Consider the following 57671-nt stretch of genomic DNA (forward strand, 5'->3'; position numbering starts at 1 on the left):
TTTGTGTGGTAACTCTATTCTACACGAGGTCGTTATGGGTTTTTTTGTGTTTTCAGCTAGGTGTTGCACTTAATATTACAATTCGTCATGACTAAATAGTTTAGGAGAACCTAATTAAATTAAATTTAATCTCATCTGAACTTTCAAACACGTCTTGCAGCTTTAGTCGTTTTAAGGAGAACGAATGAAATGACGAAAGATACTATTGGTAGAATGATGTTCCATGAAGAAAAGGAAAAATGAGTACCTTCAGGGTAAAGCGTCGATACGGCTAATTCAATCACCATATTTAAAGTCAATGTAACGAGAGGACCAATCCAAATTCTTTTCATAAGGAATGAGAATAGAACTCCTAGACCAATCGTAAAAATCGGTACGAGAATCAGCTGAAACACGAATGGATCTATGCTATCCATAAAACTCTTAAACATAATTTGAACACTCCTGACTATATCAAATACTTTTTACCATTTATTATCGACGAATTTAAATCCGTTATGAGCGAGATAATGCTCGTTTATGAAGTCATAAGGTTTAATAATACTTGGTTCCATCCAATAAGCGGGTACATGGTCGCTACCTTGATGATATATCATGAATTTCTTACCGGCTTTATAGTATGAATACCATACGATTTCTGAACAATAGGTATATTTGATACTCGTAGGACCCATTGTAATTCTGTATCCAATTTTTTTGTCAACAAATGATGAGGCTGCTTTTTTTGCTGCCTTTGGACCAAGTGTGTCAGATTTCGGTCTAACGACTTTCGTTTTCGGATATTTCTTCAACCAGCTTTTAATTGAGATTTTTTTTTGGATATGTACCCGGTTTTTGAATATGTAAAGCAGTACTACCATTAAGCATTATACCTGTATGCCCTGTCAATCCAAATGAAGATGTACTTTCAGTAATCAGAATATCCCCGGCTTTGTATTTCAGTGCCGCTTCAGTTTGTGCAGGCGCGAGTGAACTAAAAATCGATGTGGATAAAACTAAAGATGTTAAAACTTTACCAAACATTGATATTATCCCCCTTTTTATTATGTATAATATTACCATTTGAATTTTGTTTTAAAAATGGTCAATAAGTTGTGTTTATTTTTTATTCAATTGGTTAATTCGAACTAAATATATAATTATCTAAACCTTTGTAACTATATTTCAATAGAAATTAAGTTATATCGACACAAAATCCCAATGTAGATCGTTTAATTTATCGAAAGTATGATTAATGAAGCCATGATTCCTATGGATCTTAAATATTTTTCAAAAAATGATTAAAACGTATGCACTTTTCATCAAAACACACACGTTTTAATCATTTTTTGAGCTGAGTATCTTTTTTCTCAAGTGGTCAACTAATAGTGATTTAATAGACTGCACGATCAAGTAGACGAAGTAAAAGGCACATCGCTCATGATCCATTCCAAGTCACCTTTGATACGATAGGAAGTTCCTTTCGTCAGCATAAGATGATCTCCAGTGTTGACTTCGAGCGATCCAATCGATCCTTTACCGCTTAAGATTGTCAGAGCGCGGAAGCGTTCGATCCCTCTTAACTTGAATCCAGTCGTAGCTCGGACATGATAGACGTTAAATTCGGGAACTTGTACTAATCTCTTAATCTGTGCAGTCTTCATCTGTTTCGCCTTCACTTCAGGCATGACGACTTCTTGCGGGATGGTCGTAACGGTCATCGCCTTATCGAGATTTATTTCACGTGTCTGTCCAGATTCATCAGTTCGATCGAAGTCGTGCATTCGATATGTCGTGTCAGAGGATTGTTGAGTCTCTAGAATCACGATGCCCTCTCCGATGGCATAGACCGTCCCACTCGGAACGAAGATGAAATCTCCCTTCGTAACAGGTTGACGCGTTAGTAATCGATCCCATTCTCCGTTGTTAATATGATCCAATAATTCATTTTCTGATCTTGCGGTATGACCGATGATCAGTTCTGCTCCCTCTTCTGCCTCCACTACATACCAACATTCCGTCTTACCGTATGGGACTCCTTCCAGCTCCTGTGCCTGGGCGTCATTCGGATGGACTTGGACGGAAAGATCGTCTGCTGCATCTAGAATTTTGATGAGTAACGGAAAGGCGTCGTCCGTGTATTTTCCGAAAAGATGTCGTTCGTTCTTCCAAAGGTCTGATAATGAATGTCCTGCACACTCTCCTTCTGCGACAATACTTTCACCATGAGGATGAGCGGACACTCCCCAACATTCACCTATCCTGTCAGAGGGAAGGGAGTAGTTGAATCGTGATGCGAGTTTCTCACCTCCCCATAGTCGTTCTTGGAACACAGGTTTCATCTTCAATATCATATGACTCATCCTTTCTGTAGCGATTTCCAAAACAGATAACAGTGAGCTGCCTTTTCCTTTAACGCATGAAACGCGATGTCAGAAATCATCATGTCCTCAAGACGCATCGGTCCAGAGGCGATGGAATGTGCCGAAACAATTCCGGTTCCCACCAATTCGTCTGCCGGGATGTCGAGGCTTCCCCCAAACAAGATGACTGGTATACCTTGTACGCTTCCCAGCCTCGCAATAACCATTGGTAATTTTCCGCTCAAGGTTTGGACATCGATTCCCCCTTCACCGGAAAACATCAAAGTGAACGAGTCGTCCTTCTCATGCACGTCGTTCGCCTCTAATACGAGCCCGGCTTCGACTCCTTACGTGAGGACTCAATAAAAATTACTCTCAAAGACGTCTGTATTTTGAAAACACCGGACGTAGTTTTTGCCGAACGTATAAAAGTGATGTAATGCTTGTCTCAGGAAAACGATTCAAGACGAGCAAAAAAGCGCAACCCTTCTCGTTAGAGAAAAATTGCACTTTGTCTTCAGTCTGAACCTACATCAAAAAGATGTAGGTTTTCTGTATTTACTGTTCTACTAAGATCACATTATATCAAATCGTAATCGGGATCTTCACCTTTCTCAATCTCTTCGTTAAAAGCGATGATACTAAATTCTTTTAAGTTAAAGATCGATAGCAGAGTTTCGTGATCATTGTACAGTTTATTTAGTGTCACTTCTTTCATAACTTTTTGCTGCTTCCAAACTCCAGTTCATTTCTTTCCCAACTTCTTCAGCAGAACTTATGGACTCTTTTTTTACTTTTCCTCTATTGATTTCGCCGCTTCTTTTTGAGCAATCCGATGATAATTCTCGGTCCAACTCTAGTACATGCATTCTATATATATAAATAAGACGTATCTCTGACTGACGGATATACACTGATACGAGTTACACCAACGATAATCGCTTTTCCAGTAGATCAACATCAAAGACACGTCCTATGTATCACACGTGTTGGTTCATATACAACGTGATGACATGTCGATTCGACAGTACATATGTTACGTCGGCCAAGATGTAGTAATCGCGACCACGCATAGAATAGGAAATAGGCCAATTATTGAGTTCTCGATAGATGAATCGTTTTATCTCATATATCGAGAACTCCGCACCGATTCGTTGCTCAAAACGCTCGATGGCATGTCTTGATAAAGTGATTGACTGTCGCATAATCTGTAGCACCTCCTTGATGATGATGGCGTAGTCGTCCGCAATATAACGTGAAGATTGGACGATCATGTTCGACGTACCAACGGATCAATGTCTCGACAAACATGATAGCGTTATGGTTCTTTTGTGGTAGACCGAGCAGCACCTCGTAATCCGGAATAAACATTACGGATTGTGGAAGACTGGAGACCGGGTGCTCGAGGTATCGGACGACCACTTGGAATACCGTCTCATAATCAACTGGGGGCACCGCGTCGGTTAGTGTGCGCAGATAGATGTCATATTGGATACGCATCTGCTGAACGGCTGCGGCAGGGAAGTGTTCGAGAATCGTACGATCCTGATTCAAATAGTCTCGGAACAGACGAGCGAACTCGGTCTCAACGATCGGACTATTCGACGGGAAGATATGACGGATCGCTTTCTTCATTTCTTCACCGACATAACGAGGACGTGCTGGTAAGACACGATCCATCCACTGATGATACGTAAAATGACGATTGGCAGGCTGAAGTCCGAGAGAAGTACGACGACGCGTGAGTACATGCACCGGTTGTGGAAAGAATCGTTCTAGTTCATCGTGCATAGACCTTGTGATATCCCTGGATGACTCAGATAGTTGGTTCATAGACATTAGTTTACTCCTTTCAAATTTCACCATTCGCACGGCGGTCAGCCGTAACCTATACGTTAACGGGCGTGCAAAACTGAATCACCAGGACTCATCCCTCTAATCGGGCAGCATACCTGCCCACTTTTTGAGAACACAAAAAAGGAAAGGATATGTCTACGGGATCAACCGGACGTTCCTTTCCTTGATACATTATGAATAATTCTGATATCGTCTCGTCTCTTCAGACCATACATAAACATGTGGATGTAAGTTCGATCCACAGACCTCGCAAGATGTCATCTTATCTTTTGAAACATGAACTGAGCGAATATGTTGTAAAGATTCTTTAAGGTTCCCTCCAAATGCGATGAGGCGTCTTTTGAACAGGGCCTTCTCGAATGAAACGAATGCCTTATGTCTCATGATGCTATTCAAATCGGACATTTTCATTGGATATTTACAAACCTCTAGGATTGCACGTGTTAATGCATTTTTCGTGTTGGCTCTCGAGGAACGAACACGTCGTACGTCCACCACTGGATCATATGAAACACCTAGGCTCTCTTTCCACAAACGCATCCACACCGCCTGTGACAAGTAGTACTTTCCTGAAAAATAAGAAGGCGGTACATTGATCAATACATGAAAATGCGGATGGAATGTCCGCTCACTTTCATTGTAAGTGACCTCTAATGCTCGAAACCATCCTTTCACGACGGAGCGGAATGCTTGGCGCTGCGAAAATCGTTGCCAACTCTGCATCATCGTGTCGATCTGGCCACCCAACCCATCACCATCACTATTTCGAATGGTCAGGGTTAAAAAAATCCAATTCTCATGGCGGACACTATGTAGATGTAGCCAATCGATTGCTTGATGTAACTCTTGACCGATAAGATGGGAACGATGGACCGTACATGTCGGACAATACCGATTCTTACAATATTGTATGCTCGTCTTCTTTTGATCGACGTGTTTATCGCATTGGTGCTCTAGAACGACTCGACTGCATTGTCGAATCGATTCAGCTGCATGTCCCTTACCGATCGCCTCATACTCCTGACTCAATATTCGTTTGATCGAATCGAACTGATGTAATGCTCTATATTTCTTCTCGTCCTTCAACAACTCCAGCACCTCTGACATACATTTTTTTACTATATGATTAGTTTATCAGGAATCGAAGGGAATCAATCCTCATTTTACAAAAAGAGGGAAAAGGACGACCATCTGAAATACTGCTGTTATGGACGACAGAATTTCGGATAGTCGTGGTACGTCCGATGTCTTTGAGCAAAAAAAGAATTGGGATAGTGTGCACCATTCAGGGATTGGTTCATCGACAAGAAAACATGGATGCTCTTTCTGAACCAGAAGTATCCAGTCAACCTTCCTGGCCTCTCTGGCAAAGTGCGTTCATGGGAACAGGCTATCCATTATACGCATGCGTCGACTTCCAGGACGTTCAAACGGGCATAGGGCTCACTTCAATCCGGATGAATTCGTATCGACCAGTTTGCCTTGTGAAATTCGTACGCTTTTCCAGCAGTGATCGCTTCCTTCATCTTTTTAGCCGAGCTCGACGTTTCTGCGATGTATTGGCCCAGTCGGTTATTGTGCAGATCCATCTGTCTTTCGATCGCTGGTTGGTTATCTGCTCCGTATTCATGGGCATCCGCGAAGAATTTCGCATATTTAGCTGAGATGGACTTCACTATCAACGCATTCCAATAGGCATGTCGGAATGCGTCCCCATTACCATTGTAGTGGACCGAGCTGTTGTAGTATTTTTCAGCCTGTTCCACGGCAGTCTCAGAATCGCTCTTCTTTTTGGTGCACTTGACCGGGTGACGGACACACAGACTTCTCTCGTCGCTGTTCGCCTCGATGCTGAAATCGTTGTCCTCAGAATCGTTTTCCATACCGAACGATCGTAACATCATCATCGACTGCTACTTACAGTATAGAAAGGTAGGAGAATCATTTGCGACCAAATCATGTTTTTCGCTTCATGTCGCTCCCATTCATCGAAATAATAGTTCTTGTGTTCTCGACAATTTGAATTCGGCAGACAACTAGATAACTAAACTAGAAAATGATATTTTTTCTTTGTGATTCAACCTTACAATTTTGTAATCCGAACTCCTTGATGACACTGGGACAAATTTCGACGTCGAAACGTATACAATTCCCATGCATCATTCGTCCTAGTCTTTGGCGGTAGGCATGATTCCTGCCGACCAGAAGCACAATATCGGAGACGTATCCATCTAAATCCCGCTGCGTCTCCTCGAATCCGTGGTGCTCCGGTCCATCCTCATGTCCTTTATGAGACATAGTCCTATCACATGTCTCATAGAGGACATGAACCGACTTCCCAAAATCTTGAGCGTATTAGATGGACGTTTTTTGATGATGGATTGTATTTACACAAGACTTTACATTTATTAACTTTCTAAAAATTTTTACTTCTGATCAAAACCTAAACAACCGGCAGCAAGTGCTGATACTACTGTCTGTATGGAAAAAAATCAGGTGGACTCTCTTATGCACAGCAAACGTAAGCATTCATTAAGGAACAGACTCTCCCTCATCATCGGTATCATCCTGCTTCTATTTTTCTTGTTCAGTAGCATCACACTCTATCTTAACACCACCCAGACCGCCCTCTCCACACTCAAGAAGACAGCCATCCAAGATGCACAACGTATCGCTGGCCAGATTGATCCTACAACATATGAGCGTTTCCTCGCTCGACCCGAAAAAGGGGAGGACTACGACGAGCTTCGCTCTCAACTAGACAAAATCCGTCAGCAAAACGGTCTTCTCTACACATACACGGTACTTGTAGAGGACGGTCGGGTCAAGCTCATGGTGGACGGAAATTCTTCCGAAAACGCGAGCAACATTGGTGAGGTGTCGACTGGTGCTTCCCTCAAAGACGTGAAAGACGTTCTATCCGGGAAGACACATGCGACCGACATCATCGAAGATAAGAAATATGGAAAATACATCAGCGTCTTCGTCCCGATCAAGGCTACTGATGGTGACGTCATCGGTATTCTCGGTAGCGACATCTCTGCGGACGAGGTCCATGCGTTAACGATGGCACTCGCCAAACAAAACTTCCCACTCTTCTTTCTAGGTCTTGTCATCTTTTTCGGGATCACGCTCCTCTTCCTACGCTTCATCCTTATGCGTAAGCTCAACCCGATCCGTACGTTGCAAGAGGTTGCCCAATTCATCACGAAAGGTGACTTGAACAATGCCGCTCATCGCCTGCGTGACCTGAAGGTGGGAGCGAACGATGAGATTCATGCCCTCGCCGTATCGATGCAAGGTATGAACGACATGCTAAATACGATGATCGGCGAGATTAAGAAGACCTCTACGTTGATCACTCGTACCAGCGAGACCATCGACTCGAGCTCTCAAGAGATTCTCGATGGATCACGGCAGATCGCGCACATGATGACGGAGATTGCCGTCGGTACCGAGAGCCAGACCCACGTCACCCACTCCCTCAACGAGGAGATGAACGCGTTCGCCGACTTGATTCGGAGCACAGACGAAGTTAGCCATGATATCAACATCGCGACAGTCGAGATGGACAATCTGACTCGCGAAGGCCGTTCCCATATGCATCGGTCCGTCGAGCGGATGAACATCATCCATCAGCATGTTCAAGATTCGACGCACCAGATACAGGAATTGAATCGACAATCCGAAGAGATCCAAGGTCTCATCTCTATCATCCGTGATATCTCTGAACAGACGAACCTGCTCGCCCTGAACGCCGCGATCGAAGCGGCACGCGCGGGTGAACAAGGAAAAGGATTCGCCGTCGTTGCCTCCGAGGTGAAAAATCTCTCCATGCACGTCGCGGATAACGTCAGTCAAATCTCATCGATCGTTAACAACGTTCTCGTCAGTACTCGTTCAATGGAAAGAAGTTTCACTGAAACAGTCAACGAGACAGAAGCGGGCAAGAAGTCCATTCTCGAAACGGATCAGTCCTTCAGTCGATTGACGGAACACGTCGAGGTCGTCTCCCAATCCACGAAACACATGGCACTCCAAATGGAGAACGTGCTACAATCCGAAAACCGCATCCGTCACGCGTTAGGCGAGATCGCCTCCGTCGCCGAGGAGCACACTGCAGGGAACGAGGAGGTCGCTGCGGCATCAGAGCAGATGATCGGTACCATCACTTCGCTACATGACCTGGTCATCACGCTGAACGAGACGACGGACGTCCTGGAGAAAGGGACGAATCGTTTCAAAATCTGATCCAGCCCCTCTCAAGACGAAAGAGCATCTACTTCGACAGAATATTTCTGTAAAGTAGATGCTCTTTTTAAGGTGTCGCGCCGTCTCGACCTCCTTGCTGATCATGAAAGTTGGAAATATATTAATAAGAGATATGGACGGGTATTTAAGATATCATTGACTCTTTCTAATCAAACAATCTTTTGTTTCTGAACTATGATTTCATCGTGCAGATATAGAGATGAACATGACGACGGAGGCATGAGTGAATCATGTGTATACGTCCATACGGCTTGAAGTACCCAATTCTCGACACTCTCGAGACTCAAAATCACATTTCTTATGGCTAGGAGTGAATGTTCAAGGTCGACCTAAGTCTGCAAATCATTTTCAAAATAGTCTTTGTTCTTCATTATTTTTAAAATAGAAATTATCATATTTTTCTCTTAATTATTTTGGTTCAATCCTAAACTCACCTGTATTTTTAAATACAAAGTCCTTTCCACCAATTCTTTTAACAACGACATCTTTTCGTTTGGAAGTAAGAGCGAAGTTTTGTACTTCTTTCAACAAATCGTTGGCGTATTTTTCATCGATCTGAGTGATGGCATACGTCGTAATTTTTTTATTAAAAATCTCCAACACTTTTTTCCATTCTTTATAATTTTCTTCACCAACTTCAGAAATATCAGGATCTAGTGCACTAAGATATTGAAGCGGTTGAATAATTAAATCAGCCTTGGCAGAACTAAATCCATAAAATAAAACTTCTATTACGACTTCATCGTACCGTTCATATACATAGGACCGATCTGTTCGTTTCTTATATTCTTCTTTTATTAAAATTTTTTCCGCAGAAGTTTTTGAAATCCAATTTGTATTTGCTGGTACTTTATTTGATTGCTGTATTTTTTTCAGATAAGAACTTAACACATATCCTGTTTTCCCTTTGTAAGAAACTTTATACCACGAACCTGATTTTGAGATATATTTAACAACCTGACCTTTAGGAATTGTTAATAGTTTTTTATGACTTGTGCCTGCTCCTGAACGTAAATTTAGATTAGTTATTGTTTTATACGTAGTAGTTGTTTTATGAGTACTTATTTTTTTCAGGTAAGAGCTCAGCGCGTACCCCGTTTGCCCTTTGTAAGAGATTTTGTACCAAGAACCTGATTTTGAAATATACTTAACAGTTTGACCTTTAGGGATTGTTAATATTTTTTTATGGTTTTTGCTTGCTCCCGAACGTAAATTTAAATCAGTTATTGTTTTATACGCACTCGTAGTTTTAACCGATTGATTCGTCTTAGATGTTGCATGAGCTAATTCAGGGTTTACCAGACCACCTCCACCAACCAAAAAAGAGGCTGTTACTAATAACGGTGCTACAATTTTTTTCATAATTGTTGTCTCCTTACTCAAATTGTCTATTTTTTATTATGTAATATTATGTATATAATTGTCAATAAAATAACAAGACTACTATCTATTCATCATACACGCTTATTATGGTGCCGCTTTTCGAGTCTCTTTTCCTTCTGTTCATTCTAGAGCTTTTCCAGTATCAGTATCTCATTGATGGTAACCACTCTATAGTAAAATACGATATTGAAAAATCTGAAAGAGCAACTCGTTACAAGTTACTCTCTCAGACTTCTTACATACAGTTAAAACCGGTATATAAAATTACCTCCCAAGTAATTTCTTGCCGAATTTAACTAGCCCTCCAAATACTACCCCAGCAGCTACAACTGGAGCCGCTGCTATAACGGCCCCTCCTAATACACTTGAAGCAACAGCAGTTCCGATTGCTGTTGTTGCTAATGTTGCTGTTCCTGTCGCAACAATTGTTCCGACAGAAGAAGCTGCAAGACTTCCCGTCACAGCACTAGCTCCCCCTACAACTGCTGCCCCAATCATTGTACCTGCTAAATACGTTCCCGCTCCAGTAGCGGCAGTCGAAATTCCAACACCGAGAGGCGTAGCGGCCAACATGCCCGTAGCATAGCTCGTCGCCGTCGCAAGAGCTACGTCTTTCGAAACAGACATTCCAGCCTCTTTCAGATCTTTTTCTCCACTTATTAAGTCCACCATGTTACCACCTAGACTAAATCCAGCACCAAATAGTCCACCTTTTTTTGCTGTCACTACACCCGATTGGTGCATAGAAATCACTCTTGCTGTAATCGGCGCGTTTCTGATTACTCTTAAATGACTCTCTGCCTGTAGCATCTTCGCAATAGAGGTTGCCTGCTTGTTACTTATGTTGGACTCAATGACATCCATTCCGGCTGCTCTCGCACTCTCAAGTAGCTTCTGATTTCCTTTATCAATTACAATAGTCTGTCCCTTATATTTCGACCAATCAACCACCGAAGTATTGTATCCTAACTTTGCCTGTCCAAGAGTACGCGTACCATCCAAATTAACAATCATAAAGTCAGCTGCTCCATTATTAGAGAGTACGGTAGTCGGTACTCCATTCACAGATGCATGGGCAGCATGTAATTCTTCAAAAACGAATCCCTTGAACCCGCTCGTGCCACCTCTCATCGTATTATAAGAGGAAAGATTGGTATATAAACGATCGAATACACCGGCATTTTTGAAGGCAAGCGCAGTTGAAGGAGCGAGAGATGTTCCTGTTTCTAATACTTCCAAGAACGCATCAACAGTAGTTGCGAACTCTTCTGTTGTCCATCCCTCTTTCATATTGATGGCTAGTATTTCATCAGGGAAGAGGCCGGTCACTTCGCTTAACAGTAAAAGACCATTTACTTTGCTTGTGCTTTCTTCAAAACATGTCTCGTCACAATATTTGCGACCGTCGTTAGTTACTATCCATTCATGTAACGGTTTACCACAGTTCATACATGGATCGAGCGTTTGATTATGACAAGCAACGGAACAATATTTTTCTTCGTCCGAAACATACCATTGCTCCATAGACTCCCCACATACCTTACATTTTGGCAAATCAGATTGATAACAAGTAGTGTTACAGTAAGTTGCATCATCTGCTTCTATCCAATGCAATGATTTTGTCCCACATATTACACAAGATGGTGCACTTTCAGTTAAACAATCATTAGAGCAATATACCTGATCGTCTGCTACGATCCACTTCATAGAATGATTACCACATTCGACGCAAGAAGGAAGACTCTCCATATAGCAAGTTTCTCCACAATAAATTCGATCGTCATCAGTACGCAACCATTCCTGTTTCCGCGTCCCACATTCTATGCAAGACGGAAGACTCATTGTAAAACAGCTCTCGGAGCAATATTTATCTCCTTCACTTTCAGTCCATTTGTCCATTTTACATCCACAAATTGCACAATCCGGCCATGTAGATTTAAAGCAACTCTCGGAGCAATATTTATCTCCTTCTGATTCTATCCACTCATGCAAAGGATTATTACATACATTACAGCAATCAAGTGTCTTTTCGAGACATGATTCTGAACAATACTTTTTCCCTTTTACCTCGATCCATTCTCGTAACTTCATTGCACATATTTCACAGCTATCCAGCGAAGCTTCAATACAGGATTCGCTACAATAGTTTGCACCATCGCTGGTAATCCAATTCTCCATCGATTCATGACAGACCGTACATGTAGGTAATGTAGTGGCAAAACATTTTTCAGAGCAGTAAACATTTTCTTCCGCATCTATGAGGTAGTATTCTAATTTTGTATTACATACACAACAATTCATGAGTATCTTCCTCCACGTATAGTATTTAATTCTTTTCTCACTCTCATTAATAATAAAAAAGTATAGAGACACTATCGTTCCATATAAAAGTGATTCCTTATCAAATTTTTGATTAAAAGAGTGAGCTTAAGTCATGTAAGGACTTACGTACTTTTTCAATTTTTTTAGCAATTATTCAGAGCATACGAATCATGATTCATCATTGCTTTTACATTCTTTCTATATAAGTAAAAAAAACGATATTTATGATTTACTATCTAATATTATCTATATCAATAAATTTTATTGTATCCGTGCTATAGTTCTTCCTTAATATAGAGAAATAGATCTTGAGTAAAATCATTTCGACCCCTTTTATTATCCTTATTTTACCAAGTAATCTTTTATATTAATTTTATCCTTTTTCATTCATGGAAATTAGATTCTTGAAAGTACTAATTTAGATGTGAAAAATATTAATTAGACTGTAAAAACGATACATTTACTAATTCTCATACAAAATGATTGACCTTATAAAAATTAGTTTTCCAAAAAAATTTCAGAATAATAAAAACATAAGTTCTTATTATTAGAATAGTGTTTGAGATCTTTCTTTTACTTGAAGTATACATATCAATTTATCGAGTAAGAGTACATCAAATAGTTGATTTCCGTAGACTCTATTTGATTTAGAAAAGATTTGTAGAAAGAATTGACTCCCTAATGCACTAAATGAATATTCGATCAATATAAACCCTAAAGTCACTCAGTATTATTATGTAATCAAAGAAAACTTTTCTAATTAGAAAACACATTCACTTAAAAAAGTAACTTCGACGTCGAAAGGTATACATCATTTTGAGAATGTGTATAAAATTGTTTTCATCATCCATCTATCTTTTTTTTTGACACTTAACATAATCTTTTTTGATGAAAAGCTAGAGATCGCATCCGCATTGACATTGATTTTATTGTCGTTCTTTAAGTCTTTGTTTTTATACTTAATCCTGAAACTATTCCAGAAGCAGGATGTTATAAACGAGAACCGCTCAACTTCCCATCAAGATATAGAGAATCTTGATTGAGTTCTAGCTATGTATACACTTTTTATCTATTCGTAAGGTAAAGGATCTTTTATTTTTAAAAAATTATTTTCAAGAAAGTCGTAAGAAAAGTCCTCCCATCATGATTGGTGGAAGGACTTTTCTTTCTTCAGTAGTTTCATTGATTATTTCGAGTATACTTTATTCTTTTGTATTCTAGACCATATACTGTAGTCTTAATCAATCAATTTAGTTAGTGAATGTAAACTTCTCTTGTAGCTCGTCAAGATTTCAATCTTTCGTTCAATTTCAGAAGTATCTTTACTTTCAACCTCAGCCCTCGTATTCTTCATGCGCAGTGCCCATTCTTTCTCAAGCTCTTTCGCACCTGTATCAAAACCGATCTGAGTATCGTTCCAATACTTCACGATGCTGTCGATAAATTGATTTTCTACATTTTGCTTATCGAATTCTTTGCGTATCGCTTTCGCTAAACTGACTCTCCAGTCATTATTCGATAAGAGTTTATATACCGAAAATCCGATAGCTGCTGTTAGTACGATTCCTAACGTAACGGGTCCGCCAATAAGTGAAACTCCACTCATAATTCCGGACATTCCACCGAATATACCTACATTTACTCCTAAAGAGCTGAGAATGCCAGCTCCTTGCGCAACTAAGATATATCCACCTAAATTTCCTAAACTTGCTGCATAAAAGGCCATTCCACCAAATGCAGCAGCACCTACCGCGCCACCTACAAAAGCGCTTTTAATATTGAATGAGATATTTAATTCGGCAGATCCGAGTGATGCGAACTCTAAGCTGTTTTCAAAATTTCCTACGTAGCCATCCACTCGCTGAATGAATTTCTCAGTAGACTTTTCTAATGTCTGGTTTAAACGAAATTTCAAATCATTTGAGAGAAGATTTACTAATTCATTTTGTCCTTCTTTATCTTTCGATAAATCTGCTTCTTCAATACGACTCACGATTTTTTGCGAGTCCATAACGTCTGCATACTCTTGGCTGAATCGAAAGATATCTTCGTCTTTCAATCCCTCGATAAACCGTTGAACTTTGGCACGTTCTTTCTTTTCATTCAGTTTACGTTCTGGCTCTGCCATTTCTAGAACATGCAACTGCTCACTATATTTTTTCCGATCAGACATAACAGCCTCGTGTTTTCGAATTTCATTTTCAATAAGAGAGCGTTGCTCTTGAATCATTTCTTTAATTGTCAAACGTGTTTGCGTTTCAATTAGCGAAGGTAACGCATCTAGCAATTGAATTAACTCCATCTCGAAGTAATTACGAACTTTCTCATCATTCGTTGTGTATGGATAACAGCGCTCTCTAATATTAGCTTCAGAATATTCCAGGTTTCTCGCCATTGAATAGGATGACCACTCTTCTGTCGGTACAGAGCGATAAAAACGTTTCATCCCCGCATCTAAAATTTGATTCACTTTCATCTCATCACCGATAATATGTGATTGTGATGCAAGTACGAATAGATTAGCTAACGGTTTATCGAGTCCCTTAATAAAAGGAAGTGTATCAATTGTATTCTTTAAGAACGAAATATCTGTGCCTCTCATGAAGGCATTTGATACTGACATGTAGAGAATGATGTCTGCAATCTGTCGAGATTCTTGAGCATATTGATCATCTGACACCCGATCGCCGGTACCGAATCCCGGAACATCGATAATATCGCACCGCTTAAGAATTGGACTATCTAGATAAACGACAGCAGCTTTCGTCTCATGTTCCCCTGACTCTATATCAGACATCCGTGTTGCGTACGTAACCAAAAGTTCTTCATTCCCCGTCATTAAAACGCGATTTTCTGCATACTCGCGTTCATCCACACGGTTAATATCAAATCCATTCTTTTCTCCAGAGAAGATGATGACCTCTTCTGTTAAAAATTCAGGTCTATCCTCAATATGCTTTATATAGATATTGATGGATGTCATCGGTGACCAATCCGAAGGTATTTTTGATGTACCTAATAAAGCGTTAGTCAAATGACTTTTCCCTACATCCGACATACCAACGATGGCAAGTTTCGGTTTAAGTAATGATTTTTGAACAACATTCTCTATGTCTTGGATACGTTGCAACGTGACCGTATCCCACTGTCCGCTACTTCTAATATCGTCAATTTTTTTTAAAAGATCCGATCTAAGTTGACGCACTGACCGCGCATCCAACTTCTTCTTAATATCTCGATCAAATATTTTACTACTAGCGATCTCTTTTGTGCTATCTACAATTTCTTTTGTACCTTCTACCATTTTTGATACTTTCCCAAGCTGCTTTGATAAGTTACTTTGTTTTAGTAGCTTCTTTGGATCGAACATGTCCTTCTCACTCCTCATTCTTAGTAAGGTTGTACTTATAGCGGTATTAGTTATTTGACAAACATCTCCATCGCTACGTAAAACAATTATTTTATGTACGATTACAGTATTAATGACAGATGCAAAAATAAATCTTTCTACCTACAACTCCGCTTCAACTTTATTCAGTTTAAAGCGCATCCGCTTACTTCTCACCATCATACAAACTCAAACATAGATTATAAATAATGGATCTATTTACATTGTACGTACAAATTAATTGGATATCCATCCTTTTAGTGGAATCCATTCTGTTTCATGTTTTCTTATACAAAATACAAGCTATCGTACTTTATCGTGATACACATTGTGTAACAATTTTAAAGAGCTGCCCTACACTCACAAGATAAAAGAATAGCCTCTGTATCTTCAACAGTTAGTCGAGATACAGAGGCTTAAATGATACATAGAAATAATGATTTCAGTTACATCTGAAAAGATCCGCTTTAATCTGTACGTTACTAAAATAAGTATTTCAATTTATTCTCACTCGTCTAAAATACTCGCTGGTTTAATATCAAATTTCTCTAAACTCTCTTTAATCTGATTAATTTTATCTTTTAATGATACTGATATTCCTTTAGTTTCACTCACGACATGTAAGAGGTCATTTGTACTCAACGTATCTCGTCCCTCAAGATATACATTCTCAATCGTATCTTTTACTACGGACTCGAGATCTGCCCCATTGAATCCTTCAGTCGCCTTTACGATCTTAATAGTATCGATATCTAGATTATTTTTATTCCGCTTTGTTAAATGAATATCAAGTATGCGTCTACGTTCTTCTTTATTTGGTAGGTTTACCGAAAACAACTCATCAAAACGGCCTTTCCGTAAAAGTTCAGGAGGTAACGACGAAATATCATTTGCTGTAGCAACGACAAAGACCGTTGACTCTTTCTCTTGCATCCAGGTTAAGAACGTACCGAATAAGCGTGTCGTGACACTATTACCACTACCAGAATCACCGATTCCTGAAAAGGCTTTTTCAATCTCATCCACCCAAAGAATACATGGGCTAACTGCTTCAGCTGTCTTGAGTGCACGTCTCATATTATCTTCACTCTCGCCAACATATTTTCCAAATAGCTTACCAATATCTAATCGTAATAGAGGGACATTGAAAAGTTTTGCTGTGGCTTTAGCAGCAAGACTCTTTCCACATCCAGGCATTCCGACCATCATCAGTCCTTTAGGGATATCAACACCTGATTTCATCGCTTGATCCAGATGATTAAAGATTTTCCCTTTTCGTCTCAACCAAATTTTCAGGTTCTCCAATCCACCTATATCATCGATATCCTCTTGAAAGTTGATGATCTCAAGCATTCCTGATTTTTTTACGAACTGTTCCTTTTCTCGTAAAATCAACGCTTTGTCATCGGCAGTAATCTCTCCATTTGACTGATAGGCTAAATTAAGAATTTGATAGATTTCAAATTCACTGAGCCCTTTGAACGATAATGTCATTTCATCAATAATCGATGGTTCGATATGAATATCCTGAACTTTCGAAAAGTCTTTAATGAGTGTCTGAATGTCAAAAGTATCTGGTGTCCCTACTTCTACAATTGTCATAAGCGATTCGAGTTCTGACGGGACCACAAGGTTTGTGCTCAGAATAAAAATTGTACAGTAAAAGTCTTCTTTATAGAGATTTTTTGTCGCAATACTTTTGAGGAGCGCTTGCACTTCAGAATCATCAAGCTCTTTGTGCACATCTTTTAAAACTATAAAACTAGGTTCATTACTCAGGTCATCCGCATACCGTAAAAAGTCACTAAGGGAACACTTTGTTTTCGGAAGTTTTGTTCGAAAATCAACATATCCATAACCGTGATTGAATTCAACGATATTAAAATTGTTTCGAGCAACGTGACTAATCACTTTTTCAACACTAGTGAAGTCGTTATGTGGGATATATATAATAGGTCTTAGCGCATCTACGTAAGCACCTACCTCTAAAATCATATCTCTCATCATCAGGCCTCCAAGTAAACGATTGATTGCTCGTCTGAAGCACTTTTAAATGTAAGGCCATTTAAAATCAGATATTGACCGTTTACTTGTAGATAGTTGTATTCTTCTCTCAAGTTCAACTGTTCTCCAACTCGCGATTGTCCAGGCGATATGTAAAGGACAAGGTATTGTTTGTCTGGATCGCCAAGATACTTCCACATACCTTCTGTATCTCCCTCGTAGTACTTACAATAGGGTAAAAGATTAATCATTGTTTTGGAGTCCTCTAATTCATCAAATAGCTCTCGTAAAACCGGCTTTATCTGTGAATTATCCATTATCAGATCTCGGATTTCAGGATGCATTAAGCAAGCCATAATCACAATTGGGTTTTCTTCAAAGAACTCACTACAAAATGTTATAAGATCAAGCCGTAGAAGTTCCAAATAGTTGGTTCCAATCTCATTTACCGTCGCTTGAATAGCACTATAGGAATGCTCAATAGAAGTCATTGGCTCTTCTGTCCACTGTGCTGAAGTGGTGCTGTCGTTTTTAGATCGATCATAGATTGAAGAGCTAGCACGATTTTGATTCACATGAAGTGAATGCTTAACCATTCGTTGAACTTCTTCTATAAATTTTGATGTGAGCATTTCGTCTTCGTAATGCGCTGTTAAATTATCAAAGCCTTGAACTTCATGAAAATTATGCACGATTTTGAAATGATGCAACGCTTGCTTTAAAAAGAGATAGTTTTTATGATGCTTAGCGATGATTTCGTAATGAGACTTCTTCTCTACGATCGAACTTGCAACTTCTTTACGATGCGTCTGACTATACAGATGCGCGTAAATTTCAGTCTGCATTTCTCTGGTATCGTAGCCAAATAGCGTTAGAATCGTCTCAATAGCAATCTTAGGATTTTCCGTCGGTACTTGGTCCAGCGCCTCTGCCATTGCCAATTCGTTTTGCAGTCTTAGCCACTTTTGCAAAATCCGCTTATTATAAAGGTCATATACGTCATCAATGTTAAAATTGCTTTTCAGTTCATCAAACGATCGTATAATTTTACCGTCGACTTGTAGATTAAATTTGATTGGCTTCATATGCCGTTCCTCCATAAATTAAAACTCTGCTTATTTAAAACTTAGATAACAAATTAGTTGAGCTTTGTACGATTTTAACTATCGCTTGATTTGTCATAGCTTGAAAAGAATTTTTGATAGTTGGTAGCAATTTGTTCATACCTTCAGATAGTATTTGTCCACCTTTTTGTCCCATCATCTTTCCGAGGTTTTGACCAACGATACTACCTAATGAACTTCCGACTGGACCAAATACTGCGCCTACAGCACGACCAACATCAGATCCAATGTTTCCGCTCATTTTACTACAACTGGATTGAATAAATGATGATATGCGAGCAATACCTCGATCTATTAAGAAATCGATTGCTTCTTCCCCGGATATGGACTTATCAGCGACTTTATAAGCCACTTTTACAGATGTATACACCATATCAATGACAGTCATCACCTGCAAATGATCAAAGTTCTTAAAAAGTGAACTATCCTCAGCGCCGCCTATAAACTTTAATGTGCTGACTGTTAACAATTCTTTAAATTCGCTATCCTCAGGAGAATTTAGATCTGATTTTAAAGCGTCTGTTAATTGATCAAATCCATCCAACAGTGTCAAAACGGAAGTTTTCGCACTATTGATGACTGATTCATTAGCCAACACGAACTCAGCTAATGAACTATTTTTAATTTTTTGCGTGAAATAACGAACTAAAATACCAAAATCAAACGCATTTGTTTCATCGAGATTTGCATGTTCCTGGATTTCGTCTTCATCTGATAGAGATTGTATTGTTGTAAGAATACCTTTTATCAGACCTGGAAACTCTTTTTCTTTTGTAGACAGTTTTTCCTTTAACCACGACTCGGTTGAACGACCTTCTAATTTTCCTTCGGCGATCTCACGATGATTGTTATCTGTCTGGTCAAAAAAAGTGTTGATTTGATTCAGCGTCTCAGCCGATTGTTCACCATAAAAATTCTTCATCTCATCCAGGAGAATATTTTTTAAAGAGTGAGACTTTCCTCCTGCTTCGACTCTTTTTAATATGTCTTGCGTTATATTAAATAAATTTTCAACCATGTAGGCTTCCTCCCTTTTTCTTCTGTTTCTCTTATCGACAATTACATCTAACTATTAAAACTAGCATTTCGGATTTTCAAGAAAGCGAAGTAAGTCTGTTTCTCCACGCACGCAATCTAACAAATAGATATATACCTTAATATCCTCACTCGTATAGCAAAATACTCGCTGATTAGGAGCAAAACTCTCGACGAGTGGGTAAACAACGATCACCTGCTCGCTCGCGTACTTCTTCGCATAAGCAAACATCTGATACATATCTGCCTGTGAGATCCCTAAATTTTTGATATTAGGATGAAGAACCTTCCATTTCATATCGATAATCCGCGTCTTTTTCACATTATCGATAGGACATATATAATTCATCACGACATCCGGAACAAGTCTGAACGATCCACGATCAAAAAGAGACTTTACGGGATTCTTAAGAGAAACCTCCCACCCGGTTCCAGAATGACGTTCAATTAAGTTCCCGACATAACTCTCAAATAATTGATTCATCGAAAAGAGAAGAGACTGAGCTCGAGTATTTCCTACCATGTTAGAAATATTTAAGTCATTTAACAAAAGACGTGACCACTCTAAACTCGTTGTATACTGTCGATTTTTTCGATTTTCAAGTATACTCTTGAATTCTTGATCAATTGTATGACTCTCTATAACATGATCAAAATACTGTAAAAGACGTCGTGCTTCTCGACGATTCCTCGGATCCGATGCGACCATCATTGCCTTCATTAATGCTTTCTTGAGGATCCGGTTTTCTGCGCAATCGATACTATAATCATCAAACGCCACAAAAAATCGTTCTTTATGGACATGGTTAATGGTAAGCTGTCGTGCAAAGTTCATTTTCCCTTTGTAAAATCGCACGTTTTCTTCTTTTTTACGATAATCAGATTTCAGTCCTCGCTTGACTATATGAGACACTTCGCGAAGAAAAAGACTGATATAGATGTCAAACATCGGCATTTTTGAACTTCCCAGTTCCGTTGCATCAAACGATTTACTCGGGAATTCACGGAACGTTTTTAGCATTTTTAACATCACGATACGGGCATCGACGTTCGATGTTTGAATTTTCGGAAGGATTTGGAGTTGTCTACCGCTTGGCATTTGAAGAACACCAACATAGTTCTTGGCTCGAATCACTTTCCCGATACCTTTTCTCGAAGATAGACTTAAGAAATCTAAACCATCCCGTCCTTCTTGCGATAGTTCAAGCATGACATGCTCTAGTTCTTTAAACGTCTTTTTGTCGATATTTCGACCAAATCCCGAACAGAATATGGCCTCATATTCCATTACTTCGATGACATTAGGCGTTTGCATATTGTTTTCCATAGATTGCTTTGTATGTCTCTGGATTCTTAAGGACTGTATGATTGACCTGATAGCTTACCTCTAAGTCTCTTACATCAATTGAGGAATCAAACAAGTCAAACGCTGGAACTTCTTGAATAAGAAGCGGATAGGTCTTATCGTTTCCAAAAATAGCGTTTATTTTCCCGAAATCATCAAAGAAGTATTCTTGAAGAAGTGGAATGATCGATTTTAAAAAGACTTGCTGCAACGCATCGATCTTGTCGGTCGATGACAGGGACATAAAGTAGGCATGGCCGATCATGTGATCTCGATCGTAAAGCGCAGCAATACGGCGATTCATAATATCGAGGACAGATTTTAAATGTACCCCTTCAATAGAGATGCCTTGGAGCAATTGCGGATCAGGGGACACTTCGACAAACTGAAACCTTCTTCGTAGTGCTGTATCCATCAACGCGATGGACCGATCAGCAGTATTCATCGTTCCAATAATATAGATGTTATTCGGAACTCCGAACTCTTTTTTCGAATAGGGTAGTTTTACAAGTGTTTCTTCCATCTCCCCCATACGTTTTGACGGTTCGATTAGCGTGATCAGCTCTCCTAAAATTTTCGAAATATTACCGCGGTTGATTTCATCAACAATGAATACATAGGGTTTCTCGTTCTGATGACTTACATCTGGAATGCTATATTCTCCTTCAAGCATACGCTCTACTTGGGACACCGATAAACGATCTAAAGGATAAACAGTTTTTTGAGTCAACTTCTTTCGCATATTCATTTCATGGATATCTAGTTCGATATTCTGAGCTAGCCAATTCACCTTTCGGCTACGTTGGTATCGATCTTCATCTTCTAGCCATTCGACTTCACCTTCGATGATACCAATCCCATCAATATGTCGTTCATCTTTCAACGATAGAACGATATCACCAGTTTTCATGGTGTCGTAGAAGTATGTCAAAATACTACGCTCCGAAGGATTCATAGTCGACGTACTATTGAATGGGTTTTCGCCAAAATGATCCCAACCAATTCGCATGACCCCTTTGTCAAAACAAGCCTTCTTGAGAGGACGATCCCCTGATCCGCCTAAAGAAACTTTCCAGATACGCGCTTCCCCATCAATGGATATATCATATCCACCAAAACGATGATCGGCAGCAGCAAGATCGCAAAATTCTTTAAATACACCAGACTCAATGTTAAATCCGATCTCGTTCGTATCTGTCGCTATAACGGGTTTGATCCCTTCAATAAACTCTTCATATCCATACGATTGATGAAAAGTTGTAAAGGCAATTCGATTCTCATCTCGGTATTTTGTATATCTTTTTTTTACTTCTATGTAGTCTTCTTGTTTAATATCTGAAATAGCTTTTCCTTCAATAATGGCAACAGCATATAAGACCGTATGATACGTCTTTCCCGTACCTGGGGGGCCTTGAAGGATCATATTCTTAGGATGCACATGTCTTCCTCCTTCAATATGTTTAGTGATCATGGGTGGTTGTTCCATAAGAATCGTTGGTGCAGCTTCTAAAATGGCTTCATAACTTGGTACCATTCGCTGAATTGCCTCGCGTAGTAGTTGAGTCAGATCTTTCTTCTGATTTCCTGTACGAATATCTACATGATGGATAAAGACTAACTCTATATTTTTATTTGGCTCATGTTCCACTTGCTTTTTTAACGCTTCTGGAGACTCGATTCCTGACTCCGATACATAATGGAATCCATCCTCATTAAGATAAGGTATCCTCAAAAGCCGACTATGTCGGATCAAATCTTCATAAGTCGGATAACGTTTTTTCGTTCCTGTTCCGTAGCGACACTGCAGTACAATACGAACAACAACCTGCTCTTCTTCCCGACTCCATCGAAGGTCTACTTGTAGTCCATGAGGAAGTTCTTCGTATCCTTTCTTTTTAAGGACTCCCCATAATCGTTTACGTCTATTGATTAATCTGTTTCCATCCGCTAATACCAAGTTACTATTAACCATTAAGTTCTCATAAAAGTGTTTCTCTGCTTCTTGTATAGCGATAGCTTCCTCATTCGATACATCACCTTCTCCTGCCAGATACTCGAAGAGAATCATATTCACTTCATTACTCATATCCTATTCCTTTCGAGACATTCCTCAATTGTTGTGAGTATGTGTTTCGTCACCTTATCAATAGTGGAATGTTCCTCCATTAGTAAAATCCTTATTATTGAAATGATTTTATCGTATAATGCTTATAAAAGGATTATATAGATTTATTTTCCATCTATCTATAAAAAAATAAGGTAAGGTTCTCTTATTTAACAGCCTCATTAGGGTCGATAGCTATTTCTAGTTAGCAATTAGTTTTTTAATTTAAATTGATTTGGAGTGATTAGTTTGTCAGTTGGATGGAGTGGTACGATTCAAGATTTTTTACAGATCGATCAACATCAATTTTTAGATACTTTACAGCATTCGATTCCAGATGCTTCAGATAGTCAATTACGTGCTTGGGTCGATTCATATCAATGTCTCGTTGACTTATTTCAAGAAACACCTGAGTTGAATGCGCAACTCTTATTTGAATACCAGCTATTTCGTGGCGGTGGTCGGCGACCTGATATTGTGCTACTCGTTAACGATCAAGTCCTTGTCATTGAATGTAAAAGTTATCATCAAATTTCGGATGGGGAATGCATCCAGACCTCTCTTTACGTTCGCGACTTGGAACACTATCATTCAGCCATTCAATCTCAGCATGTAACTGTTTCCGGTATATTACTTTTAACGAAGGACAATCGTGATCATGTCCATTTTCATGAATCCTTTAATATATTCATCGCAGCGAAATATGGCTTATTAAAAATCCTAAGGCGGTTAGCAGCTAAACAACAGTCACCTGTCTTAAGTATTCGTGATATGTTACAAGGCTACTATTCTCCATCCCCTTCAATGCTCGAAGCAGCTAGTGCAATTATGAAAAACGAACCATTACCTCGGGTTCGAGCACTAGATAGTAGTAATTTTGAAATAATTCATCACTCGCTTCAGCAGATTATTCAACAAGCTAAGGATCATAACGAGCATCACCTTGTTCTCGTTACTGGGGAACCTGGTGCAGGGAAAACGTATTTAGGATTACGCTTAGCTCATGAGTATGAAAATGCCGTATATCTTTCAGGAAATGGACCGTTAGTTGATGTTTTGCAGCATTCCCTTCAAAACAATACATTCGTTCAGCGCTTATATAATTATAAGATGGACTATATCAAACACGGTCGTGTTCCGCATGAACATATTATAATCTTTGATGAAGCGCAACGTGCTTGGGATCAAAATCAAGTGAATACATCTTTTGAACGCTCTTCGTATCCCGCACCGAATATGAGTGAACCGGATATCATTATGGAAATCGCGACAACAGATAAAAAGTGGAGTGTAACGATTGGATTAGTCGGGGAGGGGCAGGAAATTTATAAAGGAGAAGAAGGCGGTATTGCATTATGGAATCACGCTTTAGAAAATAAGAACGTCATTGTTCATGGTAAGTTCGAAGCGACAATTTTTACCCATTCACCGGACGTACGAACATCAGAAACATTACACCTCGATACGTCACTGCGTACACATGCTGCTCAGACCTACAGTCAGTTTGTGATTCAGTTTATACAAGGAGAGATTGAAGCGGCTGCTCGTCTTCTTGAAAACCTTGATTCTTCTCGCTTCCATCTTCGAATAACCCGTCATTTAGAAAAAGCAAAGTATGTAGCGCGTCATCTCTATTCAGATGACTCTAAAACAGTCGGTGTTGTATGCGCAGGTGGAGCGGATCATCAAAAACAAACACCGATCTTACCTAGAAATGAGCGGTACGAACGTCCTTCTAAAATCGCACAATATTTTACCGTTCCTACGTCTGACTACTACTGCAAAACATTACACTATTCGATAACCGAATTTCAGTCGCAAGGTCTTGAATTAGATTTTGCCATTTTAGAATGGGATAACGATTTTTATCTACAAAATGGGAGATGGACTGGAAAGCATTTTCAACGATCTGTCAGAGATCCGCTTCAAATTAAGCGCAATGCCTATCGTGTCAATTTGACGAGAGGGCGAGATGGATTGATTATCTATATTCCAGAAAAACCTGAGTTAGAAGAAACATGGCATACACTTAAACACGTGTTGCGTATCAAAGAACTGGTATAGCACTAATAAAAAAGTCTACATCTTGTAACAGATGCAGACTTTTTTTATGTCATTTTAATGCTTAAGAACACTCACATAATGAAATCAACCACTATTCACGCTTCGCATTAGTGCTGTACTTTTATTGGTTAAGTTTTAACCTTCAACTGCGATAAACATATGCGCTTTTTTAATTACTCCACTAATATGATGCTCATTCATTTCATTTAAAAACGATTGTGCCTCTTCAATCGACTCAAATTTAACAGCTAATTCGAGCATACCATCTAAAACTTTTCCTTCAAAAATATCATCTTCTACAACGTACAATCCACAGATTTCATCTGTACTCGTTTGAATCACATAGCAACTATCATACGCTTCTACATCGCGCATATTTTTCAACAAAGCATGTTCCATTTTTCAAAACGCCTACTTTCGTTTATCTCATTAATAACTATATCGAAATATAACTATTAAGTTATTATAATTTAGATTCCCAGTGTAACGTTGTAAAAAAATGTACTAGGTGACTATATTTTTGGTATGAAGTAATTCATAAAGGATCTATCCGACAGATGTTTTAACTTCTGATTCATGCACAATCTCTATTCATAAAAAAATTAGTCGTATTGTTCTAAACACCTCTCATTTGATTAAATCTTAATAAATTCGTCTGAATCGAAAAGGATTTTCCTTTACATCAATTTTATCTATTAATTCTTGATTATACGTACTACCATCTATCCCACGATGAATGCGAGCATGACAGTTCGGACAAATTGCTGCGACATGTTCAGGATGATCAGGACCACCATCCGATAATTTATACATATGATGCACTTCAAGTGATGATCCGGAAATCGATTCAAATGGTTCGGGTTGTTCACATGCTTCACATATTCCTGCTGCTCTTTTTCGTGCATATAGCTTGATCGCTTCTGATCGTTTTCTGACCTTTACTTGTTTTATTTGAATCGACTCATCTCCTGTCGATGTATCTTGAAGAGCTATAGTCTTTAATTCTTCAAGCGAGTTCTCGATCGTTACACTACTCTCCACATAACGTTCAGATTCAAGCAGTTTATGTTTCATACTAGTGGCCGATTCAAAAATAAATTGAATGACCTCACGTGGATGACCGTCACGATCGAGTGCTTGTTTCAATTCATAGTCAATTAACGTTAGCTGATCGTCAAATCGATATAAACCATTTGACTCCCGATGAAAAAGTAAAACATCTTTTGAGTTATTGACATGATCGCGTAACGCTTTATTCCCCATCGTAAATGTTTGATCACCTACTTGTCCTTCACCAGTGTACATAAACAATGTCTTTTCTTCATTCCAACCGTCTGAATAGCCATATTGTGTACCGCTTGATCCCGAAAAAATAAATATAATGGATTCTTTTGCTGAAGCACTAATACCACGTTGTCGGTTCCCACCGAACTGATCATGTATTTCAGCACGTTTATAGTATTCTCCTGGAATATAATAAATCGATAACATAAACTCTCTCCCTTAGTTGGAATAACCAATGACATGTCTAGATACAGCTTCAATCGTTTTAGAGTTAATTGAATCGATATCTAAAGTGTACATTGTATTTAATCTTGGATTGAATACCCCTAATTCGGATAACCCAACAAAATGATTTTTAAGTTTTGAACGACATCCCATTAAATAATAGATCAGCAGTTGCAATGTATGTTCGGTAGTAGGACCATTTTTTGAAACTTTCATTTCCCATAGAGTATTCGGAGTTAGATAATCCGCATCCCCCTTAGTGATAATATCTGTATACCCACCTTCAAAAATGATTCTTTCTTGATTAACCGGTCCATACTCTTCAAAAAAATGTAGACTTCTAATTACCATTGTTTTGATATTTTGAATCGTCGCATCGTCTGGATTAATCGTTTGGACAGGTACATACGTATTTTTCGCAGCACGTGCTACGCTCTCATATCCGCATAATCTACACGCATTAAAAATCGATTCTTCATCTAACCCGTGTATCTCCGATCGTAGTTCTGATGCATACTCAAGCTCTTTTACGACCAATGCTCCATTCATAGGAGAAACAAAGGCCTTATCATCACCTTGGCAAAAGCGAGTCAAATAATCTACGACAATACCAATAAGTGATGGGTGGATGTTCTCATTTAAAGACAGCTCAATTCCATCTTCAAAACATTTCTTATTAAGTGTTTTTGGAGGAACATAACCACCTCTTGGTTGCTTAGCAGAATCAATTTTTTTAATGTCTTTAATGCGTTGTGTGACGGATACCATACATATCACCTCAATTAAAATATAGAGACAACTTACTATTTATCGAGTTCATCTCTTAATCATTAGTATATCGATTATTGTGCTATTTGTATGGATAATCCTTCCACCTTATCATTTTTTGATATAGGCTGTTTTTTTGTTAATACTCAGAACACGACAATGGTGTATCATAAAATATTTAGCAGAAAAAAAGAAACTACTTTTAATCTATAAATACTCTTTATTTAAAAAAAAATTGATTTGTATACTTTCGATGTCGAAACGATATTGAACGTAACAGCTATTAATTACACGAATTTATGTGATCTGTCCTTAATAATAAAAAGGCAGCTACTTATTTTTATAGTCGGTTTCTAGCTCGTTCTTATGATAATTTCTTTTTAGTGAATTGAGTCAAATAAGCACATGATATACTATCTATAAATATTTAAGTTGAAAGAGGTATACATATGTCATCCAATGAAATGAAAAATAAATCGTTCCGCCTTTCTGAAGAAGTTACTGACAAAATTGGTGAATTGTTAAAAGGACGTCAGATTACAACCAATCAGCTATTCGAAGAGTTTATTGTACTCGCTGAACAAAAGAAAATTGATCCAAAACTCAGTGAAGAGGATACTGTATTAGAGTCATCGCTCAAGCAAATTACGCTTCTCTTTCAAGAACGGGCAGCACGACTTGAGACATTTCAACATGAAAATCAACGCATTCAATCACGTCATCTAGACACAGTCACTAGGTTAGAGTCCGAAGTGGTTCAAGCTAAAGAAGATTTAGAAGCAGAGTATTTAGAAAAAGTCTCTCACCATCAACAAGAACTTGAAGATATGACTGCAAAATTGAAACAAACAGAGCATGAATTGGTTCAGATGAGAGATAAACAAGAAAAGCTGGAAGTATCTAATAAAGAAGCAGTCACCTCATTAAAAAGAGAAGTATTTCATTTGGAAGGAAATATTACTAAACTCGAGGAAGAACGCGATCAATTGTATCGCCAAAACAAAGCATTAACTGATCGAATTGATGAATTAAAAGCACGTACCGAGCGTTCCCAGCATTTAGAAGAAGAAAATCGAAAACTTTCATTAGCATTGACCATTGCGCAGCGTGATCAAGAATCGTTCGAACGGCGCATTCACGAACAAGTTGAGCTAGCTGTTTTACGAGAGCGTACACAGACATCTCTCGATAGTAAAAATGAATAATCAAGGTATTCAGACGTATATGGAAGACAGGTAACCTAACAAATTTTTGAGGTTAATATCACTTATCTGTGCACATATATTTTGATTCCATCCATTTCTAAATATATCTATAAGATACGCGTGAGCAGTCGTTTATCTTTTCAAGAATATTAATCCATACAAGACGAATGCTAAAACTTGTGTTAACGAAGAAGGTGGATACGAAAAAAGAACTGCCATAAGCTTAGATTTAATTATTGGTTTAAATTTTGAAGTCCATGCACTCATTTTTTTATTAATGTGTTTTTAACAACTTAATATAAATAAATAAGATAAACAAAAACTGTGTATACATTTCGATGTCAAAATAAATACACAGTTTTTGTTATTAGAAAATTTGTTATTTAGAAGCATTGTTTTACGTACATGATTATTGTGAAACTTCAAATGAAACAATAAAAGTCGATGATATTTAGTCCTGCCGGAAGAAATCAATCTATTTTCAAAGCTTTTTGTTTCTATGATTGTATCGATTTGTATCATGGGATTATTAGGCTTCCCGCCCTTATTTGATTTCCATGCCCTTCTATGGCTTTAGGAGTTGAAAAGGTACGAAAGTTATTGATACAGAAAGTTTTCGATCTATTTCAGTGTGGGAGTATATGATGTACGGTCTTTTTTTAAAAATTTTATGATAGAAACATCAGTAAATGTTTTTATCTCATAATTTAAAATTAACTTCTACTTAATTTTTTTGACTGTTACTCAGCTAAAAAGTCATTTAAAATATCATCTACTCTATAAAATTTATTAAATACATTTTTGTATAGGTTACCAATTATATCTTCATTTACTAATTCAGTCTGTGCTTTATATCTCCAATATTCTCTGTCATTTATAGTGAATAAATTTATAATTTCATGATTATCTTTTAAAAAAGATATAAAATATCTTTTTTCCTTAGTATATCTATCTTCATCTAAATAATGTCTTGAAAAATAACTTCCCAAAGCAATGTATAAATTATTCTTAGTTTTAGTAACAAATATATCTCCAATATCTTCGGAATTTTCAGGTAAATTTATTGCGTCGTAAATACCATCACCACTTTCAATATTCCATTCGTATGAATCAAAAGTCTGATTTACCTTTTCAATTGCTTTTATTTCTTTCCCTCTAATACCCATGATTTAATCTCCCTTATCTTTAATTTTTTTACTATTAATATCTTGAATGACTGAAACTAATGCACGTTCTAACATATGAATTCGTGCAGTTTTATTATTATCTCTTAATTTATTAATTTCGTTTAAGCCATCATGTTCCATTTTTAGTACATTAATCAAACTTACAATTTCTTCAATTTCATATCTTAGAGCTTTTAAATAAACATCGTTTTCTAAGGTAGATATCTTCTTGGAAATAACTTTAATATTGATACATGATTTTTTTAATTCTTTTTGATCGATTCCATCTTTTAAATTGTTAGCTAAAATTAAATAAATAAAATTTAAAGCACTTAAAAGATCTTCTTCACCTTGATTTTCTAAATAATTCACGCGATGTGTATCCACTGAATAATTAGAATGAGAGTATTTTCTGTAGAGAATAAAGACCAATAATAAGCTACTAATTGAATACAAATAACTAGAAAAATCTTTAAAGTTAGACAATAGCGAGTATATAGTTGATGACTTAAAATTACTTGGAATATAAACTTCTAATATAGAAAATATTATAGCGATTATAGTAGGACTAATTAAAAACCATATTACTAAGTTTTTTGTATTATTAAAGTAATTTTTTGAAATGTTGCTTAATTTTATATTCAATTTTTTTCTCCATAATTTTATTTAATTAAAATATTTTTCTAATGCCATTCTAATGATTTGATCCGGTTTCATTCCTTGATCGTTCGCTCGCTTTTTCAGCGTTTGGTACAATGGATCATTTTTATCGGAGAAATCTACATGGACACGTGCTGGTTTTGGCAGTACAGGAGTTGCATCAATCAAGTTTTTTTCTTTCCGTTCATTTAGCATTTTTTTCACTTCACGTAATTGCTCACGTGTCATTTCGTAGACCGTGAATTCACCATCGTTTATCTTATACTTTCGCTCTTCCAGTAAGGCGACTTTTGGATCCTCTGGCCATGTTAATAATTCAGCTAATTTAGAAGCACTAAAGTCTTGTTGAATCGCCTTGTCTAAGATCGTTGGTCCAAATACATTCCAGAATGAAATGAACCGATTGACTTGAGGATGAGACATTCCAATTCGATTTAAAAATGATTTCCAACTTCCTTGTTCCTGCTGAAATGCTTCTTTAGTGTCAGCATCACGGAATACTTCATTTGCGTGTGCCAATATACGACACTTCTCAACAAAACTTGTTGCTTGGATTGTATCAATGTGATTGTAATATTGAATGATACCTTCCATGTCTTCCGGAAGTCGTTTTGATAACACACGTGATAAGCCGACAGCTGGAAGCGACTGATACGGATTTGACATCGCAGGCGCAGCAAACTTCTTCACCGCTTCGACTTGCTCTTCTCGTAACGCTTCTGTGCTCTCTTCTTGAACAGGTTTTTCAGCTACTGTGCTTTGAAAGCTTTTGAACGTTGCTTGTCCTTTTTTACGTCGACTGCTCATAGGGCAAGTACCTCCTCTGCTAGCTGTAAGTAAGCATCTGTCGCTGGACTCTTATGATCAAGGACCGGACGTGCTTCTCGTTGTAAGGATTGAATCTTTACGATGTATGGGATTGTCGTTAGTACAGGGATTCCAACTTCTTCCCCTAACTCCTTCAACTCGTCCACAGTCGTCATATCTCCTTTAGAGCGCGCATTCACCATTGTGGGAATAAATGCTGAAATATGAATATCTTCCTTATATCCGTGTCTCATTTCTTCTAATTCTTCAGGTGCTGTGTACACAGCATCCATCGAAAACTTCTGCATCTGTACCGGCATGACGATCCGGTCCTGCGCAACAAGAGCACAACGTGCGTACGGGTTTAAAGCGGACGTTGATCCCGGGCAATCAATTAAACAAATATCAAATAAGTCTTCGAGTCGCGCTAGTTCCTCAATCAAACGGTATTCGTATCCCATCTGACTCGTCAGTCCTGTAGGAGAAGCAGAACGGCGCGTGGGTACGAGGTGAATGATACCTAGTTCATATTCACAAGTGACAATGACTTGTTCAATCGGTGCATATGAGGGATCGTGCTCTTCAATTAAACAATCGAGCAGCACTTTCCCATCGTAATCATCCGTTAATCCAAGTCCATTAGTTGTCGATGCTTGGTCATCCGCATCAATGACGAGAACGCGTAATCCTTGTCTGGCATACGCATGGGCGAGGTTAATCGTAGTCGTTGATTTACCAACGCCACCCTTTCGGTTATATAACGCAATTTTCTTCACTGTTCCTTCTCTCCTTCCATGATTTCACTACGATCCTCTATAATGTCTCGCTGAATGGTCTCTTCAATCATCTTTGAAATGTATTCACTAATGCTGAGTCCTTTAGCACGCGCTAGCACATGAATTTGTTCCGATGTTTCTTTTGGGACTCGTGTAGAAAGGACCGTCGATGTCGCTTCAAGTGGCTGAAACGACTTTACTTTCACTTTCGCCGTCGTTGATCGCGCAGCACGAATTTCTCGTACTGTCGCATTGTCTAATGACTTCCGTCCTTCTTCTACAGGTAAACCATTTAAAACAACGTCTTCTGGATCATCGACATACATCAGTTCGAATACTTTGGATGCCGGTAACGTTTGGAGTTGTTCTTCAAATGGTTCTAGGGTGTCAAACGCTTTAACATATCGGGAGGCGAGTGAATTTGACATGTTGACGACTTCTAAAAATGTGCGCCATTCTTGTTGATCATGCATTTCTGATTTAGCAATCGACAAACGCTTACCAATCTCGAAAACAGAGATCGTTTGAATCTTAGCTAACTCCTTGATCTCGACTGCGAGATTTTCTAAGTCGCGGGAAACCGGTAACTTCTGAACGACAGAACTCAGATCAGTCAATCCACTCCGATAAGGATGTTGGTCTTGTGGTCTTACTTTATGAATTTGTTTATTCCGTGCTTTCATGTTTCGGACCTCCTGTCATCAAAAGTGCTAGCTCACGAAACGGCTGTGCCAGTTCCATGCCTTCTTTCGACTTGTACTGTAAAACACTCTTTCCGCTATCTGCTGCCTTCTCAATAAAAGCAGCACGTCGTACAGAAGGCAGCACATGTAATTGTTCTGTTGTTGCCAACTGTTCCATCGCTTCTGCGTATTCGCGATCCCCTTTTAAACCAAGATCGATTGCGACTGGCATAATGCCTGTTAGCTCTAGCGAAGCATTATAATACTTCTTCACTTGTCGAATGGTTCGAACCGTACTTCCTAACTGATCAAAAACGAGCTTTTTCGGCATGAATGGGATAACGACCTCGTCTGCGCACGATAAGACGACTTTAGATAATTCATTGATTGAAGGAACTGAATCAAGAATGATCCAATCAAACTCATGGGCAAGAGGAGATAGTAAATCTTTTAATAGAAAAATCTTATCTTGTTCAGAAATTAAATTGATTAAACGTGCATTTCGTTCATTGGAGGGAAGAAGACTAATGTTGTGTTTTTCATCATCAAATAAGATCTCTTCAATCGCTAATCCTTTTGCTTGGACGTCGTACAGTGTCATGTATTGAATCGTGTCCGACTCTTTCAGCATTAACTTACTTAATGATCCCTGCGGATCTAAGTCAACGAGAAGCGTCCGATACCCGAGTTCACTAAGCGCATGACCCATATTGAGCGAACAGGTTGTCTTACCGGATCCTCCTTTTGATATGTAAAACGTCATAATATTCATCGTCTCTCCCCTTTCTTCATTCATCATGGCACATGAAAATAATAATTTCAATGATTATCGATGATCAAAAGATAATATGAATGCAATATTATGTATACATTATTAAATAAGTTGTAAACATTTCGACATCGAAATGTTTACAACTTATTTAAGCTTTCCTATGCAGATGTTTTTGTCTACGTTTTTAAAATGCTTCTCCATATTTTAATTTTATTCTTCATCATAATAAATCGTGATCTATCAGATTATTATCATTTAACACATTGGAAGAAATTAAAAAGATTAATAAAGAATTAATAAGAATTGGAAAAAGACTTCATCTTCTCAAGCCTTTAATACCAACAAAAACAAGACATTTTGCAATTCGGGAAACGAACAGCACAATTTGTAGAAATTCAAAAAGTGTTATTTTTTATGAATTCATAAAATGATTTCGTACAGAATCTATTGAATAAGTAACTCAATAAGCTGTTTTTTTAACAACAAAATTTGTTTTTTTTCCTAAATAGTATGGCATATTGATATTGTCCTTGGATGGATCAATAAAATGAGTAGCATGACGATGAATTCGATCAAAAAGACTTAAAATGGCGTGGTTTTGTTGTCTTTTCACGACTATTTTCAAAAAAAAGCATGACAAATAGACCATCATGCAATGGCCAATTTTTCCGATACGATTCGGAGTCGTTCATTTAGATAGAGAATTGGTGATTCAAAGAAGAGACGATAGAGTTCTGAATCTTCAAGACGGTCCCCGTATTGATAGAAATCGTTTCGAATCGAACGAATGACTGCATCACATGCAGCAAATCCGTACGTATCACTCAACGACTGCAGCGATGTTTGCGGAACTTCTAATGCATCAAAATCTACGTAGTCACGAGCGACTTCTCGAAGATCGAACCAACTGATCAACGTACGCGCCCGTTCCGCTTCCCGGATACGCTTACTGTTAATTTGGTCTTCGAGTTTCACGTGAAACATTAAAGGACGTGTTACGGTATGTATGCGCTTCTTAAGCGAGACATTCTCTTTAACAGCAGATAAGAAGTCTTTCGTGTTCTCAACCAAATGCACATTAAAGAACTGAGATAGTTGATCAAGCATACCTTTTACAGCCAAACGGTGTCCACAGTAACGCGGTAGGAATCCGCGGACTTCATCATACGTTAAAGTTGCCTTCTCTTGAGACTGGACATTTACGTCCCGCTCTACTTGTACAAGAGCACGTAACGCGACGCGAAGGATATTTACATGCTCAATATCCATCAGTTGGCGCACCATCTCACACCAAAGAGACGTATAACCGGTCTTCGATGTATACGTACCAGCTTCTTCAAAAAGATCACGGTAGTTTTCAAGATAATCTACGAGTTCAATGGTGACGACTCCAGAGAAATGAATCGAGTAGCGAATAAGTCCAATTGATTCAAAAAGGCGTAGGTTATTGTGTAACGATCGAACGGAAGTACGCGCATAGTGAGCCAATACTTCACTTTCCATCAATGAAAGAACGCCTTGATCATCGCAATGTGATAAAAGAGTCAATAAATGACGAATACGAGATTTTGTCCATTTCAAAGCCAGGAAAGGTCCTGGAATGTTATAGTGATGCTGTTCATATAAGAAACTGTCTTGACGTTTTGTCCAACGTGTTAATCCGCTCATCGCGATTAGCAATTTATTAGCGACCAATACATGACGATTTTCATGTTGAAATGACATACCTACACCTCCTCTACTCTGAACTATTATTACTAGTATCCTGTTCAGAAAAGGAACTGTCAAAACGCGGTTTCGGTACGGTCAAAAACGACCAATGTGCTAAAAACGTTGATATGAAGCCGTTTTCAGATACAAAAAAGATGTCATTTCAGTACGGTCAGAAACGACCAGAATCTCTGGAATCCATATATAATGCGCTTTCTAGAGGTTTTTCTTAAGTAAATTCATACATGTAGCGATGCAATATGTCATTCTGGTACGGTACATAACGACCAAATGATTAAAAGTGTCATTTCAGTACGGGATAAAGCGACTAAAATGTTCAAAAGTGTCGTTTGAGTACGGTATATGACGACCAAATGGATAAGATAGGCGCTTTAAAATAATTTTTAAAAAATGTTCTAAAGTGCAGAAGTGTCATTCTGGTACGGGAAACAACGACCAAAATCACAAAACTGTTGTTTTGGTACGGTGATCGGCGACCTAAATACATAAAGTGTTGTTTCAGTACGGTCAAATCCGACAAAAATGCTAAAAATATAAGAAAAAGTGCTGTTTCAGTACGGTAAATAACGTCTGAATTTGAAAAATGGTCGTTTTCCGACACGATTCGACATGTACGATCAATATATATTCGGGAGAATAAGACATCCAATTAATATGTGAGCTCTTACAACAAGAAAAAAATATAGAAAAAATAAAACAGAACAAATGTTCTTGTTTTGTGTTTGTTACTTCATAAACTACCATCTATGTTGGTACTACATTACAGATCTTTTGATATAATCGTTTGTATAAACATATGATTGTGATTGGCGAAGTGTACATGAGCATGGCCGAGTGCTTAATGCTGCTTATTTTTGATTATAGTATTGCTGTTAAAGCGATCATAAAGCGACCATATTTTTCAATGGCAAACATGACACGATAGTTAATCTCGATTTAATAGGACAAAGACAATCTAGGCTAGGCATATGAGAAAAAACGCTTATTTACTATCATATAGTTTCAAGGAGAATTATAACTAGTATTCACAAAAGAGCGTATGAGATTCATGATCTCATACGCTCTTTTATTTACATTTATGAAGAATGGAAGAAGACTACTTTCTATTGATCTGTTCGATATTCCTTATAGGAGAAGGGCATTGCGGCGATCATCATGTTCCCAGCGTTCCAAGGGATGGAAGTATAAGAAATAGTAGTCACCGGACCGATGCCAATCTTGAATGATAAAATCAAGTTCTTTGATACGATCCAAGTTAGTTTCAAGCTCTTTCAAGTTTTCTGCTTTTCGACTCTTATTAAATCGAATCGAGTGTGTAAACTGACGCCAATGCCGTTTCGCGGGCATTGGTTCGTTTAACTGATACGAGTTAAGTCGTTCCTTTTGAAGTACAAAGGATAAATGATAAGCGAACGTTCCTTTTAATCGTTCAATCTGTTCTCCATAGATGCTGATGATCTGTTGTTTTAATAAATCATCATAAACTTCCTCAGAGACGGTGACAGTAATTTGTGTGTCCCGCTTAACAGAAGAAGCATTACTAATTTTAACAGAGGAGAAGAGACCGAAGATTGAGAGGTCCCCTTCCTCATTTCTAACAGCTACGCGATAATAACCGAGTTTTACAAGACGTTGGGTTGTGAGGGTATAGCTTTTCCCGCTATCGTTTCCATAAATCTTTTTGACAAGTTTTGAGATCGGGAAGACGATTTTACGACTCGTTTGAAACGTCACATCGCGATACGACAGAATCTCGTTAAAGGCTTCGAAATCGCGGGCATCAAGATCCGGGACTTTTCCGTCGAGTTCTGCAAGAAACTCATTACTGACGAGAACGGATAAATTTGTCGGTATACCTTGTTTGTATTTAGGAACGACAGCGGAGAAGTCATGGAGGTCAAGAGATAAGTCCGTCAACATACCTTCTCCTTGATTGAACTTTTCCGTCGTATTTTTCATGCGATCAGCGATTCCAAAGAACGGTACCGTAATCGACGTAGAAGTCGCAACGTGTGCTTTGGGTTGCGCACGTTTCAATTCCTTCGCAACCTCTCCAATAACCATTAGAATATCGGTCCGCATCGTTGTCGTTTGCTGATTCTTCGTTTTTTGTCCCCAATGCGGATACGTATGAATTAGCAAGTTATTATTTTCAGCCCATTCTTCAAGTTCCTGTATGTGTTCTTGCATCAACTTCTCAACACTATCAGCAGAGAACTTTCGCTGGAAACCTTCTTTTCCCGCAATGTCCCAATACTCAAGGTACATTTTATGAAGGCCACGTAGTTCTTTCATCGGACCTTTGTTCTCAACATAGTTTTTTACGGCTGCCCGTACCCAGCGCCGTTTTAATTTCTTAAAGGAATAATAACGAAGCTTGGTATATACATCTTCTTCGTTTTGAAATTCATAAAATTCTTCATAAAGTTGATTGACATAGGCTTCGACATCAATGATATCAATGGAGATTAGTTGTTCGGTCACATCGTTCTCGAGCAATGTCTTCGCTGCTTGAGAGACAACAAGTTGTCTATGTTGGATGGATGAGGTAGAGTCCATAATGCACGCCCCCTTAATTCGATATAATTAGCATAGCATGTCTGCAGAGGAGTGGGAAATTAGATAAAAAGTGTGCGCCGGCGCACACTTTTTATCTAATTGACAGCTATTAATAAACATCCTTTAACGAAATTTTGAATTGAATGTTTCACGTGAAACAAACGCATGAAGTTATTGTTTATGATCTAACTGAAAAAATGTGTGTTATTATACGTTCTTTTATTGATATTAGATGTCTACAACAAAAAGTGTGCGCCGGCGCACACTTTTTGTTGTATGTAATTCCTACTAAAGCGTAGTGAAGACATAGGTTCCTTATAGAATACTAAGATTAATGCGTAAGCTTTTTGAGATTCAAGAAAATGAAAGTAAGCATCGCTAGAAACATCGTTTTTTTTCAAACCCCGATAGCGGATCCAAAGCTACTCTTTGGTGTTCGCGAATACATATTCAATTATTTCTTGCCGCTTTCGGTAGAGCGTGCGACTCAAACCTATATGCCTGAGATATTCTACTTCATTCATCGCTTCTTGCCAGAGACGACGATGAATGATTTTTCTGTGATTGCGACTCTGCAGAAAAGCGAAGGACGCGATGATTCTCTCCAACAAACGATTCAAGAAGAACAAAAAAGCACAATCCTTCTCGTTAGAGAAAAATTGTACTTTATCTTTAGTCTGAAAAAAGTGTGCGCCGGCGCACACTTTTATTTCTTAAAAACAGCAATTTCTAATTGATTATTAACATTATTATGACCCTTTATGATTTAACTGTGGTGTCTTCATACCAAAAAAGAGAATAATCCATCATGAGTGAAGTTTCATTTTGTTGTCTAAGCATAGTAGTAATATTACCTAGATGATACGTCCCATGATTAGATACGTGTAAAAGAATTTCTTCAAAGGTCGTTTGCCGTGGACCAGACCAAGGATTATTTACATCTATCATCACAGCGAGATCAGAGTTCTCATTTATGAAGGTTTGATACTGTAAGGCTAGTTCTTTAAAGGCAGCTTTAAATTCAACTACTGTATACGCATCAGTAGTTGATAATTGAGCCATTGCTTCTTGTAATGCGTGTTGAAAATCTTCTTGTTTTAATATCTGAATCCACATGGTATCAACAGCAAGAATATGGCTGAGGGTTTTAGCAATAGTAGGATAAGAGCTTTTGATCTCCTTTTTTAAAACTTCTTTCGGCAATTTATCTAGATGATCTAACATCACTCTCATTGCCCATTCATGATAAGAAACCATCGTTTTTCCAGCGTTCATTCAAATCGCTCCTTTAGTTGTAGTAGTAATCGTTGTCTAACTACATTCAGTATAAAAAAGGATATATGACAACTGACTGTCATATATCCTCATATAAATTCAATATTTTTTTAGCTTCATTTTTTAAGACGTCTTGTAAGAATAAAGGTTGAATGACTACTACGCCTGATCGGAAACTTAACAATATGTTAATGAGCCATTCTGCATGTAATGGTGTAGGTAACATCAATGTCACTGTGATACTACCATCTTTCTCTTGCGTCATTGAGTCATGTTGAAAATGATTTAATACTAAGTGAATCGATTGAGGATGGACCCGTAAAATGACACGCTCTTTTGAACGGCTAACTACTGGCAGCTCTTTGGGTAAACGATGAGTGTCCTTAATGGGAGTTGTTAGTCTCTCAAGGTTGAGTATATGTGAGACTTTAAATTCACGATAGTCGTTTCTTAAATGGCAGTAAGCGTATAGATACCACGTCCGAAACTTGTATTGTAGTGAAAGAGGATCTACTTCTCGAGTAGTCTGTTCATTTTGAGTACTAATATACTGAAAGCAAACACGTGTTGATTCTTTAATGCTTTTTTGAAGATCAATTAATAAAGAAGGATCAATTGAAAAGTGAGTTAAATCAATATGTAGGTGATTCTTTTGTTCTTCTGATGTGAGAATGGACAGACGATCAACAGTCTTTTTAAGATCGTGATCATTTAATTGATTCGATAAATTTTTGACTAAAGACAATACCTCAAGCATAGAAGAAGCGTCTAAAAACGTTTTATCCCATTTGTAATTCTCTATAATACCGAATCCACCGTTTGTTCCATGGTACGAAGTAATAGGAATACCAGCTGCACTAATGGTTTCGATATCTCGATAAATTGTTCTCTGAGAGACATTTAATTCTTCAGCTAGTTGTGAAGCAGAAATGGTAGAGCGATGGAGTAGCTTAAATATAATAGTGAGTAAACGTTCAAGTTTCAATGGATTCTCCTTTTCGTAAAACACAACGGAAGTATTTATGTACACCTTTAAAGTATAGATGAATTATTCTTAATTAATAATGGAAACGCGTTTCGTATTATCAAGAATAAAATACAATAACAAAAAGTATGCGCCGGCGCATACTTTTTGTTATTTCACTTACCACATTGTTAGTTAGAAATTTAATCACTCATTTAATCCGAAATAAATCTACCGATTATAATACGCGAGAAAATTCATATACGCTTATCAATTCCAATCGCAAGCATTTCCGTCGTTATCACGATCTAAGTCATGGGGATCATCCATGGGACCTCCGGCAGCAAGATAAAAATCTTGAGCGGCCTGTGCACTTGAAAAATCTCCACAATCTCGGTCTGCGCCATATGGATCGAATTCTAGATCTGTTGTCACATCTTCCTCTACATATTCTTCGTCAGGAGCTTCTTCGTAGTCTTCTTCAGTAGCAAGATTTTCCGACGCTTCTGTCGATTCAATACTTGCTAGGGATGATTCAAGTTCATTTACTTTCTCTTCGGCGGCAATTCGTTTTGTTTCTTCTTCTTTGAACTTACTCTCAAGAGCAGAGCGTTTATCTGCTTCATCTTGATAGCTTTCAACTGTTTGCAAACGTAAGTCTTTTTCTCGTGCTAACTCCTCTTTCAATTTTTTCGTTTCTTGTTGTTGCTGTTTTAGTTTAAGTCGCGTGTCCTCTAAAGACGTTTCTAACTCCTTTGACTCTTTCTTTAATGATTCCAACATCTTTGTTTCTTTGGTAGAAGACCCAGCTTCTATTTTTTGAGGCTCATTTATTCTGTCTACCATATAAATAGAAATTGAAAAGGCAATGAATACTCCTAGCCAAACGACAAAAGTTGGATACTTTATTGGATTTCGAAGCCTTGGTTTAAAGTAAAAGTATAGACCAATTGCTGAGACCACTAAGCCAATCAGACTCCAAAAGGTGATGGTGAAGAGTAAAAGATAGACAATAGCAATAACGACGAGAAATAATACTTTTCGGATGTTCATAAGTTCAGCTCCTTTAAAATATTTGTATTTTTATTGTACATATTTACAAAGGAAAATAGATTAGGAATTTATAATTCTTCTTAAAAAACGCTTGTAACGATCGAGTACTAATTTAAATAAAATATAAGCAATTACTGATCAAACATAGTTGATAGCTTTTAAGAGAATAGACTTACACCAATCAACGCGATTTGAAAATAATCAGAAAAGCCTGTATGTCGTAGTCGATACACAAAGGACTGTCTAGCAGAAAATTGGGCATGACGCGGTAGCGGAAGAAAGAATGCTTCATTACTTAAATGATAATGAGAAAGGCATCTAACGTTTCAAGTCACTTAACTCTTACGCAGTTGAGAAGAACTCCAATGCTAATATGGAAAAGAAAATACATCATTGATTAAATTGATACGTTTTTATTCAAAAAGTAATAAAGGCATCAAATAGAGCACGTATAACTTTAAGGCGAAAAAATCAAGTCATCAACACGAAGAGAAGACGACCTACTTACCGCTTAATGGCTCCCATATGATGTTTACGCAAGATAAGCTTTACTTTAGTCCAAACATCATCGATTGGGACTTCTAGGTCACGTAATTGATCTGCAAAATTAAATCGCTCGTATATTAAGACATCATCAAAGGAAAAATGATAATTAAGATTGTCTAGTATAAGATATGACCGTAACAAAGCAATCTAGATCAGGTAATGATCCTATTTTTTACGCTCGATCTTCAAAGAGATACTATTAACAAATCACTTTCATCATCATTGACAGGTGTTCGCAAGACCACTAAAGTGAAGGTAACTTAAATAGAATCACTAGGGGTGTTATTAAACTGAGATGAGTAGCTACTCAAACCCTTTGAACCTGAACTAGGTCGTACTAGCGTAGGGAAGTGTAAACTCTGATGAACAAGTAGAGACGATCGTGTCGTTCTTTGCTATGTGATTATTTAGACGTGCGCAACTTTCCTTTTGGAGAGTTGCGTTTTTTTGTTTACTACTTCGTTATTTAAGTTGTAAAAATGGATGAGGGAGTGGACAAGAATGAGCAGAACAGTATTAGTGACAGGAAGTAGTCGAGGACTTGGGGCGACGATTGCAAGGGTGTTAGTACACAACGGATTTAAAGTGGTGATCAATTACTTTAAAAGCAAGGATGCGGCAGAACAACTTGTGAGCGAACTGGGAGTAGAGAATGCAATTGCCTTGTATGCAGATGTCACGAAGCGGGAAGATGTCGAGAGCATGATGCAATCCGCAACAGCACATTATGGTCAAATCGATGTTGTCGTGAATAATGCGTTAGTAGACTTCAAATTTGATCCGGTTGCGCAAAAATCGTTTATCGATTTAGAGTGGGAAGATTATCAAAAGCAACTGGATGGAACACTTAAAGCAGCGTTTCACATCATTCAAAGTGTTCTGCCACAATTTATAGAACGACATAGCGGTAGTATCATCAGCATTGGAACAAACCTCTATCAAAACCCAGTCGTTCCTTATCATGAATACACAACAGCAAAAGCAGGTCTGATTGGCTTTACTCGAAACCTAGCCGCGGAGTTAGGTCAATATGGCATAAACGTGAATGTCGTCTCCGGTGGGTTATTGAAAGTCACAGATGCGAGTGCTGTGACAACCGCTGAAGTATTCGATTTCATTGCCCAATCGACGCCGTTGAAAAAAGTGACGAGCCCAGAAGAAGTGGCTCAACTGGTTGCCTTTTTGGCATCAGAAGCAGCATCTGGGATTACAGGTCAAAACGTAACAGTCGATGGTGGGTTAACGATGAATTAAAGCGGGCGTTTTAAAAAATTCTCAGCTTGTAAGAGAAGGGATTCGTGAACAGAAGATGACGAACAGAAATCAGTTAAATATCGGCGTTTTGTTATATGGATGTGGTCATCACCAAGCCGCATGGTTGATGCCTGATTCTGCAATTGAAGAAATCGGAGAGAGTCGCTATTATCAGCGTTTGGCTCAAATAGCGGAAGGCGGATGTTTAGATGCGGTATTTTTTGCGGACAATCAATCCTTTCCGGCTACCAATGCGACAGATTTACCTGCCTTTTGGTTGGATCCTTTAATTAATCTAACGGCTATTTCTCAAGTGACGGATCATATAGGATTAGTCACTACGATATCAAGCACGTTCTCCAATCCGTATACAGTAGCAAGGCAACTTCTAAGCCTTGATCACGTAACGAAGGGGAGGGTAGGCTGGAACTTAGTGACCTCGATGACAGATTGGGAAGCACTAAACCACGGAATGGATGCACTTCCACCGAGGGAAGAGCGGTATAAAAAGGCGGACGAATTCGCTAAATTGATGGAGAAGCTTTTTTTATCATGGGATCATGCGGCTTTTCTCGCGGATCGATCAACTAACCGATTGATTGAGCCTGAAAGAATCCAACCCATCCATCATGCCGAATCCTACTATAGCGTAAAAGGTCCCTTGTCTACACCGTGTAGTCCTCAAGGGAAGCCAGTAGCGATGCAAGCAGGGGCGTCAGAACAAGGGATTGCCCTTGCAGCAAAACATGCGGATGCTGTCTATTCTGTGTCATGGAATTTTAAACAAGCCCATGCTTTTTGTGAAAAACTCCATAAGCAAATTACACAGACTGAATCACCCAATCGGAAGATTAAGATATACCCAGGCTTAGTAACGTATGTTGGTAAAACAAGAGAAGAGGCACTAGCCAAAAAAGCCGAACTAGATGAAAAATTACCGGTTGTCAATGCATTAAAACAATTGAGTTTTTTTCTGCAACAGGACTGCTCCACATGGGATCTCGAAGCAAAGATTCCGATCTTACCATCAATTGAAGATTTTTCAGGTCCCATTGGACGCTATCAAACGATTCTAGAGATTATCGAAGATACGGATCCGACGCTCAAAGAACTGTTAGGCTATTTAGCAGCCGGAGGAGGGCACCTTACATTGATTGGTACTCCGGAAGAAATTGTGGATCAGATGGAAACTTGGTTTAACGAAGGAGTGGCGGATGGCTTCAACTTAATGCCACCGTCACTACCATCAAGTTTAGAAGATTTTGTAGACATGATTGTTCCTGAGTTACAAAAGAGAAGATTGTTTAAAGAGTCCTATCAAAGTACTATGCTTCGAGAACATCTAAGTTTAATTAATAAATTAGATGGAAATTTTAGCTAAATCCCGAAAAGATTTTGAAGAAATCCTTGAAGACCCGAAAACGAGTCGGCGTGACTTTCGATTGACGAACTTGATGTCGGAAATGGATGGAACGATCCAAATCTCATTGCTGCAAAATCTCGAATGGGAAGCTGGCATCCAGAAGAAATTTAATTATATCGTGAAATCTCACAGACACGAGTATTATGAAATTTTAAAAGATATAACCCCATTTCATAAATTGTTAAAAAGTTATATTTGTAGTATGTTAATTACATTTTTTAAATTTAAAATGGTATATTTATGGTAAGGGGATGTTATCATGTTAAAAAGAGTTACGTTAGTATTTTTGATGATGTGCTCAGCTATCACAATGTTATTTGTTGCTTCAAAGAATTCAGTAGGTGAGAGTACCATTTCCTTGGAAGAACCAGGAGTATTCAAAATTTCACTTATGATCATCATCGGATTATTTTTGTTGCCGTTGATTTTATCTCTTTTCAGTAACAGTGTGATTAAAAAGATAAATATCGCGTATCAATCAATTATAGTTTTGACATTCTTGGGATTAATTCCGATAGGTTTTATGATTCCTAATGGCATAACAACAATTCTCGTTTCAGTTCTTGGAACATTATTGAGCATCATGAGTATTGTTGTTTTAGTGATGGATAAAACATCAAGAAGTCCTCGGGATCGGAATGCGAGGACTTCGCATTATTGAGACTGTTATTTTTTTGGTGGAGGTTTTTTCTTTGCAGAAGATGGGGTTTTGTTTCGTATTAGCGGCACTTACTAAAATGTGGTTATCCATTTACTTATCTGATTTTTATTTGCTTAAGGAGTTAGATGTGACTGGTAGCTCCGAAGGAGATGCCTTTGAGGCGATTCCAGATCTGGCTTGGAAGATAATTGCGGTAGAACTTGTTATCGGGATTGTTTTGATTGTACTAGACAGAAAAAAGAAAGTAGAAAAATGATATGAAAAAGCCATCATTTCTTATTCGGAATGATGGCTTTTTCATATCCTTGCGTGAAATGACAATTCCTCGTAAGGATACCGTTGGTATCAAGCCAAGCACGAAAAAAACGGGCGAAATCGCCCGTTTTCACAAACTTTTTTAATTAACATTCAAGTGATCACTTGAATGTTAATTAAAAAAGTTTTATTATTATTATTATTCAAATAATCACTTGAATGTTAAGGAGTGGGAACATGGTGAAAAAAAATGTTTGTGAAATCTACTGTTACGACGACCAAAAGGTAGATCGTATCCAAAAAGAATTGAAGATGATTGATATTTCGATTATGAATCAGCTATTTAAAGCTATTGCTGACGAAAATCGCGCAAAAATAATTTTTGCTTTGTGTAAAGATGATGAATTATGCGTTTGTGATATAGCTAATATCATTGGTTCTACTATTGCAAATACTTCACACCATTTAAGGACTCTTCAAAAACAAAAAGCAGTAAAGTTTAGAAAAGAAGGGAAATTCATGTTTTATTCTTTAAAGGATGAATATATTAGACAGTTAATGCTTATCGCATTGGACCATAATAAAGAGGTGGAAGTGAATGTCTGATCAGTCGAAAAAAAAATCTGATATAGAGGGAAAAACCTATCGTGTACAAGGTTTTACTTGCACAAACTGTGCTTCTATCTTTGAAGAGAATGTAAGAAAGTTGCCCGGTGTTCAGGATGCGAACGTAAACTTTGGTGCGTCAAAAGTTTACGTTAAAGGCTCAACAACGATTACTGAATTAGAAAAAGCAGGATCATTTGAAAATCTGAAAATCCGGTCTGATAAAGAACAAAGAATTGAAAAAGAAACTTTTTGGAAGCAAAAAGAAAATATTAAGGTCTATATTTCGACGATACTCCTTGTTATCAGTTGGTTTATAGGAAAGCAATATGGAGAAGAATATTTTCCACCGACGGTAGGTTACGCAGCGTCTATCCTGATTGGAGGATATTCATTATTCATTAAAGGATTAAAAAATTTAATTAGGCTAAAATTTGATATGAACACGCTGATGACCATTGCTATCATCGGTGCTTCAGTAATTGGCGAATGGGGTGAAGGAGCGACAATTGTTATTCTATTTGCCGTTAGTGAAGCATTAGAACGTTATTCAATGGATAAAGCTCGTCAATCTATCGAATCGTTGATGGATATTGCTCCAAAAGAAGCTTTAATTCGTCGTGATAATAAAGAAATTTCATTGCACGTTGATGATATTCAAGTTGAAGATATTATGATAGTAAAACCTGGACAGAAATTAGCTATGGATGGATTGGTTGTTAAAGGTACTTCCACAATAAATCAAGCTGCAATCACAGGAGAAAGTGTTCCGGTAACAAAAATAATTAATGATGAAGTATTTGCAGGAACGTTAAATGAGGAAGGTCTACTAGAGGTTAAAGTAACAAAAAGAGTTGAGGACACAACGCTTTCGAAGATTATTCATCTTGTAGAAGAAGCTCAAGCAGAGCGAGCACCATCTCAAGCATTTGTTGATAAATTTGCTAAATATTATACACCAGCGATTGTAGTTTTAGCTTTTTTGATTTCGGTTATTCCTCCAATGCTATTTAACGGGGATTGGAGCGAATGGGTTTATCGAGGTCTGGCTATACTGGTAGTAGGTTGTCCATGTGCGTTAGTCGTTTCAACACCAGTTGCTGTTGTTACAGCAATAGGAAATGCTGCGAAAAATGGTGTGCTAATCAAAGGTGGAATCCACCTAGAAGAGGCGGGAAACCTTAAAATAATCGCTTTTGATAAGACTGGAACTTTAACAAAAGGTGTTCCTGTTGTAACAGATATTGTGACATATGATAAGGATGAAAAAGAATTAATGGCGATAATGGCAGCTATTGAAAAAGGATCGCAACATCCATTATCTTCAGCAATTATAAGAAAAGCAGAAGAAACTGGATTGGATTTAAATGCCTTGTCGGTTGATGAATTTCAATCTATTACAGGCAAAGGATTAAAAGCTAAAGTAAATAACAAAATATATTACGTGGGGAGTCCAAAGCTATTTGAGGAATTGCATCAAACAATTAAAAGTACTATCAAACAAAAAATTTCTCTTATGCAAACTGAAGGGAAAACCGTAATGATACTAGGGACGGAAAAAGAAATTCTTTCTTTAATCGCTGTATCAGATGAGATAAGAGGATCGTCTAAAGAAGTCATTGGCAAATTGAATCAAATGGGAATTGAAACAGTTATGCTAACAGGTGATAATCAAAGAACTGCAACTGCAATTGGAAAACAAGTCGGTGTTTCTGAAATTAAAGCTGACTTGTTACCAGAAGATAAGCTGATTTTTGTAAAAAGACTTCTTGGGAAGCACAATAGTGTTGCTATGGTTGGTGATGGTATCAATGATGCACCTGCACTGGCGGCATCTTCAGTAGGAATAGCAATGGGAGGAGCCGGGACAGATACCGCATTAGAAACGGCTGATATTGCATTGATGTCCGATGACTTACGTAAGTTGCCTTACACCATTAAGTTAAGTCGAAAAGCTTTGACTATTATAAAACAAAACATTAGTTTTTCCTTAGCCATTAAGTTGGTCGCATTATTGCTAGTAGTACCAGGTTGGCTAACTCTCTGGATTGCTATATCTGCGGATATGGGTGCGACGCTACTTGTAACTTTAAATAGTTTAAGACTACTAAAGGTGAATGAATAAAAAGAGAAGGTAAAATAACAAATAATTAAAGATGCTTGGATACAACTCAGTTTCACAAGTGAAGAAAGAAGGAATCGCCATCGTCACAGATGTGCAATTCCTTTTTTTATTTAAGGGGTCCCCCCAACAAAACGCGGAAAACATACGCTAAGTCAATTTCTGGATGAAATAAATCGACTTTTTCCTATGCTAAGGAATTAATAGCCTTTCATATTGGCTAAATAATCTTAGAATTCTAAGCGATGATATACTCCTTTTTTCTAAAACTCAACCTTATTTAACCCCTGAATCCTAGGGTCTTTTTTTATGTAGAGGAATTGGCTTTGATAATGTCTTCTGTATATTTGAGATGGGGTATATCCACTTAGTTGCTTAATATGATTTTAAAAATGCCCCTATTAATAGTATTGTGAACTGAGCCCTACAGTTTGGACAGTTTAATAAAAGCACCCTTAACGTTTTAAGCTGCTATGATATGGCTTCGGTATTGTACCGGAGTCATCTTTTGTAGTTTCCATTGTCTTCGTTCGCTATTGTAATAATCAATGTAAGCATCGACCATGGCACAGACCTTATCGAGGTCAGATGCTAATTTATAATCGACATAATCTTTCAAGTGCCCAAAGAACGATTCCATCGGGGCATTATCCAAGCAGTTTCCTCAAAGATTTGTATCGGTCGCTTACCAGCTAAATTCTCACGTAAAGCGTGAATCTTAAATTCTCCTTTGTATTGAATCGTACGATCTGAAATCGTACGATCTGATACAGAGGCTACGTGAAGATTCGCTTCAAGTTGTCTGATTTGATCTGGATTGAAGGTGCGTCTGTTCATGAATAGTTCTCTCGTCTAAATTGAATAGGTACAGTATATCGATATCTTTAAACACAAAAAAACCCGAATGGGGTCTTTTATCAAGTGTCCACCATTCAGGGTTCAGTTCAGAGATGGATGATCAAATGATGTTTGTTTATGAGGAAATAATTAGCGAAGCATTGTTTAATGGAAGCCAGATCAAAATAACGTATTACGACAATTTTTCCTGTTCTATGAAATATATCAATGGATCTGTAAAAATAATGGATTATAATGATAAATGTGTTAAATTGATTAGCAGGCAGAACGAGACAGGAACCATAGAATTTGAAAAAATTGTTGGTATAGAAATGATAAGCGAGCTATAGGTATTTCGAATTTTTATGGGAGATAGCCTAATGATATATGAATAATGTTAGTAATATAAAACAAAGTACGGATCGGGGGATAAACTTGATTAATAAAATAAAAAATGTTCTGAAAATATGGAGAAATAAAAGTAATAAACTAAAATACAGACTATTGAGATTTTATTATAAATTGGACGCGAAATATAGGTATAAGAGTTTATACGTATTTGGTAGTCTAATTAGAAAAGTTGAAATAGTTGCAGCATTGATAATTTTATTAGGCATATTCCATCTTACAGATATCATTAATGTATCTTATTTTAATTATATGTTAGAGTCCTTACCGGTTCTATCGAATGGTATCAATAAGCAACTTGTATTTGCTCAACTCAGTATTACCTTTATTATAACGTCGATATTTTCTCTAATAATTACTTTAAAGAAAGAAAAAATATTGGGTAGTTCTGTCTACACAATTACCTTTGCTAGATCTATATTTGGTAACATTATAGTTGTAAGTTTCACTGTATTTTCTCTTTTATTTTTAAATATATTGCTCTATTTAAAAAATAAATTCCCCGAAGCCATTTTACCCTTGTTTTTAATTACCTTAGGGGTTTTTTCTTTCTTCATCTTGAAGATTATCTTATTTACTAATAATGATAAAATTAGTGCGGATAAAGTAGGTAGCATATACCTTTGGGAAAACAGAAAAATTATTCAAAAAGGAATAAAACGTAAAAGAACCCAGGCTCTAAATGAGCGTTCTTTTCTCTTCAACTTGAACGAGGACACAATCAAAAAAATATTGAAAAAGGACATAGAATACTTAGAGAACTTCCATGTTTTCGAAAGGGTAACAAGTATTGCTTTATATAATTATAAGTTAGATATTCAAGAATATCACTTAGAATGGCAAGTGAATTCTGATACTATAGATTACTGGATTAAAGCTATTAAAAAACTATCTGAAGTGGAACTATACAGAGATGCTTTGAATCAATATAATACTATGTTAAATCTTTTTATCAAACACGAGGTATATATTTCATCTTACGTCCTGAGTAATTTATTAAAGGAAATTATTGCAGGAATTTCTTCAAAAAAAAACAAAGGTATATTTGACCAAAATAAACAGCAACTGCTGAATGCAATGGAAATAACAATGAATCATCTTTATTACAGAATAAATAATGATTTTTCTTATACACGTTTGGGAAAGCTGGGAAGGATAAGTCCAAGGGATATGTCTTCTACTTTTTTCGTAGATTACTATGATATTGTAGATAAAAAATTAGGATTAAACGACTTAGAGAAGTCAAAAGAATTGATTTATTTTTACGAACAAATTGAAGCAATCTCTAATAGGGTCACGAGGTTAAATCATGAAAATTTAAGTTTATTGAATTTTGAAGGAATGTATGTTGAAACGCGCTCACATAAAGGGAACTTTACTCTTGTTGGAAGTCCACTTAGTCAATTGATCATTACATTAGTGCAAGAAAAAAAGATTAGCAATATTTTATATTTCTTAAAAACAGAAAACAATGATTCAATTTATTTTACTTGCTTAATGATCGCTACAAGGTTAATGCGGTTATACTTTATTGTGAATCTTAAAAAGCAAGCGGAAGTTGCAGATATTTTAATGATGTTCTTAATCAAATTGACTGAATGGGACTACTACAAAATAAAAGTGTCTTGTCATGAAATTGAAAAAATAATTAACTCACCTATTTCAACAGATATACATGCTGCTTTCGATGAACCTATAAATACTTTTGATTCATATTTTCTTTCGATAGTTAAACAGTCTGTAATGATGAAGAAAAAAGGAGTTGATGTTAATTCCATAATATTCTCTAATTATGATTTGGGCGAATTTGCTAAACTTTTTTCAGATGTTCCCTTTAATCTGCTTGATAAATTACAAGAAACTATAGAGGATGAATTAGAGGGGAAATATGGTGTGTTGTATCTTCTTTAATAAATTAGTGATCGGAAAAAGAACTTAATTAAAAGTTCTTTTTTTGGTTTTTTATATTAAACGGTCGTTTAATATAAGAACAATGCGTGTGTGAAATTCAAAAAAATCCTCCTGTCCTCAGTCCAAGAGGATCTTCAAGAAATCATCACTCAATGTGTACAGCATCTTTTTCTTCTTTTTCAAGAGCGGTTACTAATTTATAGAAGCTTGTTTTTTTGACTCCGGCTTCTTGCATCGCTTTGACTGCGGTTATTTCTTTACGCTTCCATCTCTGATAGACTTCCCTGAATTCGTCTGATATTAAAACCTTGGGTCTCCCGAATTGAACACCATTTTGTAGGGCTAAGTCGATGCCTTCCCGTTGCCGTTTCCGAATCCGTTGCCTTTCTTCCTCAGCCATCCAAGAAAGGATCTGCAATACTAGATCTGCAATGAATGTCCCCATGCTGTCTTTATATTGGGTAGTATCGAGTAATGGCATATCTAATACAATGATGTCAGCTTCGATATTTTTGGTTAGATCGTTCCACTCTTGTAGGATCTCTTCTTTATTGCGACCGAATCGATCAAGTGAATGAATGCATAACACATCACCTTTTCGGATGATCCGTTTGAGTAACTGATAATTTGCGCGCTCGAAATTCTTTCCACTTTGTTTATCGAGATAAATGTCGCGCTCGTTGATGCCGACGTTTTTCATGGCCTCTAGTTGTCGACCCTCATTTTGATCTTTACTGCTGACCCGTATGTATCCAAATTTACGATTTTCCATAATTCACCTCGAAAACGATTTTCTTAACTCATTATACTTGAAATCGGTTCGTAAAAGTACATGTAAAAAAGCGAACGTCCGTAAAGTGAATTTATACTTTTTCGGACGTTATTTTGATATGTCAGAAGTTATTTTTCATGTGTCCGTAAAAGTGTACTTTTACGAACGCTTTTTAAAGAGCTCACTTAATATAAGAAACTGTATTTAACATATTTTCACTGCCCGTCTATTAGTTCATCGCCATTTTGCGAAATGCTTTTTGCGTTGTTCCTTCAACTGCTTTGCATATAATGACGTTTCCAGGGAATAGACGACTAAAGGATAGAAGGAACGTTAGCAAAATATACAGATGCTTCTGTTGTGTATTTAGAATCTATGTAATTTTTCTGAAATCAAAACTGAAACAGGAGAGGGATGTATTATGGCAAAAGCTCATAAATCCACCAAGAACATTAAGTTGGCTTTCGTGATCAACCTTCTATTTTCAATAGGAGAACTCATTGGCGGCTTTTTAATTAACAGCATTGCAATCATGTCGGATGCCATTCATGATCTAGGGGATGCCATTGCTTTAGGAATTTCCTGGTTTCTCCAAAACTTTTCAAATAAAGAAGGGGATGAAAAGTTTTCGTTCGGCTATAAACGTTTCTCGCTTTTGGGCGCATTAATCAATGCAGCTGTTTTGATTGCCGGCTCTATTTATATTTTTACTCAAGCCATCCCTTTGCTGTTTAATCCGGAACATTCCAATGCCCAAGGGATGATTTGGTTTGCCGTTGTAGGCGTTCTTTTAAATGGTTATGCAGCTTTCAAGTTACATAAAGGAAAATCAGTAAATGAAGGAGTCCTGTCCTGGCATATGCTCGAAGATGTCTTAGGGTGGGTGGCAGTGCTGATTGTCGGCATTGTTCTGCTGTTCAAGGATATCCACATCCTCGACCCGATTTTATCTCTTGCAATTGCATTGTTTATTTTGGTAAACGTTGTGCGCAACCTTACTAAAACCATGAAAATTTTGTTGGAAGGCGTACCTGAGGGAATTAATATAGAAGAAATGCAGGCGAAAATCGAAAAAATTCCTGGGGTGTTAGCTGTTCAGGATTTAAACATTTGGTCGATCGACGGAGAAGAGAATGCACTGAATCTACATCTTTCTGTTGAGGGAGATAATCTTGCGGATTCAGCCGCTATAAAAGAAAAAGTAAGAATGGCCACTTCTGACCTGAAAATTGCTCATTCTGTCATTGAACTGGAATGGAAAGACCGCTAATAACCTTTCTTTTAGTGCGTGTGATTCCTAAGGGAACTTTCAATAGCTTTCTAGGAGTTACTTAAGTAAAAGAGAGAAAAGGGGCAAATTTAAAAGCCTCTTTTCTCTCTTTTGGTCTGTATAAGTTTGTAAAAAAGTACTTTTACAAACACTTTATAGTACATTCTATTTTAAAAAAGTCTGGACCAGATTATCTAGATTTTAACAAACGAAGCCCATTTAGAATTACAACCAATGTACTTCCTTCATGAATAATGACGCTGATTGCTATATCCGTTAATCCTATTAAGCTTACGACAATTAGAAATGCTACAACTGCCATTGAGAAAATAATATTTTGCCAAATAACACGATTCATTTTTAAAGAAATCTGATGAGCTTTTACTAATTTGGATAAATCGCTTTTCATTAAAACTAGATCAGATACATCTACTGCAACATCTGTACCATCTCCCATAGCAATTCCGACATCTGCTTTCACAAGAGCAGGTGCGTCATTTACACCATCGCCCACCATAGCGGTTATGCCATAGTTTTCTTTTTGTTGATCTATAATATTAGATTTGTCTTCCGGCATAACATTAGCGATAACTTCATCCAGTCCTAACTGTTCAGCAACCGCCTTTCCGGTCATTTCAGAATCACCAGTAATTAAAGTAGTGTGTATACCTAGTTTTTTAAAATACTCAATAGTTTCTTTCGCATGTTCACTTGGAATATCCATTAGCCCAATCAGACCAATGACTTCTTCATCTTCTGCTACATATACGACTGTCTTACCTTCTGATGCCCATTCACTATTTAAATGAATATATTCATCTGAAACACCGTCAAAAGAAGTCGGCTTTCCTATTCGATAATTTTTACCTTTGTAATCTCCTGTCAATCCTCTACCAATCTGATTTTCTACTTCAATAGCTAGTTTATTTTTTTGTTCAAACTTTCTTAGAATAGCATCTGCTAAGGGGTGGTTGGATTCCTTTTCAAGAGCCACTACGATATCAATAATATTTTCTTCGTTTACAGAATTAGTAAAATAATAATTGGTTACTTCAGGTTTTCCTTTCGTTAAGGTTCCCGTTTTATCAAAGGCAATTGCTTGAATCCCGGCTAATTGAGACAAATAGGAACTTCCTTTTGAAAGTACGCCTCTTTTAGCTAGATTTGAAGTGGCTGACAAAGTTACGGATACAGTGGCTGCAGCTAGAGCACACGGTGAAGCTGCGACTAAAAGAACTAATCCTCTATAAGTACTTTGTGACCAAGTCCAATCTAAAATCATGGGAGTGAGTAAAATGAAGAGCGGTATTGCCATTAAAACAACTGTAACGTATTTAGGTTCAAATTTCTGGATAATACTGGCGGCTTTTGTTTGATTATTTTGATTTTGATTGACTAGTTGTAAAATTTTTGAAAAAACAGTATCTTTATTTTCTTTTGAGACTTCCATTGTGAAAGTACCTGTTCCATTAATCGTACTCCCAAAAACCATGTCTCCTTTGGATTTTTCTTTAGGGATACTTTCTCCATTGATAGAAGATTCATCAATGGAGGTATTTCCAGATAAAATGACTCCGTCAATGGGTACTTGATCTCCATTCAATACTTGGAGCCGATCTCCCACTTTTAATTCATTAACATCAACAATTTTTGTATTGCCATCAGAAATGATCAATCTGGCAGTCGTTGGATTTAATTTAAGTAATTTTGTGATTTCTCGTTTGCTTCTACCTTCAGCATAATCTTCTAAAAAATGCGCACCAGAAAATATGAGAATCAGCAACGTTCCTTCCCAAAAATTCCCTATCAGTGAAGCACCAAGTGCAGCTAATCCCATTAAAATGTGGGAATTAGGTGTAAATTTATTTTTGGCTTTTGTATTTTCAACTGTTTCTCCAATTCCTTCAAGAAGAATGACATGATAGCCCGCACTAATTGTTGCAATTGAAAATAAAATGTTCTTAGTAATTGTATACTCTCCATTTAAAAATAAAGCAATAAGCGCTAGGGCTAACCCAATGAAGTACAAAATAATGGGCATCTTTCCGTGATTATGGTCGTGGTTATGTGTTTCATGAGGTTGTTGTTCTTTAACTGTCTCCATTTCTATCACCTCTTTAAATGTAATCTCTTTGGTTTTCGTACACTTATTGTTTGTGTCCATAGATTTTGTGGACTTATTCCCTCTAAACTAAAAAGAGTGGCGTGTAATATCTTCTATATAAGTTGAATTAATGTTTAATAATCTAACGCACAACCGATCAATCGTTTCTTTTTTCGGCGCATGACGTCCTGAAGAAACGCACTGACAGTCAGAATAATTTTCTGGACGTTGCCAAAGACTACATTTCTAGAATGCCATAAACAGGCATGGGCATTATACTATTCTTCTATTAAAAAAATTGCACTGGTCTCATAATCCACCGTACCCATCAGCTTCACGCCCTTATGCTGGCCATAGGTGGGAATGAGTCGCTGTTTTCCTTTGAGGAACCAGGTACGGCCAATGGCTTGGTAATCATGGATCATCTTCAAATACCAGGGGATCAATCTCACCGTCTATCAATTTTTTAATGTTGGAAAGGTCTCTCAAACTAACGTGTCTGGCTTTTTGAGATCCGCTTTTTGAAGTGTATAAGTCGGTCGTGTATAGCTTAATTCCATTGAATGCCGGAGATTGGAAGCGTCTTTTTGTAATCGGTTATGATCATATGCCATTCTTTTTTACTCTTTTCAACATATAGGATGTCCAGCAGTGAATCTTGTAATTAAACTTTTTTCAATGATGGATCGCGTGTTCAATGGCCTGCTTTAAAAGATTCATGACATGATCATCGTCTTCCGAATAGTAGAGTGTGGTTCCAGCTCTACGATATTTCACTAATCGCAACTGTTTCAGAAAACGCAGTTGATGCGACACCGTGGATTGGCCCAAATTCAACTTTTCTGCCAGGTCATTGACGGAGTATTCACCGGAACACAGCAGATTCAAAATGCGAATTCGAGTAGGGTCACTTAATGCTTTAAATGTTTGGGAGACGATAAAGAGGGTTTCTTCATCTAACCGCTTACTCGTGGCGGAAACTTCTTCTTTTTCAAAATCCATACTCATCTTCTAAAGACCTCCAAAGATATATTTTAACCTTATAATCAATATATGAGCATATTTTCATATATTGATTATAAGGTTTTCTTTTATTAATTGTCAAGTATATTCCCAGAGTCTTCTTTTTAGCTTAAAATTGTCGAATTGCACCCGTATAACCAGCTGAATTTCATTGGAAAAGACAAATCTCTATCATTAAATGTATCTTTATGCCCAGGCATTTCGATTAAAATGACAAAATAAAATAAAAATTAAATATAATGTCAGATGTGTATTCAAGTAGAAACAGTTTAAAGTATGTTGTAGGTATAAAATAGGGGGTATTATGAGTTGAAAAAATAGATAATAATGCTTGTAATGATTTTGCTAGTCTCGATCTACACGCCAAAAAGTTATGCAAATACAAATCTCACTTTCGTAGATGTAGCTAATCATCGAGCTCAAGCTGAAATCTCGTATCTCGTGACTCGTGGTTTTGTCCACGGGGTAACGGCAACAACTTTTGTGCCTAATCGACAGGTAACTCGAGGTGAAGCAGCCGCTATGCTCGGCGGAGCACTAGGGTTAAGTGGGGTTAAAAGAAATACCAAATTCTCTGACGTAAAAGTAGGCAACTTCGCTTCAGGATATGTGGATGAATTAGTTCGGAAAGGAATAATATCAGGTTATCCCGATGGCTCGTTTCAACCATATAAAGTTCTATCTCGTGGAGAGATGGCTCTTCTGATAAATAGGAGTTTTAATTTGGGTGGAACCAGTGTCTCTACTTCGGTGGATAACTTAATGCGAAAAGGAATTGCACAAGGCTTTCCTGATGGCAGTTTTCGAACGGATGAGACCATCATTCGAGCAGACTTTGCAATTTTTTTGGCAAGAAGCTTAAATGAAAATTTCAGAGTTAAACCGGAGGGTGTTTCATTTAGCAAGACAATGTATGTTAATACAGGTGCTGATACTTTAAATATGCGTTCTGGTCCCAGCACTTCGGATAAAGTAATAAGCAGTTTGAAACATGGAACAACCGTTAATGTCGCGTCATCAAAAAATGGCTGGTCACATGTTCAGGTGAATGGTGTTACTGGTTACGTCAGTACAAATTATCTTGTAGCTTTAAAGCCCACTGTTCCCGCACCAGTTTCCACTTCCCTAGGAACGAGTGATTTGAAAGTTATTATAGATCCCGGTCATGGGGGGACAGATCCAGGATCCGTCGCTAATGGTTTTCAAGAAAAGATGATTACTCTAAATGTCGGAAAACACATGAAAAGTTATTTTGATCAAACACCGATTGCTACTACAATGACACGCAGTACCGACGTTTTCATTGAGTTA

General features: G+C 37.5%; 47 protein-coding genes, 2 pseudogenes and 1 riboswitch (1 of these 50 running past the window's edge). Of the genes and pseudogenes, 14 read left to right on the forward strand and 35 right to left on the reverse strand.

Annotation, left to right across the window (positions count from 1 at the left end; translation table 11 throughout):
• Positions 1 to 798: 798 nt before the first annotated feature.
• The 8 genes and pseudogenes from KNQ14_RS15265 to KNQ14_RS15300 all read right to left on the reverse strand — a co-directional run bounded on the left by KNQ14_RS15265 (position 799) and on the right by KNQ14_RS15300 (position 6106).
• Positions 799 to 1023: a hypothetical protein gene (locus tag KNQ14_RS15265; protein WP_214861636.1), complete on the reverse strand. Its 225-nt coding sequence runs from the start codon at positions 1021 to 1023 to the stop codon at positions 799 to 801.
• Positions 1024 to 1388: 365 nt separating this feature from the next.
• Positions 1389 to 2342 carry a type I phosphomannose isomerase catalytic subunit gene (locus KNQ14_RS15270; RefSeq protein ID WP_371743365.1) on the reverse strand — a complete coding sequence of 318 codons (954 nt, stop codon included), beginning with the start codon at positions 2340 to 2342 and terminating at the stop codon, positions 1389 to 1391.
• Positions 2339 to 2665: pseudogene (locus tag KNQ14_RS15275) on the reverse strand (glycerate kinase); the annotation flags it as partial. The gene KNQ14_RS15270 and the pseudogene KNQ14_RS15275, both read right to left, overlap by 4 nt.
• Before the next feature lie 372 nt (positions 2666 to 3037).
• A complete protein-coding gene (locus KNQ14_RS15280; protein WP_214861642.1) occupies positions 3038 to 3196 on the reverse strand; it encodes a hypothetical protein in 159 nt (52 codons plus the stop codon).
• A gap of 126 nt (positions 3197 to 3322) precedes the next feature.
• Positions 3323 to 3547, reverse strand: a complete 225-nt coding sequence (locus KNQ14_RS15285; RefSeq protein ID WP_214861644.1) for a hypothetical protein — start codon at positions 3545 to 3547, stop codon at positions 3323 to 3325.
• The gene (locus tag KNQ14_RS15290) at positions 3501 to 4133 is read right to left on the reverse strand and encodes a hypothetical protein (protein WP_214861646.1); all 633 of its coding nucleotides are present in this window, start codon (positions 4131 to 4133) and stop codon (positions 3501 to 3503) included. The genes KNQ14_RS15285 and KNQ14_RS15290 overlap by 47 nt, the downstream gene beginning before the upstream one ends.
• Before the next feature lie 237 nt (positions 4134 to 4370).
• Positions 4371 to 5306 carry a protein rep gene (locus tag KNQ14_RS15295; protein ID WP_214861648.1) on the reverse strand — a complete coding sequence of 312 codons (936 nt, stop codon included), beginning with the start codon at positions 5304 to 5306 and terminating at the stop codon, positions 4371 to 4373.
• A gap of 341 nt (positions 5307 to 5647) precedes the next feature.
• Positions 5648 to 6106, reverse strand: a complete 459-nt coding sequence (locus KNQ14_RS15300; protein WP_214861650.1) for a DUF6973 domain-containing protein — start codon at positions 6104 to 6106, stop codon at positions 5648 to 5650.
• A gap of 601 nt (positions 6107 to 6707) precedes the next feature.
• Here KNQ14_RS15300 and KNQ14_RS15305 point away from each other — a divergent pair.
• Positions 6708 to 8450 (forward strand): methyl-accepting chemotaxis protein, encoded by a 1743-nt coding sequence (locus KNQ14_RS15305; protein WP_214861652.1) that lies wholly within the window; start codon positions 6708 to 6710, stop codon positions 8448 to 8450.
• Positions 8451 to 8879: 429 nt separating this feature from the next.
• Here KNQ14_RS15305 and KNQ14_RS15310 read toward each other — a convergent pair whose 3' ends face one another.
• From KNQ14_RS15310 to KNQ14_RS15345, 8 genes are all read right to left on the reverse strand, one after another.
• Complete coding sequence (locus tag KNQ14_RS15310; protein ID WP_214861654.1) at positions 8880 to 9833, reverse strand: SH3 domain-containing protein; 954 nt, start codon at positions 9831 to 9833, stop codon at positions 8880 to 8882.
• A 285-nt stretch (positions 9834 to 10118) separates the two neighbouring features.
• Positions 10119 to 12155, reverse strand: coding sequence for a hypothetical protein (locus KNQ14_RS15315; protein WP_214861656.1), 2037 nt, complete (start codon positions 12153 to 12155; stop codon positions 10119 to 10121).
• A 1258-nt stretch (positions 12156 to 13413) separates the two neighbouring features.
• Positions 13414 to 15546 (reverse strand): dynamin family protein, encoded by a 2133-nt coding sequence (locus KNQ14_RS15320; RefSeq protein ID WP_214861658.1) that lies wholly within the window; start codon positions 15544 to 15546, stop codon positions 13414 to 13416.
• A gap of 525 nt (positions 15547 to 16071) precedes the next feature.
• Entirely contained in the window at positions 16072 to 17568 is a 1497-nt protein-coding gene (locus KNQ14_RS15325) for an AAA family ATPase (RefSeq protein ID WP_214861660.1), read from the reverse strand.
• 2 nt (positions 17569 to 17570) lie between these two features.
• Positions 17571 to 18653 (reverse strand): hypothetical protein, encoded by a 1083-nt coding sequence (locus KNQ14_RS15330; protein ID WP_214861662.1) that lies wholly within the window; start codon positions 18651 to 18653, stop codon positions 17571 to 17573.
• 34 nt (positions 18654 to 18687) lie between these two features.
• Complete coding sequence (locus KNQ14_RS15335; RefSeq protein WP_214861664.1) at positions 18688 to 19710, reverse strand: hypothetical protein; 1023 nt, start codon at positions 19708 to 19710, stop codon at positions 18688 to 18690.
• 60 nt (positions 19711 to 19770) lie between these two features.
• Positions 19771 to 21054, reverse strand: a complete 1284-nt coding sequence (locus tag KNQ14_RS15340; RefSeq protein WP_214861666.1) for an McrC family protein — start codon at positions 21052 to 21054, stop codon at positions 19771 to 19773.
• Positions 21029 to 23158 carry an AAA family ATPase gene (locus KNQ14_RS15345; protein WP_214861667.1) on the reverse strand — a complete coding sequence of 710 codons (2130 nt, stop codon included), beginning with the start codon at positions 23156 to 23158 and terminating at the stop codon, positions 21029 to 21031. The genes KNQ14_RS15340 and KNQ14_RS15345 overlap by 26 nt, the downstream gene beginning before the upstream one ends.
• 267 nt (positions 23159 to 23425) lie before the next feature.
• Here KNQ14_RS15345 and KNQ14_RS15350 point away from each other — a divergent pair, with 267 nt between their 5' ends.
• Positions 23426 to 25240, forward strand: coding sequence for a DNA/RNA helicase domain-containing protein (locus tag KNQ14_RS15350; protein WP_214861668.1), 1815 nt, complete (start codon positions 23426 to 23428; stop codon positions 25238 to 25240).
• A gap of 135 nt (positions 25241 to 25375) precedes the next feature.
• Here the strand turns inward: KNQ14_RS15350 and KNQ14_RS15355 are convergent, their stop codons facing one another.
• From KNQ14_RS15355 to KNQ14_RS15365, 3 genes are all read right to left on the reverse strand, one after another.
• Positions 25376 to 25639, reverse strand: coding sequence for a hypothetical protein (locus tag KNQ14_RS15355; RefSeq protein ID WP_214861669.1), 264 nt, complete (start codon positions 25637 to 25639; stop codon positions 25376 to 25378).
• Between the two features lie 243 nt (positions 25640 to 25882).
• Positions 25883 to 26731, reverse strand: coding sequence for an HNH endonuclease (locus KNQ14_RS15360; protein ID WP_214861670.1), 849 nt, complete (start codon positions 26729 to 26731; stop codon positions 25883 to 25885).
• A 12-nt stretch (positions 26732 to 26743) separates the two neighbouring features.
• Positions 26744 to 27517, reverse strand: a complete 774-nt coding sequence (locus KNQ14_RS15365; RefSeq protein ID WP_214861672.1) for a hypothetical protein — start codon at positions 27515 to 27517, stop codon at positions 26744 to 26746.
• A gap of 449 nt (positions 27518 to 27966) precedes the next feature.
• Between KNQ14_RS15365 and KNQ14_RS15370 the strand changes: the two genes are divergently transcribed.
• A complete protein-coding gene (locus tag KNQ14_RS15370) occupies positions 27967 to 28722 on the forward strand; it encodes a hypothetical protein (protein ID WP_214861674.1) in 756 nt (251 codons plus the stop codon).
• Between the two features lie 740 nt (positions 28723 to 29462).
• On the opposite strand, the gene KNQ14_RS15375 is transcribed toward KNQ14_RS15370, so the two are convergent.
• From KNQ14_RS15375 to KNQ14_RS15410, 8 genes are all read right to left on the reverse strand, one after another.
• Entirely contained in the window at positions 29463 to 29888 is a 426-nt protein-coding gene (locus KNQ14_RS15375) for a hypothetical protein (protein WP_214861676.1), read from the reverse strand.
• A gap of 3 nt (positions 29889 to 29891) precedes the next feature.
• Positions 29892 to 30260, reverse strand: coding sequence for a hypothetical protein (locus tag KNQ14_RS15380; protein ID WP_214861678.1), 369 nt, complete (start codon positions 30258 to 30260; stop codon positions 29892 to 29894).
• A 294-nt stretch (positions 30261 to 30554) separates the two neighbouring features.
• Positions 30555 to 31355 (reverse strand): hypothetical protein, encoded by an 801-nt coding sequence (locus KNQ14_RS15385; protein WP_214861680.1) that lies wholly within the window; start codon positions 31353 to 31355, stop codon positions 30555 to 30557.
• Positions 31352 to 32131 carry a ParA family protein gene (locus KNQ14_RS15390; protein WP_055966323.1) on the reverse strand — a complete coding sequence of 260 codons (780 nt, stop codon included), beginning with the start codon at positions 32129 to 32131 and terminating at the stop codon, positions 31352 to 31354. The genes KNQ14_RS15385 and KNQ14_RS15390 overlap by 4 nt, the downstream gene beginning before the upstream one ends.
• Positions 32128 to 32814 (reverse strand): DUF3102 domain-containing protein, encoded by a 687-nt coding sequence (locus tag KNQ14_RS15395; protein ID WP_214861682.1) that lies wholly within the window; start codon positions 32812 to 32814, stop codon positions 32128 to 32130. Before KNQ14_RS15395 ends, KNQ14_RS15390 begins: the two co-directional genes overlap by 4 nt.
• A complete protein-coding gene (locus tag KNQ14_RS15400; protein WP_214861684.1) occupies positions 32798 to 33577 on the reverse strand; it encodes a ParA family protein in 780 nt (259 codons plus the stop codon). The genes KNQ14_RS15395 and KNQ14_RS15400 overlap by 17 nt, the downstream gene beginning before the upstream one ends.
• A 657-nt stretch (positions 33578 to 34234) precedes the next feature.
• Entirely contained in the window at positions 34235 to 35311 is a 1077-nt protein-coding gene (locus tag KNQ14_RS15405) for a hypothetical protein (protein ID WP_214861686.1), read from the reverse strand.
• Between the two features lie 1131 nt (positions 35312 to 36442).
• Complete coding sequence (locus KNQ14_RS15410; protein WP_214861688.1) at positions 36443 to 37876, reverse strand: hypothetical protein; 1434 nt, start codon at positions 37874 to 37876, stop codon at positions 36443 to 36445.
• A 362-nt stretch (positions 37877 to 38238) separates the two neighbouring features.
• Between KNQ14_RS15410 and KNQ14_RS15415 the strand changes: the two genes are divergently transcribed.
• Positions 38239 to 38613, forward strand: coding sequence for a hypothetical protein (locus tag KNQ14_RS15415; RefSeq protein WP_214861690.1), 375 nt, complete (start codon positions 38239 to 38241; stop codon positions 38611 to 38613).
• A gap of 22 nt (positions 38614 to 38635) precedes the next feature.
• On the opposite strand, the gene KNQ14_RS15420 is transcribed toward KNQ14_RS15415, so the two are convergent.
• The 3 genes from KNQ14_RS15420 to KNQ14_RS15430 all read right to left on the reverse strand — a co-directional run bounded on the left by KNQ14_RS15420 (position 38636) and on the right by KNQ14_RS15430 (position 41168).
• A complete protein-coding gene (locus KNQ14_RS15420; RefSeq protein ID WP_214861692.1) occupies positions 38636 to 39151 on the reverse strand; it encodes a DinB family protein in 516 nt (171 codons plus the stop codon).
• Between the two features lie 79 nt (positions 39152 to 39230).
• Positions 39231 to 40136, reverse strand: a complete 906-nt coding sequence (locus KNQ14_RS15425; protein ID WP_214861693.1) for a helix-turn-helix transcriptional regulator — start codon at positions 40134 to 40136, stop codon at positions 39231 to 39233.
• A gap of 249 nt (positions 40137 to 40385) precedes the next feature.
• Complete coding sequence (locus KNQ14_RS15430; protein ID WP_214861695.1) at positions 40386 to 41168, reverse strand: O-antigen polymerase; 783 nt, start codon at positions 41166 to 41168, stop codon at positions 40386 to 40388.
• An 811-nt stretch (positions 41169 to 41979) separates the two neighbouring features.
• Positions 41980 to 42080: riboswitch (TPP riboswitch) on the forward strand.
• A gap of 135 nt (positions 42081 to 42215) precedes the next feature.
• Between KNQ14_RS15430 and KNQ14_RS15435 the strand changes: the two genes are divergently transcribed.
• The 6 genes from KNQ14_RS15435 (at position 42216) to KNQ14_RS15460 (ending at position 48038) form a co-directional block, all read left to right on the forward strand.
• Entirely contained in the window at positions 42216 to 42968 is a 753-nt protein-coding gene (locus KNQ14_RS15435; protein WP_214861697.1) for a 3-oxoacyl-ACP reductase, read from the forward strand.
• Positions 42969 to 43023: 55 nt separating this feature from the next.
• Positions 43024 to 44349, forward strand: a complete 1326-nt coding sequence (locus KNQ14_RS15440) for an LLM class flavin-dependent oxidoreductase (protein ID WP_214861699.1) — start codon at positions 43024 to 43026, stop codon at positions 44347 to 44349.
• A 301-nt stretch (positions 44350 to 44650) separates the two neighbouring features.
• Positions 44651 to 45052 carry a hypothetical protein gene (locus KNQ14_RS15445; protein ID WP_214861701.1) on the forward strand — a complete coding sequence of 134 codons (402 nt, stop codon included), beginning with the start codon at positions 44651 to 44653 and terminating at the stop codon, positions 45050 to 45052.
• Positions 45030 to 45308: a hypothetical protein gene (locus KNQ14_RS15450; RefSeq protein WP_214861703.1), complete on the forward strand. Its 279-nt coding sequence runs from the start codon at positions 45030 to 45032 to the stop codon at positions 45306 to 45308. The genes KNQ14_RS15445 and KNQ14_RS15450 overlap by 23 nt, the downstream gene beginning before the upstream one ends.
• Before the next feature lie 236 nt (positions 45309 to 45544).
• Positions 45545 to 45913, forward strand: a complete 369-nt coding sequence (locus KNQ14_RS15455) for an ArsR/SmtB family transcription factor (RefSeq protein WP_214861705.1) — start codon at positions 45545 to 45547, stop codon at positions 45911 to 45913.
• Positions 45906 to 48038 (forward strand): heavy metal translocating P-type ATPase, encoded by a 2133-nt coding sequence (locus KNQ14_RS15460; RefSeq protein ID WP_214861707.1) that lies wholly within the window; start codon positions 45906 to 45908, stop codon positions 48036 to 48038. The genes KNQ14_RS15455 and KNQ14_RS15460 overlap by 8 nt, the downstream gene beginning before the upstream one ends.
• Positions 48039 to 48498: 460 nt before the next feature.
• Here KNQ14_RS15460 and KNQ14_RS15465 read toward each other — a convergent pair.
• Positions 48499 to 48699: pseudogene (locus tag KNQ14_RS15465) on the reverse strand (IS3 family transposase); the annotation flags it as partial.
• A 286-nt stretch (positions 48700 to 48985) separates the two neighbouring features.
• On the opposite strand from KNQ14_RS15465, the gene KNQ14_RS16945 reads away from it, so the two are divergent.
• Together KNQ14_RS16945 and KNQ14_RS15475 are read left to right on the forward strand one after the other, a co-directional pair.
• A complete protein-coding gene (locus KNQ14_RS16945; protein ID WP_214861711.1) occupies positions 48986 to 49222 on the forward strand; it encodes a YolD-like family protein in 237 nt (78 codons plus the stop codon).
• Between the two features lie 85 nt (positions 49223 to 49307).
• Complete coding sequence (locus KNQ14_RS15475; protein WP_214861713.1) at positions 49308 to 51191, forward strand: hypothetical protein; 1884 nt, start codon at positions 49308 to 49310, stop codon at positions 51189 to 51191.
• Between the two features lie 145 nt (positions 51192 to 51336).
• Here KNQ14_RS15475 and KNQ14_RS15480 read toward each other — a convergent pair whose 3' ends face one another.
• Positions 51337 to 51963, reverse strand: a complete 627-nt coding sequence (locus tag KNQ14_RS15480; protein ID WP_058266027.1) for a recombinase family protein — start codon at positions 51961 to 51963, stop codon at positions 51337 to 51339.
• Positions 51964 to 52384: 421 nt separating this feature from the next.
• Here KNQ14_RS15480 and KNQ14_RS15485 point away from each other — a divergent pair, with 421 nt between their 5' ends.
• Complete coding sequence (locus KNQ14_RS15485) at positions 52385 to 53233, forward strand: cation diffusion facilitator family transporter (protein ID WP_251132684.1); 849 nt, start codon at positions 52385 to 52387, stop codon at positions 53231 to 53233.
• Between the two features lie 190 nt (positions 53234 to 53423).
• Here the strand turns inward: KNQ14_RS15485 and KNQ14_RS15490 are convergent, their stop codons facing one another.
• From KNQ14_RS15490 to KNQ14_RS15495, 3 genes are all read right to left on the reverse strand, one after another.
• Positions 53424 to 55337: a heavy metal translocating P-type ATPase gene (locus tag KNQ14_RS15490; RefSeq protein ID WP_214861715.1), complete on the reverse strand. Its 1914-nt coding sequence runs from the start codon at positions 55335 to 55337 to the stop codon at positions 53424 to 53426.
• A gap of 485 nt (positions 55338 to 55822) precedes the next feature.
• Positions 55823 to 55951: a hypothetical protein gene (locus KNQ14_RS16880; protein WP_256442258.1), complete on the reverse strand. Its 129-nt coding sequence runs from the start codon at positions 55949 to 55951 to the stop codon at positions 55823 to 55825.
• A gap of 61 nt (positions 55952 to 56012) precedes the next feature.
• The gene (locus KNQ14_RS15495; RefSeq protein WP_214861778.1) at positions 56013 to 56339 is read right to left on the reverse strand and encodes an ArsR/SmtB family transcription factor; all 327 of its coding nucleotides are present in this window, start codon (positions 56337 to 56339) and stop codon (positions 56013 to 56015) included.
• Positions 56340 to 56696: 357 nt separating this feature from the next.
• Between KNQ14_RS15495 and KNQ14_RS15500 the strand changes: the two genes are divergently transcribed.
• On the forward strand, positions 56697 to 57671 hold the 5' portion of the coding sequence (locus tag KNQ14_RS15500) for an N-acetylmuramoyl-L-alanine amidase (protein WP_251138427.1). The gene runs 447 nt beyond the window's last position; 975 of the gene's 1422 nt are visible here — the first part of the coding sequence; it begins with the start codon at positions 56697 to 56699; the stop codon falls past the right edge of the window.

Source organism: Exiguobacterium sp. s161 (assembly GCF_018619045.1).
In the GTDB taxonomy this organism is placed as follows: Bacteria; Bacillota; Bacilli; order Exiguobacteriales; family Exiguobacteriaceae; genus Exiguobacterium_A; species Exiguobacterium_A indicum.

What these genes read in the sequence shown, in the direction of transcription:
- KNQ14_RS15300 (WP_214861650.1), bottom strand. Translation starts at nt 6,106, where the DNA reads ATGATGATGTTACGATCGTTCGGTATGGAAAACGATTCTGAGGACAAC.
- KNQ14_RS15370 (WP_214861674.1), top strand. Translation starts at nt 27,967, where the DNA reads ATGTCATCCAATGAAATGAAAAATAAATCGTTCCGCCTTTCTGAAGAA.
- KNQ14_RS15325 (WP_214861660.1), bottom strand. Translation starts at nt 17,568, where the DNA reads ATGAGAGATATGATTTTAGAGGTAGGTGCTTACGTAGATGCGCTAAGA.
- KNQ14_RS15345 (WP_214861667.1), bottom strand. Translation starts at nt 23,158, where the DNA reads ATGAGTAATGAAGTGAATATGATTCTCTTCGAGTATCTGGCAGGAGAA.
- KNQ14_RS15355 (WP_214861669.1), bottom strand. Translation starts at nt 25,639, where the DNA reads ATGGAACATGCTTTGTTGAAAAATATGCGCGATGTAGAAGCGTATGAT.
- KNQ14_RS15450 (WP_214861703.1), top strand. Translation starts at nt 45,030, where the DNA reads ATGCGAGGACTTCGCATTATTGAGACTGTTATTTTTTTGGTGGAGGTT.
- KNQ14_RS15395 (WP_214861682.1), bottom strand. Translation starts at nt 32,814, where the DNA reads ATGAAAGCACGGAATAAACAAATTCATAAAGTAAGACCACAAGACCAA.
- KNQ14_RS15295 (WP_214861648.1), bottom strand. Translation starts at nt 5,306, where the DNA reads ATGTCAGAGGTGCTGGAGTTGTTGAAGGACGAGAAGAAATATAGAGCA.
- KNQ14_RS15340 (WP_214861666.1), bottom strand. Translation starts at nt 21,054, where the DNA reads ATGGAAAACAATATGCAAACGCCTAATGTCATCGAAGTAATGGAATAT.
- KNQ14_RS15455 (WP_214861705.1), top strand. Translation starts at nt 45,545, where the DNA reads ATGGTGAAAAAAAATGTTTGTGAAATCTACTGTTACGACGACCAAAAG.
- KNQ14_RS15290 (WP_214861646.1), bottom strand. Translation starts at nt 4,133, where the DNA reads ATGCACGATGAACTAGAACGATTCTTTCCACAACCGGTGCATGTACTC.
- KNQ14_RS15460 (WP_214861707.1), top strand. Translation starts at nt 45,906, where the DNA reads ATGTCTGATCAGTCGAAAAAAAAATCTGATATAGAGGGAAAAACCTAT.
- KNQ14_RS15315 (WP_214861656.1), bottom strand. Translation starts at nt 12,155, where the DNA reads ATGAATTGTTGTGTATGTAATACAAAATTAGAATACTACCTCATAGAT.
- KNQ14_RS15310 (WP_214861654.1), bottom strand. Translation starts at nt 9,833, where the DNA reads ATGAAAAAAATTGTAGCACCGTTATTAGTAACAGCCTCTTTTTTGGTT.
- KNQ14_RS15285 (WP_214861644.1), bottom strand. Translation starts at nt 3,547, where the DNA reads ATGCGACAGTCAATCACTTTATCAAGACATGCCATCGAGCGTTTTGAG.
- KNQ14_RS15270 (WP_371743365.1), bottom strand. Translation starts at nt 2,342, where the DNA reads ATGAGTCATATGATATTGAAGATGAAACCTGTGTTCCAAGAACGACTA.
- KNQ14_RS15415 (WP_214861690.1), top strand. Translation starts at nt 38,239, where the DNA reads ATGAAAGTAAGCATCGCTAGAAACATCGTTTTTTTTCAAACCCCGATA.
- KNQ14_RS15490 (WP_214861715.1), bottom strand. Translation starts at nt 55,337, where the DNA reads ATGGAGACAGTTAAAGAACAACAACCTCATGAAACACATAACCACGAC.
- KNQ14_RS15330 (WP_214861662.1), bottom strand. Translation starts at nt 18,653, where the DNA reads ATGAAGCCAATCAAATTTAATCTACAAGTCGACGGTAAAATTATACGA.
- KNQ14_RS15360 (WP_214861670.1), bottom strand. Translation starts at nt 26,731, where the DNA reads ATGTTATCGATTTATTATATTCCAGGAGAATACTATAAACGTGCTGAA.
- KNQ14_RS16880 (WP_256442258.1), bottom strand. Translation starts at nt 55,951, where the DNA reads ATGGCATATGATCATAACCGATTACAAAAAGACGCTTCCAATCTCCGG.
- KNQ14_RS15485 (WP_251132684.1), top strand. Translation starts at nt 52,385, where the DNA reads ATGGCAAAAGCTCATAAATCCACCAAGAACATTAAGTTGGCTTTCGTG.
- KNQ14_RS15495 (WP_214861778.1), bottom strand. Translation starts at nt 56,339, where the DNA reads ATGGATTTTGAAAAAGAAGAAGTTTCCGCCACGAGTAAGCGGTTAGAT.
- KNQ14_RS15265 (WP_214861636.1), bottom strand. Translation starts at nt 1,023, where the DNA reads ATGTTTGGTAAAGTTTTAACATCTTTAGTTTTATCCACATCGATTTTT.
- KNQ14_RS15435 (WP_214861697.1), top strand. Translation starts at nt 42,216, where the DNA reads ATGAGCAGAACAGTATTAGTGACAGGAAGTAGTCGAGGACTTGGGGCG.
- KNQ14_RS15405 (WP_214861686.1), bottom strand. Translation starts at nt 35,311, where the DNA reads ATGTCATTTCAACATGAAAATCGTCATGTATTGGTCGCTAATAAATTG.
- KNQ14_RS15385 (WP_214861680.1), bottom strand. Translation starts at nt 31,355, where the DNA reads ATGAGCAGTCGACGTAAAAAAGGACAAGCAACGTTCAAAAGCTTTCAA.
- KNQ14_RS15320 (WP_214861658.1), bottom strand. Translation starts at nt 15,546, where the DNA reads ATGTTCGATCCAAAGAAGCTACTAAAACAAAGTAACTTATCAAAGCAG.
- KNQ14_RS15400 (WP_214861684.1), bottom strand. Translation starts at nt 33,577, where the DNA reads ATGACGTTTTACATATCAAAAGGAGGATCCGGTAAGACAACCTGTTCG.
- KNQ14_RS15365 (WP_214861672.1), bottom strand. Translation starts at nt 27,517, where the DNA reads ATGGTATCCGTCACACAACGCATTAAAGACATTAAAAAAATTGATTCT.
- KNQ14_RS15480 (WP_058266027.1), bottom strand. Translation starts at nt 51,963, where the DNA reads ATGGAAAATCGTAAATTTGGATACATACGGGTCAGCAGTAAAGATCAA.
- KNQ14_RS15410 (WP_214861688.1), bottom strand. Translation starts at nt 37,876, where the DNA reads ATGGACTCTACCTCATCCATCCAACATAGACAACTTGTTGTCTCTCAA.
- KNQ14_RS15375 (WP_214861676.1), bottom strand. Translation starts at nt 29,888, where the DNA reads ATGGGTATTAGAGGGAAAGAAATAAAAGCAATTGAAAAGGTAAATCAG.
- KNQ14_RS16945 (WP_214861711.1), top strand. Translation starts at nt 48,986, where the DNA reads ATGGATGATCAAATGATGTTTGTTTATGAGGAAATAATTAGCGAAGCA.
- KNQ14_RS15305 (WP_214861652.1), top strand. Translation starts at nt 6,708, where the DNA reads ATGCACAGCAAACGTAAGCATTCATTAAGGAACAGACTCTCCCTCATC.
- KNQ14_RS15420 (WP_214861692.1), bottom strand. Translation starts at nt 39,151, where the DNA reads ATGAACGCTGGAAAAACGATGGTTTCTTATCATGAATGGGCAATGAGA.
- KNQ14_RS15445 (WP_214861701.1), top strand. Translation starts at nt 44,651, where the DNA reads ATGTTAAAAAGAGTTACGTTAGTATTTTTGATGATGTGCTCAGCTATC.
- KNQ14_RS15430 (WP_214861695.1), bottom strand. Translation starts at nt 41,168, where the DNA reads ATGAACATCCGAAAAGTATTATTTCTCGTCGTTATTGCTATTGTCTAT.
- KNQ14_RS15335 (WP_214861664.1), bottom strand. Translation starts at nt 19,710, where the DNA reads ATGGTTGAAAATTTATTTAATATAACGCAAGACATATTAAAAAGAGTC.
- KNQ14_RS15440 (WP_214861699.1), top strand. Translation starts at nt 43,024, where the DNA reads ATGACGAACAGAAATCAGTTAAATATCGGCGTTTTGTTATATGGATGT.